The organism is Sphingopyxis sp. 10G20-10 (assembly GCF_057365075.1).
Genome location: NZ_CP195117.1, coordinates 506861 through 564531, shown reverse-complemented (window position 1 = coordinate 564531; position 57671 = coordinate 506861). Strand labels below are relative to the sequence as shown.

The window sequence follows — 57671 nt, the reverse complement described above, 5'->3', positions numbered from 1 at the left end:
CATCATAAAAATCCGCATCGCTGATCCCCGTCCATTCGCGCAGTCTGGCCCCGCTGGCGTCATCCCACGGCACCCCCGACTCCTGCACCCGCGTCCCCGGCGCTTGCCCGATAATCAGGATGCGCGCCCCCGCCCCCGCCTGCACAATCGGGCGCGGCGGGCAGGGCAGATGCGCGGCGCAGACAGTGCAGGCGCGGATACGCACCAGCAATTCGGGCAGAGTCTCGGTCGCCATGCTGGACAGTCTTACCCGCGCGCCCTATCAATACAACATCCCCGGGGAGCCGCTTGGCTGAGAGGTGGGTTTCGCACCCTACGACCCGTTGAACCTGACCCCGTTAACACGGGCGGAGGGAGGGAGCGGCACCAGAACCCCGCCCCCGCTTTTCCGCCGATGGAGAGCGTAATCATGGCCGATATAGACAGCCACATCGAAGCCGCCACACCCCCCAAGGGCACTATCGGCGTCACCACCGGCCCGATCCGTGGCAGCCGCAAGATCCACGTCGCCGCCCAGACCGGCAGCGGCATCCGCGTCGCGATGCGCGAGATCAGCCTCGACCCGCACTGTGACGAAGCTCCCGTCCGCGTCTATGACACCAGCGGCCCCTATACCGACGCCGACGCCACCATCGACATCAACGCCGGCCTTCCCGAACTGCGCGCCAGCTGGATCCGCGACCGCGGCGACGTGACCGAAGTCATCCAGCGCGAAGTGCGGCCCGAGGATAACGGCCAGCTTGGCCCCGACCGCAGCGGAGGCGTCGCCCCCTTCCCCAACGTCCGCCGCCAGGTGCTGCGCGCCAAACCCGGCCATAACGTCAGCCAGATGTATTACGCCCGCAAAGGCATCATCACCCCCGAAATGGAATATGTCGCCGAGCGCGAGAATCTGGGCCGCGCCCGCAAGGCCGAGTATAAACGCGACGGCGAAAGCTTTGGCGCGTCGATCCCCGACTATGTCACCCCCGAATTCGTCCGCGACGAAGTGGCAAGAGGCCGCGCCATCATCCCCAACAACATCAACCACCCCGAATCCGAACCGATGGCCATCGGCCGCAACTTCCTCGTCAAGATCAACGCCAATATCGGCAACAGCGCGGTGGCGTCCGACGTCGCGGCCGAAGTCGACAAGATGGTGTGGTCGATCCGCTGGGGCGCCGACACGGTCATGGACCTGTCGACCGGCCGCAACATCCACGATACGCGCGAATGGATCATCCGCAACAGCCCCGTCCCCATCGGCACCGTCCCCATCTATCAGGCGCTGGAAAAGGTCGGCGGCGTCGCCGAAGACCTGACGTGGGAAATTTTCGCCGACACGCTGATCGAACAGGCCGAACAGGGCGTCGACTATTTCACCATCCACGCCGGCGTCCGCCTGCCCTATGTCCCCCTCGCCGCCAAGCGCATGACCGGCATCGTGTCGCGCGGCGGCAGCATCATGGCGAAATGGTGCCTCGCGCATCACAAGGAGAGCTTCCTCTACGAACGCTTCGACGAGATTACCGAGATTATGAAGGCCTATGACGTCGCCTACAGCCTTGGCGACGGCCTGCGCCCCGGCAGCATTTACGACGCCAATGACGAGGCGCAATTTGCCGAGCTCTACACGCTGGGCGAACTCACCAAGCGCGCCTGGGCACAGGATGTGCAGGTGATGATCGAAGGGCCGGGCCATGTCCCGATGCACAAGATCAAGGAGAATATGGAAAAGCAGCTCGAAGCCTGCGGCGAAGCGCCCTTCTATACCCTCGGCCCCCTCACCACCGACATCGCGCCCGGTTATGACCATATCACCAGCGGCATCGGCGCGGCGCAGATCGGCTGGTACGGCACCGCGATGCTTTGCTATGTCACGCCCAAGGAGCATCTGGGCCTCCCCGACCGCGACGATGTCAAAGTCGGCGTCGTCACCTACAAACTCGCCGCCCACGCCGCCGACCTCGCCAAGGGCCACCCCGCCGCCCAAGTCCGCGACGACGCGCTATCGAAAGCGCGCTTCGAATTCCGCTGGCGCGACCAGTTCAACCTGAGCCTAGACCCCGACACGGCGGAGCAGTACCACGACCAGACCTTGCCTGCGGAAGGCGCCAAAACCGCCCATTTCTGCAGCATGTGCGGCCCCAAATTCTGCTCGATGAAGATTTCACAAGAGGTCCGTGAGTTCGCCGCGAACAACCCCAACAGCGACCTGATGTTCGCCCCCAAAAGCGTCGAAGAAGCCGAACAAGGGATGCAGGAAATGAGCGAGCTGTTCAAAGAAAAGGGCAGCGAGCTGTATATGGGCGCGGGTGATCGGGAGCATGATTGACTAACAGCTTAAGCCCGTGATATGAGAACATAATGAGAACTAATATGCTTGAAGTCTTTGAACTCGCCCTTCGCAATTTGCATGCGACGGGCAAGAAAAAATTTGGCGGCGAATGGTTTGTAAGACTTGCTAAGCGTAGGGAAAAATTCAAACAGGCTTATGCTTCATTGGACGAACCCGACCGCGATCCAATTGACTACTCGTCGCTAAGCGCACGGACGGCCTATGTCTTTGCTTATGCACCAACGCGAGCCGAGTATACTCGGCAGTTTCTGATGCGGCATCGAGAAGCGTTGGGTAAAACGCTTTTCGGAAAGGGGGTTATTAACGTCGCAAGCTTTGGTGGCGGTCCGGCAAGCGAACTTGTTGGCCTCATTAGGTATCTTGAGGATGCAGCTTCTGGGGAAGCTGTGAACACAATTCGCTATGTGGTATATGATAAGGATGGCGATTGGGAGAACGTAGCAGACGATGTAATCGCATCGCTTGGTACTGACATTGATGTAGAGGTGGAATATCAAAGCGTCGATGCTGCCAATCAGCGAAAGATGGAGAAAATTGACCTCTCAGAAGCTGATCTCGTTATTTTTAGTTACATCATGTCGGAACTAGCAAAATTAGAGAAAAGAGAAAAAATATCGGAAAATTTTCGTACCATACTTACCAGCTTGAAACTGGGGTCAAAGATTCTGTTTATTGACAATCTACATCCAATTTTCATCCAATATTTTCAATCCTGTAAGCTTGTGAAAGGGTTGATGCAAAAATCTGACGATGGAAATCCCATCGATTTTGAGTTGCTGGATTTGGTAGGCACATTTGGCGTTTTGGAAAAAGCGCTTGATTGGCGGCCGAGGACTGAGCTTCGCGCAGTTTCGAAATTGATCATTCGGACATCAACATGAGAGATTTGTTTACTCTTGATCGTCAATTTGAACCAATTCCCATACAGGATGGAGACGTATCAATCCTGCATGAAATCGAGATGCCGGTTGATTATCCAGTTATGCTCAGGAAGCTGATGGATCAAACAATCTGGCGCCAAGAGGCGGTAAGAGTTTATGGAAAAGAGCATCAGCAACCCAGACTTGTGGCACTGTACGGCGATCCGGGTATGCGGTATGATTATTCTGGAATCAGTCTTCATCCCTTGCCTTGGACCGACCTGCTCCGCGAAGTGAAACGGCGTATTGAAGATTGCACGGAATCCACCTTTAATGCAGTCTTTCTCAATCTTTATCGCGACCATAACGACAGTATGGGTTTCCACAGCGATGATGAAAAAGAGCTGGGACGTGAACCCACAATTGCGTCACTTACTTTCGGTGCAACCAGAATTTTTCGTATGAAACATAAATTCAAAAAGGAAATCCCTGTTAAAAAAATTCCACTGACCTCGGGGTCAGTGCTTTTGATGAAGGGGAAAACTCAGCATTTCTGGAAGCACGGAATTAACAAGCAGACTGAACCATGCGGGCCTCGGGTAAATCTAACATTCCGGACTATATTCAGTTCTGATTGCGGTGTCAGGTGAACACTAAAGCTTCAATTCCAATTCCGGCAAAATTCCGGGGACACTAGAAAATTCCGGAAAATTCCGGAAAATTCCGGGGACACTAGAAAATTCCGGGGACACTATACTAATTCCGCCCCACCAACTTCCGCACCATCGCCCGCACTTCCGCAGGCGTATCGCCGCTGACCACCTCGGCATAGCCGATGCCTGCGCGGCGTAGCGCTTCGCGTTTCACCGCGTCGCGCGCGGCGGTGTTTTTGCTTTTGTGATGCCCCTTGCCCTGCATTTCGACCGCGTGCAGCGGGCGGCAGTCGGCGTCGACGATCAGCAAATCGACCCGCTTTGAATTGACCGCAAAAAAGGCCGCCTCGTCGGGGCTCGCCAAAATCTCGCCCAGCGACACCTGCCCCATGGCGCGCCAGCCGGGGCTTTCCTCGGCCAGCGCCTTGTCGAGCACCGTCAGCAAGCGCCGCTCGCCCGCGTTGAGCAGCGGGCGCGCGGTGAATTTCGCCTCCATCACCACGCGCAACTGCTCGGCGGCGGTGACGACCGGATCATAGGGTTTTACTGCGGACGAATCGGGCGCAAACTTGGCGTTTCCGCGCTGCCACCGGCCCCGCCCTTTGCGCGCCAGCCAACGCTGCCGCCGATCGGCCCGATTCCAGCTTTCGCCGATGCGCTCGGCCCCCACCCCGATCGCCGCCCCCGCCGCCAGCACAAGGGCCAGCAGCAACGGTTTGTCGAACAGGGCCAAAATCTCGACGGGCATGGGCGATAGGATAAACCGGCAATGGTTACCATTACCTATGCCCCCCAAAAAAACCCCTGTCCTACATTGTTCCGCTGTGCTCCATACTAATCCATGAGCAAGCACAAACCCATCCGCATCACCAAAAAGCGCCTCAAGCTGCCCGACAACACGCGCACGCTTGGTTCGGTGCCCCGTTTCATCCCCGCCTCCCCGCGCGAACGCACCGACGGCTGGACGCCCGACAAACAGGTCGCCTTTATCGAGGCGCTGGCCGAATGTGCCTGTGTGACAGAGGCGTGTGAGCGCGTCGGCCAGTCGCCCTCGACCGCCTATCGCCTCCGCCGCCGCGTCGATGCCTACAGCTTTCGTGCCGCGTGGGAGGCGGCGCTCGATTACGGGGTGCGCCGCCTGTCCGACGCCGCCTTTTCGCGCGCGCTGAACGGTGTCACCCGCCCGGTCTTTTTTCAGGGCGAACAAGTGGGCGAGCGGCGATATTATGACGAGCGGTTGACGATGTTCCTGCTACGCTATCGCGACCCCGACACCTATGGCAAATGGCGCGACCGCCGCGAACCGCGCCGCCGCCCCGATGCCAATGCCTTCGCCCTCGACCGCTGGATGAACCATGTCGCCGAGGATGCGTGGGACCGCGATACGGGCGCGATCATCGACCGCGAGGTCGAACCCGACCCGACCGAGTGGCTGACCGATGAAGAGGCGGCGTTGGCCGAAGAGGTCGCCAACCGGCCCAAACGCCCGACCGCAGAGGAGACCGACGCCTATATCCTTGCCGGCATCTCGGTCATCCAGCGACAGAAATCGCAGGGCGTCGACGTAACCAAGCTCAAGGACGGGGAATTTAGGCGGCAGGTCGATGATGAGCTGGCGCGCATCGAAGCCGGCGGAGACCCCTTCACCCCGCCCCACCCCGACGCCGAGTCGCTGGACGAGGACGAGGACGCGGACGAGAACGAGGTGTGGGACGAGGACTCAGCGGACGCAGAAGAGGGCAACAGAGGGGGTGCCTAGTGTGACCTTTGTGACCTTTCGCCGGATTTGGCCGGGCGGCGCGCAGGTCATTTAGGCTCTCCGCCTCAGCGTTCGTCCTTGTAGAACGGGCGGTCGCCCGCGATGGTCACGCGCTCCATCCGGCGTATGGCGGGGAAATAATCGGACGCGGCATAATGCTGTCCGGCGCGATTGTCCCAAAAGGCGATCGAGCCCGCGCGCCAGCGGAACCGGCACTGGCGTTCGGGTAGCGCGGCTTGGGCATAAAGGTGCGACAACAGCGCGGCGCTTTCCTTGTCGGACAAGCCCTCGATATGGCTGGTGAAGGCGGTGTTGACGTACAGCGCCTGCTCGCCGGTTTCGGGGTGGGTGCGCACAACGGGATGGACCTGCGGCGGATATTTTTCGTGCAGCTCCTCGACGCTCTTGCCCAGCCTTTTGGCAAAGACGCGGGCAATGTCATGCACGGCGGTCATCGTGCGCAGCATGTCCTGCATCGCGGGCGACAGGGCACGAAACGCCGCCGCCATGTCGGCGAACAAAGTGTCGCCACCCGTGTCGGGCACCTCCAGCGCGCGCAGGATCGACCCCAGCGACGGTTCGGCGCGCCAGGTGACGTCCGAATGCCAGAAATTCTCCTGTCCCCGCGAATCGGGGCCGTGGGCGATGTGCAAAACCTCTGGATTCTCCTGATCCTTTGGTGTCGCGGGGTGAATCTCCAACGTGCCAAAGCGCCGCGCAAAGGCGATATGCTGCGCCGGGGTGATCGGCTGATCGCGGAAAAAGATGACCTTATGCGCCAACAGGGCGGCGCGCACTTCGGTGATCACGGCCTCATCCTGTTCCACGGACAGGTCGATGCCCGAAATCTCGGCACCGATGGTGGGGGTCATGGGTGTGACCGTAAGACGCGTGAAGGCGCGCTGCGATGCAGGATGGTTCATGGTCAGCCTCTCTTTCCCTCAGTTTCTGAGGGTGATTGGAGGCCTCGGGCCACGAAGAGTCAAGGTCGGGTTGCCTGTATCCGGCTTCTTCACAAGCTAATGGGGCCGCCGCCCCAGCCGCGCGACGACGGTGACGAAAAAGGCGGTGGACCAGCCGAGCAGGATTACGCCATTGACCCCCTCGATCGCCGCAACCAGCCGCATGGAGGGGTGAATACCCTCATCGTCAAAGCCGATGGTGGCATAGGTGATGGTCGAAAAATAGACGCTGGTCGACAGGTCCGAAAGCGCGCCCATCGCCCAGTAAAGCAGGGCATAGCTCCAGATCTCGATCCCGTGGATGACGAACAGCCCCAGCACCAGCGACAGGGTAAAACCCATCGCGCGGAGCGACGCGGGGTGGGTGCCGGCGATGGCTTCCTCGCGCGCCTCGATCTGCAAGATCCGGCCCAGCGTGAACAGGCCCGCCCCGTGCATCAACACGGTCAGTCCGACCATCAGGGTCGCGATCAGCAATTCATACATCATGGCAAACAGCATTGCCCAGCACGGCGCGCGGTGCAAGCGGCCAGCGGACCCTTTTCATCCGTCGCCATTCATGCAACGCTTTGCCATCCGTCACGAAAGGCCCGACCATGAAGATTGCGATCCGGCCGCGCGGCTGCCAGAGGATTCGGCCATGCCGCTCCCCAGCTTTCTGATCATCGACGATTTTCTGGCCGATCCCGATGCGGCACGGCGCAGCGCGCTGGCGCTCACCTATGACCCCGCGACCAAGCGCGGCAATTATCCGGGGCTGCTGTCAGATCGTCCGTTGACCATCACCGGTCTCGACGACAGCGTGGCGCGGATTATCGGCACGCGGGTTCAGCCTGCCACCGGAACCTCGCACCAGCATTGCCGCCTGACGCTCAAGGGTGATCGCGGGCGGTCGGGGGTGCATGTCGATCCATGCTTTTATTCGGGCATCCTCTATCTCAGCCTGCCCGGCGACGCGCGCGGCGGCACCGATTTCTTTCGCCACCGCCGCACCGGACTCGACCGCGTCGTGACGCGCCCCGACGCGCTGACAGCAGCGGGCTATGCCGATCCCAACCGACTGATCGAAGATGTGGTGAACCGCGACACGGTGCTGCCGTCCAAGTGGGAAAAGGCCTTCACCGCGCCGATGCGCTATAACCGGCTGATCCTGTTTTCGCCGTGGATGTTTCACAATTCGGGCGCGGGGTTCGGCGACCGGCCCGAAAATGGCCGCCTCGTCCACCTGATGTTTTTCGCGGCGGGTTAGGTGCGGGAAAGGCGCACCAATGCGGCGTCTAACGCTTGCAGGAAGTTCGACCGGTCGGATTTGCTGAACGGCGGCGGCCCGCCAATCTGATCGCCGCCTGCGCGCAGATCGGCCATGATCGCGCGCGTGGCGATGGCGGGGCCGATCGACGCCATGGTGAACGGCTTGCCGGTCGGGGCGAGCACCGTCGCGCCCGCTTTCAGCGCGCGGTCGGCGAGCAAGATGTCGGCGGTGATGACGATGCTGCGCGCGGTTGCCCGTTCGGCGATCCAGTCGTCGGCGGCGTCAAAGCCATCGGACACCACGACCCGTTCGACCAGCGGGTGGTCGGGAATACGCATCCGGCTGTTGCTGACGATTTTGACCGCGACCTCGTGCCGCCACGCGACACGATAGACTTCGTCCTTCACAGGACAGGCGTCGGCATCAACGAGAAGGAAGGGCGGCGATGTCATGCGAACGGCGTTACGGCGTTATTTCTTCATATTGTCCAGCCCGGTTACAACCCCGGTTTTGGTCGACGGGTTGCTGGCGTTGGTCGGCTTGGGTTTTTCTGCCTTGGGTTTGCGCACTTCGCGGTTCGATTTCTTTTGCCCTTTGGCCATAATCATAATCCTTTGCGCCACGCGGGCCGATGCCCACGTCGCCATCATAGGCGTCTCATACCCCGCCGTCCGATTTATCTGGAATCAATCGGGCAGCCGCCAATCGATGGTGCCGCGTCCATGTTCGGCCAGAAACGCGTTTGTCTGGCTAAACGGTCGCGACCCCAGAAAGCCGCGATGCGCCGACAGCGGCGATGGATGCGGCGCGCGAAGGACAAGATGCGGTCCGCCCTTGTCGATGCTGGCGACCCCCGCGGCCTTTTTCTGCGCATGACTGCCCCACAACAGGAACACTGTAGGGGCGGAACTAGCATCGACCGCGGCGATGACGGCATCGGTAAACCGCTCCCAACCCCGCCCCTGATGCGAAGCAGCCTCGCCCGCTTCCACCGTCAGCACCGTGTTGAGCAGCAAGACGCCTTGCCTCGCCCACGTCATCAAATGGCCGTGGCGCGCGGGCACGATGCCCAAATCGCTATGCAGCTCCTTATAGACATTCCTGAGACTCGGCGGCACGGGGACATCGGGCTGGACCGAAAAGCACAGGCCATGTGCTTGTCCGGGACCGTGATAAGGGTCCTGCCCCAAAATGACGACGCGAACATCCTGCGGCGGGGTGGCGTCAAGCGCGGCGAACCAATCACCGGGTCGCGGATAAATAGTCTTTCCGGCCACGCGCTGATCGTGCAGAAATTGTTTGAGGGCGGGCATATAGGGCTGGTCAAATTCGCCGCCGATGCGCGCCAACCAGTCGGGGTGAAGTTGAATGTTGGCCATGGCGCTTTCGACCAGAGCACCTTCGCCTTGTCCAGCACCTTGTCGCGGCAGGTCGAGACCGCTAGGCCAGCGTGGTTAGCTGTGGAGAATGGTGTGACGGCGGATCAGGCGCTTTTACAATTGGAACAAGTGGTGCGTGCGCGGTTGGCAGAGGCCGATCCGTCAGCCTCTTATGTCGCCAGCCTAGCGGCCAAAGGACGCGGCAAGATCGCGCAGAAGCTAGGCGAAGAAGCGGTCGAGACCGTCATCGCCGCGCTGACAGAGGATGACCAAGCGGTCGTCGAAGAAGCCGCGGATCTGATCTTTCACCTGACCGTGCTGCTGGCCGAGCGGGGGCTGGGCTGGGACGCCGTCGCCGCCGAGTTGGAATCGCGGCATGGCACATCGGGCCATGACGAAAAGGCCGCACGCCCAAAGAGTTAGGAAAAGCCATGCCCATCGATGCCACCCTGCCCTATGACGACACGAACATCTTTGCGCGGATTTTGCGCGGCGAGTTGCCGTGCAACACAGCCTATGAAGATGATCATGCGTTCGCCTTTCATGACATTGCGCCGCAAGCCCCGCTGCATATATTGGTGATCCCCAAGGGGGCCTATGTCAGCTGGGACGATTTTTCAGCACGCGCCAGCGACACCGAAATCGTCGGCTTTATTCGCGCCGTCGGCACGGTAGCGCGCGCGCATGATCTGGTTGCGCCCGGATACCGGCTGCTGGCCAATGTTGGGAGCCATGGCGGACAAGAGGTCGCACATTTGCATGTCCATCTGTTTGGCGGGCAACCGTTGGGGCCGATGCTGGCGCGTTGATCGGGGCCGTCAAATGGGCTGCCTAATTCTCCCTGTTTATCCTTTCCAGCCCTAGACTCGTGACCCTGTTTCCAGCAGGATAGCGAAAGGGCGTAGCGGGGAGATTATATGCAGACCAAGTGGCGACCGATCGGCAAGGCGCTAGCGCGCAAGGCACGGATCGCGCTGTTGGTCCCGCTAGCGCTGGCCGTGGCCGCTGCCGGCGGAGATACGGTGCCGCAAGTCACCCTCGCCACACCGGGCAGCACAGGGACGGGCGACGGCACGATCAGTCGTTTCACCCTGCGCTTTTCCGAAGATATGGTGCCACTCGGCGATCCGCGCGCCCGCGCGCCGGCAACACAAGATTGCAAAATCGCCAGCGATGGGCGATGGGTCGACACGCGCACCTGGGTTTTGGAGTTTGCCAAAAGCCTACCCGGCGGCCTGCGCTGTCATGTTGATCTGGTCGAGGGGCTGACCACAGCACGCGGTGTTGCGGTCAGCGGCACATCGCGCTTTGCCATCGACACAGGCGGACCATCGGCGCGCGCGGTGCTGGCCGGAGGCACCTATGACGGCATCGAAGAAGACCAAATCTTTCTGGTCGCCACCAATGTCGCCGCCGATCACGCCTCGGTCGGGCGCTTTGGCTATTGCGCGGTCAATGGCATTGGCGAGAAAATTCCGCTCGACGTCCTAAAGCCCGAGACGGCAACGACCATTCTCACCGGTCTTGGCAAGAATGATTGGCGCCTACGAAGCTTTTATGAGGATGCCGGATTGCCACGAAGCCTTCCCGCTACAGGCGCCGAACGCGATGCAGCGCTCGCGCGGATCGTGCCGGTCAAATGTCGCCGCCCGCTGCCCCCCGGCCGCGAGATGGCGCTGGTCTGGGATGGGCGCATTGCCCAGGCCGGAGCGCCTGACCATGTGGCTGGCCGCGATCAGCGCTTCGATTATGAGGTACGTGAGGCCTTTACCGTCAAGATGCGCTGTCGTCGCGTCAATCCGCAGGCGGGCTGCAATCCAATTGAGAATGTCACACTCAGCTTTACCGCGCCCGTCGCCCGCGCGACGGCGCTGGCGGCGACGTTGAGCCTATCCGACGGCTCGCGACGCACCGCTGCATCGGATGATAATGATGCCTTTTTGTCCCAGATAAAGTTTAAGGGACCGCTGCCCGAAAATGTCGATGCCACGCTGACGCTGCCCGCCGATGTCACCGATCAAAGCGAACGCCGGTTGCAGAATGTCGCCAATTACCCGCTGCAATTCCACATCGACCACGCCCCGCCGCTGGTCAAGTTTGCCGCCAGCTTTGGCATTTTGGAAGCAAAAGAGGGCGGCGTGCTGCCCGTCACAGTGCGCGCCGTCGAACCGGCGCTGGCGCAAAGCCACCTCAAACTGCCCGCAACCGCGCTGAAAGTTGCCGATGACGACGCCCTGATCGCGCGCTGGCTGCGCCGTGTCGATGAAGCGGATAACAGCGATTATCGTCAGGAAAAAGACAAGAGCGGCAAGAAAGTGTCGGTTAATTATACCGGCACCACATCGGTGTTTACCGATGCGCCCGAGGGCGGGGCACGCAAAGACATGGCTTTTGCTCTGCCGGGTAAGGGCAAGGCGTTCGAGGTTGTCGGCATTCCGTTAAAGGAAAACGGCTTTCACGTCGTCGAAGTCGCCAGCCCCGAACTCGGAGCAGCGCTGCTTGGTCGCAAAGCGACGCGCTATGTTGCGACGACAGCGCTGGTCACCAACATGGCGGTGCATTTCAAATGGGGCCGCGAAAACTCGCTCGCCTGGGTAACTTCGCTCGATAGCGGGCAACCCGTCGCGGGCGCCGACATTCGCATTTCGGACAGTTGCACCGGTCGGTTGCTGGCGCGCGGGACCGCAGACAAGGCGGGACGGCTAGCCTTTCCACACGGCCTGCCCGAACCCGAGACCTATTCCTATTGCAAGGATGACGCCGATCCGGCCGACAGCGAAAATCATGCGCTGATGGTGACCGCGCGGTCGGGCGGTGATTTCAGTTTCACGCTGACCGACTGGGGTCAAGGAATCCGTCCCTATGATTTCGACCTGCCCTATGGCTGGTCCGAGCGCGGCGACATTTTGCACACGGTTTTTGATCGCGCGTTGGTGAAGGCGGGCGAGACCGTCCATATGAAACACATCCTGCGGCACCCCGTCGGCACCGGATTTGCCGCCGCCGCATCAATGGCGGGCAAGTTGCGGCTGGTCCATCGTGGGTCCGACACAGAGTTCGATCTGCCCTTTGCCATTGATGCGGGCGGCAGCGGCGAAACGACATGGGATGTGCCCAAAAACGCCCCGATGGGCGATTATGATCTGGTTTTTGTCACCAAGGACAAAATGGGCGAGGCAAAGACGATCTGGAGCGACCAGTCGGTCCGCGTCGACGAATATCGCTTGCCCACAATGAAGGCGACGGTGACTGGTCCCAAGACATCGCCGGTGCGTCCCGCAACCGTACCGCTGTCGCTGTTCGTCGGATATTTGTCAGGTGGCCCCGCCGCCAATTTACCGGTCGAGCTGCGCACCAGTTTCTATGCCAGTTGGTCGCCGCCCGAAAATTATCGCGATTGGGATTTTGACGGTCAGCCGGTCAAGGAAGGCACCGTCCAGTTGGATGACAGCGGCGAAGAACCCGATACCGACCTGCCGCTGGCCCGCGCCGTGCCGCTGACGCTCGACGCCAATGGATCAGCCAATACCAGCGTGACGGTCGACGAACCCATCACCCGACCAATCACTATGGCGGTCGAAATGGATTATCAGGACGCCAATGGCGAAACGCTCACCAGCAGCAGCCGCATCCCGCTCTTCCCTTCTGCTGTGCGGTTGGGCCTCAAGACCGATGGCTGGTTGATGCGCGACAATGATTTGCGACTGAAATTTATCGCGCTCGATCTCGACGGCAACCCGATCGCCGGACAGTCGGTGTCAGTCGCGCTCTATAATCGCGAGATCATCACCGCACGGCGGCGGCTGATTGGCGGCTTTTATGCCTATGACAACCAGATGCGGACGACGCGGCTGGCGACGGCGTGCAGCACCCGGACCGACCGTCAGGGCCGCGCCAGTTGCGCGATGGCGCCCGGCGTTTCAGGCGAAATCACTGTAGTTGCGACAACGCGCGATGCCGATGGTCATGAATCGCGCGCGGTACGGTCTGTCTGGCTTGCCGGTGAAGACGAATGGTGGTTCGGCGGCGATAATGGCGACCGGATGGATGTGCTCGCCGAAAAGCCCAGCTATGCGGCGGGCGACACCGCCAAATTCCAGGTCCGGATGCCGTTCCGCGAAGCAACCGCACTGGTCACGGTCGAGCGCGAAGGCGTATTGTCGAGCTTTGTCACGCACCTAAAGGGCACCGACCCGGTAGTGAAGGTCAAACTGCCCGCCAGCTATGCCCCCGATGTCTATGTGTCGGTGATGGTGGTGCGCGGGCGCGCGACCGGACAGGAAAGCTGGTTCCGTAAGTTAAAACGCGCCGTTGGTTTTACCGTCGCACCAAGCGAAGGCGCACCGCCCACCGCGCTCGTCGACCTGTCCAAACCCGCCTATCGCATGGGCGTCGCCAAGGTCAAAGTCGGCTGGGAAGGCCATGAACTGGGGGTCAAGGTCAAGGCTGACAAAGAAACTTATGCCGTGCGTGAAACCGCCAAGGTCGATATTGCGGTGACAACGCCCGATGGCAAAGTCCCCGCCAGCGCCGACGTCGCCTTTGCTGCGGTCGATGAGGGGCTGTTGCTACTCGCGCCCAATGACAGCTGGAAATTGCTCGACGCGATGATGGGGGATCGCACCCTCGACGTGCTGACCTCGACCGCACAGATGCAGGTGGTCGGCAAACGCCATTATGGCCGCAAAGCGGTCGCCCCCGGTGGCGGCGGTAGCGACGGCGGCGATCTGTCGGGTCTGACCCGCGAGAATTTCCAGCCGGTGCTGTTGTGGAAAGGCCGCGTCCCGCTCGATGCCAAGGGCCATGCGAGTGTTGATGTTCCGCTCTCCGACAATTTATCGGGCTTCCGCCTCGTCGCCATTGCCAGCGCCGGGTCGCAATATTTCGGCACCGGGTCGACGAGCGTGCGCACCGTGCAGGATCTGTCCATCTATGCCAGCCTGCCCGAACTGGTGCGGACCGGCGACCAATATGACGCGCGCTTTACACTGCGCAACAGTACCGACAAGGCGATGACCGTCACAGCGACACCAACACTGTCGCCATCGGTTGCCAAGGGTCCGCCACTAACCATCACCATACCGGCAGGCGGCGCATTGCCGATCAGCTGGTCGATGACCACGCCCGCCAAAGACGGACCGCTCGAATGGACCATTGCAGCAGTGTCAAAGGACGGAAAACAGAGCGACACACTCGCGTTCAAACAGGAGGTCGTCCTTGCAGTGCCGGTGGAAAGCTGGGCCGCCAGCCTGATCCGGGTCGGCAGCGACACCAACCTGCCGATTGCGGCGCCCGCAGGAGCCTTGCCCGGCGGCTATGTCGATGTGGCGCTGGCCGGAACCCTCGCGCCGCCACTCGCCGGGGTGCGCGATTATATGGCGATTTACCCCTATAATTGCTTTGAGCAGTCGCTGTCGCGTGCTGCCGTGCTCAGCGATGTCGGGCGCTGGCAAGCGCTGGCGGGAGCTATCCCGACCTATTTGGATGACGACGGCCTGCTGCGCTATTGGCCCGATAGTCGGCTCAGCGGTTCGCCGGAACTGACCGCCTATGTGTTGGCGATGACGGCAGCCAATGGCTTTGCCATCCCCGATGCGCCCAAGCAAAAGATGATCGCGGCCTTGCAAGCGGTGGTCGACGGACGGCTGGGCCGCCAAAGCCATGGCCCCTATGATTTGCGGCTGGTGCGCATTGCCGCGCTGGCAGCGCTGGCGCGCAACAATGGTGCCAGCCCGGCGCTGGTCGCCTCGGTCGCCATTAACCCGGCCGATATGCCGACAGGAACGCTGGCCGACTGGCTGATCACTCTCGACAAAGTTCCGGGCGTCAAAAATGCCGCCTCAATGCGAAAGACAGCAGAAGCCGAATTGCGCAAGAGGCTGGTCTATGAAGGCACGAGACTCGACCTGGTCGACGATGCCAAGGCCCCGTGGTGGATGATGGTCAGCGGTGATGAAATGGCGATCAAGGTGCTCGATGCGGTGCTGGGCCGTTCGGGTTGGGACGAAGATGCCGGCCGACTGATGGTCGGGGTCGCCCAACGTCAGAAACGTGGCCATTGGGACACCACGCCCGCCAACGCGTGGGGCGCGGTGGTCGTGCGGCGCTTTGCCGAGCTTTACCCCGCCAGCGCCATCACAGGCACGACGCGGATTAGTCTTGCCAACGCCAGCGCGGCGCAAAGCTGGCCGCTGGGCAAAGCGGTCAAGCCGCTGCGCGTCCCGCTGACCGACGGGCCGATGGCGCTGCGACACAGCGGCGGCGGTTCGCCTTGGGCAACGGTGAGCGTCAAGGCGGCGGTCCCTCTGACCGAGCCACTGAACGCCGGGTATAAAATCAAGCGGACGGTGACCATCATCAAGGCCGCCGACAAGAGCCAGCTAACGCGCGGTGATGTCATCAAGGTACGGATCGAAGTGACCGCCAGTGCGGGGCGCACTTGGGTGGTGATCGACGATCCGGTCGCGCCGGGGGCAACGATCGTCGGCAATCTGGGTGGCCAATCGCAAATGCTGGCCGATGCCGCACAGGGCGAAGGCGCGCAGCCCAGCTATATCGAACGCGGCCGCGACAGCTGGCGCGGCTTTTTCGCATGGATGCCGGCGGGCACTCATACGGTCGAATATGTCGTGCGGCTCAACGGGTCAGGGCGCTTCACTTTACCACAAACCCGCGTTGAAGCGATGTATTCACCCTCCATCAGGGGGCAATGGCCGAACGGGACCATGACCGTCGCCAGTGTAGGAAAGTGAGTCTAGAGCGACCGCCGCTCCAACGGCATCGCTGGACCGGCTGGCTGGGCTGGATCGCGCTAACCGCGCTGGTCCTGACCACCGCCGCGCATCTGGTCACGCGCCCGCCCGACCTGCCCGCCTTTGCTACCGTTCGTGCCGACTGGCAGCCAAGCGAGGCGTGGCTTTACGACCGCAATGGCCAGTTGATCGACAGCGAGCGGGTCAATTTCGAGCAGCGGCGGCTCGACTGGGTGGCACTGAAAGACATTAGTCCGGCATTACGCAATACGGTGGTCCGCGCGGAGGATCGGCGATTCTGGAGCCATGGTGGGGTCGATTGGCTGGCGATTGCCAGTGCGGTGCGTGCGCGTTGGAGCGGTGGTCCGTCGCGTGGCGCATCGACACTCGCGATGCAGCTTGCCGCCTTTCTGGCCCCCGAACTGGCCCAGCCGGGACAGCGCAACTGGTTCAAAAAACTACGCCAGATGCGTGCCGGACAAGAGCTGGCCGCGCACTGGACCCGCGTGCAAATGCTGGAAGCCTATTTCAACCTAGTTCCCTTGCGCGGCGAAGCGCAGGGCATAGGCGCGGGCGCGCGCACCCTGTTCGGCAAAGCTCCCGCGCAGATGAACCACACCGACGCCGTTCTGTTCGCCGCCTTGCTGCCGAACCCCTCCGCCAGACCTGATATATTGGGTCAGCGCGCCTGCCGCCTTGCCCATGCCAAAGATTGCAGCGCCATCATGGCCGCCGCCGCGACGCTGACATCGGGGGAACAGAGCGCACGCTATGATCCGGGCCTCGCGCCGCATCTCGCGGTGCGCCTGCTCGATAAGCCGGGCAAGAAAGTCATTTCGACCCTCGACCGCAGGGCGCAAGAGATCGCGATTCAGGCGATGCGCCGCCAGTTGAGCGGGTTGGGGGCCGGACGGGTGCGCGATGGTGCGGTGGTTGTGCTCGACAATGCGACCGGCGATGTGCTCGCCTATGTCGGCGGGGTCGGGCTCAAATCCACCGCCGCCGCCGTCGATGGGGCCAATGCACCGCGTCAGGCCGGGTCGACTCTAAAGCCACAACTCTATGCACAAGTCATCGAGCGCGGCTGGCTGACCGCCGCGTCGATTCTCGACGACAGTCCTGTGCAACTCGACACTGCATCGGGGCTCTATGTTCCCAAAAATTACGACCGCAGCTTTCGCGGACCTGTGACGGTGCGACGCGCGCTGGCAAGCTCGCTCAACGTTCCCGCGGTGCGCACGCTAGTGATCGACGGGGTTCAGGATTTTCGCGACCGGTTGTGGGCGCTCGGCTATCACAGCTTGGTAGAGGATGGCGACTATTATGGTTTCAGCCTCGCGCTGGGGTCTGCCGAAGTATCGCTAGTCGAACAGGCGAATGGGTTTCGCACCCTTGCCAATCAGGGGCGTTGGTCACTGGTACGCTTTGTCCGCGACGACCTACCGGGCAAAACCAAGCAAGTCGTAAGCCCCGCCGCCGCCTTCATCGTCGGCGACATCTTGTCCGACGCGACCGCCCGCGCTGATGCCTTTGGTGCCGACAGCGCATTGCGCCTGCCTTTTTGGGCTGCGGCCAAGACCGGGACGTCCAAAGCGATGCGCGACAATTGGTGCGTCGGCTGGTCCGACCGCTACACCGTCGCGGTGTGGGTGGGGAATCTAGAGGGCGATTCGATGCGCGCTGTATCGGGGACGTCGGGCGCAGCGCCGGTGTGGCGCGATGTGATGCTGGCACTTCACGCCAATCGCCCAGGGAAACCGCCCAAAATGCCCGCCGGTGTCGAGACGCGGCAGGTCCGTCTGCCCGGCACCCGCGAGCCGCCGCGCCGCGAATATTTTGTCGTAGGCACTGGCCAGAACGAAATGGCCGCCGCTCCCGCCGTTGCCCGACGCCCGCGCATCACCAGCCCGGTTAGCGGCAGCGTCTATGCGCTAGACCCCGACATTCCGATCGACCGCCAACGGCTATCGGTTTCGGTCAGCGGCGCGGTGACCGGATACCGGCTGATCCTCGATAAGAAGCCCGCAGGCGATGCCGATGCAGGGCTGGAAATATTACCGCGCCCCGGGGTCCATCGATTGACACTCGTCGATCCCGGTGGCCGGATCATCGACCATGTCCGCTTTACCGTGCGCTAGACCGACGATTCGGCAACGAAATTTAGTTGCGCTGTCGCGCAGAGTGACTAGGTTGCCCCCATAAAAGAGCGGCGAGGGTCCATCGCCGATCAAGGGGAAAGACAAAGATGATATTTGGTCGCGTTAAATCGCTCGACGCCATTTTGGCCACTGCCGAAAAGAAATCGCTCACTCGATCGCTTGGTCCTATCCAACTTACGCTTTTGGGCGTGGGGGCGGTTATTGGTACCGGCATTTTCGTGCTCACCTCTGAAGCGGCACAAAAAGCCGGACCGGGGATGATGTGGAGCTTTGTTATCGCAGGCCTAGTCTGCGCGGTCGCGGCGCTCTGCTATTCCGAACTTGCCTCGATGGTGCCGGTTTCGGGCAGCGCCTATACCTATACATACGCCGTCATGGGCGAATTGCTCGCCTGGATGGTCGGCTGGGCGCTCATTCTTGAATATGCGGTGGCGGCCAGCGCGGTGTCGGTCGGCTGGTCCGGTTATTTCGTCGGCTTGCTAAAAACTGCTGGGGTCGATTTACCCCTTGCTCTAACCGTTGGAACCTATGCGCCCGGTGGTCTGATCAACCTGCCTGCCCTTGTTATTGCGCTTTTGGTCACCGGATTGCTGATGATCGGAACCACCGAATCAGCGCGCGTCAATGCGGTGCTAGTGGCGATCAAGGTTACCGCCCTCACCGTCTTCATATTCCTGACACTACCGTTGATAAAGGGTCAGAATTTCGAACCCTTCATGCCCAATGGCTGGTTCGGCAAGGGTGAAGCCACAGGGCTTGGCGCGGTCGGAGCTGCTGCCTCCATTTTCTTTGCCTATGTCGGGTTTGACGCGGTCTCGACTGCGGCCGAGGAAACCAAGAATCCGCAACGCAACGTCCCCATCGGACTGATCGGATCGCTGGCCATTTGTACGGTCTTCTATTTACTTGTCGCGGCTGGTGCGATTGGCACTGTCGGGGCGCAGCCGATTGTTGGCTCCGCTGGTCAGGTGCTCCAACCGGGTACCACTGGCTTTGCCGCACAGTGCCAAACGCTATTTGCTGCGGGCAAAGAACCACTGGTGTGTTCCAAGGAAGCACTGGCCTTTGTCCTGCGTCAGATCAATTATCCCGTGTTCGGCAATCTGATTGGTCTGGCTGCCTTTTTGGCTTTGCCTTCGGTCATCCTGATCATGTTGTTCGGCCAAACCCGCATCTTCTTTGTGATGGCGCGTGATGGCCTGTTGCCGCAAAAGCTGTCGACCATTCACCCGCGCTGGAAAACTCCGCATATCGTGACAATGATTACGGGCGTGGTCGTTGCCTTCTTCGCTGCCTTCCTGCCCGTCGGAAAGCTCGCCGACATCTCCAACTCGGGGACGCTGTTCGCCTTCTTCATGGTGGCGGTTGCGGTACTGGTGCTGCGCCGGACACAGCCCGATCGCAAACGCCCGTTCCGGACACCCCTTGTCTGGATCGTGGCGCCGCTAACGATTTTGGGAACGGTGGGGCTGTTCTTTAACCTGCCGCTGGAATCGCAGCTGGTGTTGCCGATATGGGGCGGAATCGGTCTGGTCGTCTATTTCCTTTATGGCTATCGCAAGAGCCATGTCGGGCAAGGCATCATAGAGGTGCATGAAGAAGACCCCGATGCACCGCCACAGCCGGTGCCTCCGATGCCGGACATTCACTAAGGTCTAAAAGAAAAGGGGAGCGCGCAATGCTCCCCTTTTTCTTGCCAATCAGAGCGGGCTTTTGGGAGCCGTGCCGGGGCGGGTGAACAACCGACCGCTTTCGGCCCATATCACGAGCAATAAGCCTGAAATGGCACACGCCAGAAAAGCATAGGCCAGCGGCAAGGATGTCCCATCATATTGCTGTCCAATCAGCGCGCCGATGACCGCGCCGAGCAATGTTCGTGCAAAGCTTTGATAGGAAGAAGCGACCCCGGCCATATGTCCGAAATCTTCCATCGCAATAGACCCGAAATTGCTGCCGATAAACCCAATCAGGCCGACGTTGACCATCATCAACGCCGTGAACATAATAAGCGTTTCGACGCCGCTGAACGCCGCTGCGATCTGCGCGACTGATGTAGCGATAAACGCAAAAACCGCCGTTTGTGACACACGCCGCGCACCAAAACGCTCGACGATACGTGCGTTCGAGAAATTGGCGACGGCGATGCCAACGGCAACGCAGGCAAAAACAAAAGGAAACTCGGCGCGGGCGCCAAAGACCTCGGCAATAATCTGTTCGCTGCTGTTGAGATAGCCATAGAGCGCGCCCTGCATCATCGCCGCCGACAGCATATAGCCTGCCGCGCGGCGGTGGCGGGTGACGACCGACCAGCCGTTGACGATGGTACGAAAATCAAGCGGACGTATGTCGGCGGAGTTGAGCGTTTCGGGCAAACGACGCAGCCACAACAGCATCACCATGCTCATCACTGCCAGCACGATGAAGATCGCACGCCAGCCCGCAACCGCCGACACGCCAGCCCCCATGGTTGGCGCGATGATCGGGACGATCATAAAGACCAGAAAGATGAGCGACATACGCTTGGCCATAGCGTCGCCGACAAACAGGTCACGGATCACCGCAACCACCACGACACCAAGCGCGGCACTGACCAAGCCGTGGACAAAGCGCAGGGCAATCAGGATCGGAAAGCTGTTCGCAAGGCCGCATCCTAAAGCCAGCACAGCATAAGCGAAAAGCGCCGGAACCAACACACCTTTGCGCCCGAACCGGTCAGAAAGCGGGCCATAAAAAAGTGAGCCAACGCCAAGCCCCGCCAGATAGGCCGAAATGATATATTGTCGGTCATTCGCGACCAGCACATTCAACCCATCTGCCATCGCCGGGAGGGCAGGAAGCATCGCATCGATGGCGAGGGCGTTGAGCGCCATCAACATGGCCATCATGATCACCATCTCACGCTCGCCGGGCAAACGGGTGCCGGCGGGAGGCGTCGCTTTTGTCGAGATCGGGTCATTGTGCATTGCAGCAGGGCTATGCCGAAAGCGACAGGCTTTGAACAGCCTCTATTGGCGCAAGATTATGGTTCAGCAGGCCAAAGGACGCCCGCAAAAAGGCCACCACTGCACAGCGGTGCAGCGACGGCCCTTAATATTCTGTGTTGGTGATTAGCCCTGACGCGTGCCGGACATGGCCATTGCGCCAAAAGGTCCGGCATTGATCGTGCCGGTCAACGTGTCGCCGTCGATGGTCGCTTCGCAATCGAGCTTCATCGGCATCGGGACTTTCATATTCATCACCCAGGTCAGTTTGTTGCCATCAACCTTGCCATCTTCGACATCAAGGGCACCCATTGCGCCGCTGTTCGAGCCGGTGAAGCTGCTGCCATCGCTGTTTACGGTGAACACCGATTTCTGGTCACCCATCGGCGACTTGGTGATGCAATCATAGCTGCCATCAACTTGGGACATAGATATTCTCCTTAGGGTTATTTCGTTTCGGAATCTTTTGCGGCAGAGACTGTTTCAACGGTCAGGCCCAACCCGTCAAGCTGTGGCTTGACCACCGAAGCATCGCCAACCACGACATAGACCAGGTCATCCACGCTGAATGACTTGCGTGCCGCAGCGTCAATTTCGGGTGCCGTCATGGATTCATAGGTTGCTGCCAATTTTTCATAATAATCATCGGGGCGATCAAATTTGACGATCGACCGCAATCCGCGGAGCACATCGCCCGATGTTTCAAATTGGCCGGGCAGTTCGCGAACATTGCCGTTGACGGTCCGCTGCAGCTCTTCGGCAGTGACCCCCTTATCTCCCAAATAGGCGGTAAGTTCATTCCGCAACTCTTTAATCGAATCGCCGGTCCGGTCGGCCTGAACCGGCGCGGAGATTGTCATTGCCAACCGGTCCGTGTCGGCAGAAATTCCGCTCCGCACGCCATAGGACCAACCCTTGGTCTCACGCAGGTTCGTGTTGATGCGCGACAGGAAGCTGCCCCCGAAAACCTCATTGGCGGCGCGCAACACTTCCAGCGAGTCCGTGCCTTTGGCATCCAAAACCTTGCCCGCCAAAATCACCGATTGCGGGGACTTTGGCCGGTCGACAAGGATTATACGCGGCTGAGGCTTGGGTATCGCAACATCGAAATCCTTGACCGGTTTCGGTGTCGCTGGCGCTTTCCATGCACCCAGATTGGCGTTGAGCAATTTGGTCACTTCGGCCAGCGTCGTATCGCCGACGACAAAGATGCGGGCATTGTCGGGACGGATCCACTGCTGATGGAAAGCCGTGAGCTGATCGCGCGTCGCGGCGGCAACCGCATCGGCACTGCCCAGACCCGACGGCGGGATGCCATAGGGATGACCCGGTCCATAAAGGATCGGCATCAGGGTGCGCGAGGCGATGGCGTTGGGGCTGTTCAATTCCGATTTGATGCGGTTGAGCTGCTGCACCCGCACCCGTTCCAGCTCTTTGCTGTCAAAGGCCGGGTTCTCGATATAATCGGCAAGCAGGCCCAGCGACGCACTGAGGTTAGGTTTCAGCGCGAACAGGCTGAACACCGTATCGTCATCGCTTGCCGACCCGTCAATTTGTGCCCCCAGCCGTTCCTTCGCCTCGGCAAAGGCGATCGAATCGAGGTGGGTGGTGCCTTCGTCCATCAGGTTGAGCATCAGCGACTGGGTGCCGAGCGCATCATGCGGATCGGCGGCATAGCCAGCATCGAAACTAACCGCGACATTGACAGTCGGCGCCGTCGCCCGCCGCGCGAATACAACCTCGATGCCATTTTTGAGCTTCGCGCGCTCGATGGTCGGAAAGTCGAGAGATTTCAGCGCCGCGACATCGGGCATGTGCGACCGGTCGGGCGCATAGCTGGCCGAACCGAGCGCCGGGCCAACATCGCCCAGATCGGGATTCCAATAGTGATCAGGCGAAACCGCCGAATTTGCCTTGTCCCCGATCACCGCCCCGCCGCGATTCTCACCACCCTCGGTCCGTTCGCCGGGGGAATAGGTCAGCGAAAAGGCGGGGCGCGACAGCCATTTGTCGACCACAGCCTTGACCTGATCGGGGGTAGCGTCCGCCATGCGCTTCAACTCGACTTTGTAATAACCCGGGTCGTTTGAATAGAGCGCACCTTCGGCCAGTGCGACGGCCTTGCCGCCGAAGCCGCCCACCGATTCGAGTCCGGCAATGGAACCGCCCAAATAGCTGGCCGCCGCGCGCTGCAACTCATCGGCCGTCGGGCCGCTCGCCAGATAGGCCGCAATTTCTTCGTCTAGCCGCTTGCCCACCACTTCGGGATCGACGCCCGGCTTAACATCCGCCTGTACGAGCAGAATTCCGGCATCCTCAAAACTTTGGGCAAAAGCTGCGACGCTGACCGCAACCGGGTCTTTGCGCACCAGCGCATTGTCGAGCCGCGAACTCGACAGGCCGCCCAATACGCTCATCCCCATTTGCAGCGGCACCGAATCGGGATCGTTCAGACCGGGAATCGCCCACATGCGATAGATGCGCGTGGTCGGAATCAGGTCATGCACTTCCTTGGCAAAGGGGGCGGGCAAGGTCGGCACCGACGCAGTGACCGGCTGAACCGCCGGGCCGCGCGGGATGTCGCCGAACCAATTGCCGACCTTGGCCTTTGCGGTGGCAAGATCAATGTCGCCAGCGAGCACCAGCACCGCATTGTTCGGGCCATAATTATCCGTGAACCATTTTTTGACGTCGTCGAGGCTCGCCGTATTGAGGTCCCCCATCGAACCGATGGTGCTGTGGTGATAGGGATGGCCGCTCGGGAACAGATTTTCGAAAATCTCGTACCGCAGCAAGCCATAGGGGCGATTGTCGCCTTGACGCTTTTCATTCTGGACAACACCGCGCTGGTTATCGAGCTTCTCCTGCGTCATCGCGCCAAGCAAATGGCCCATGCGATCGCTTTCCAGAAACAGTGCCCGGTCGAGCGCGCCGGTCGGCACGGTTTCGAAATAATTGGTGCGATCGACGCTGGTCGTGCCGTTAAAATCGGTTGCCCCAACCTCTTGCAACGGTTTGAAAAAATCGTCGGGGGCGTTTTCCGACCCGTTGAACATCAAATGCTCGAACAAATGGGCAAAGCCGGTTTTGCCAGCCGGTTCATATTTGGAACCAATGCGATACCATACCGACACCGCGACGACGGGCGCCTTATGATCTTCATGGACAATGACCCGCAGGCCATTGTCGAGGGTGAAGCTTTGATAGGGAATGTCGACCGCCTTGATGAGGTCAGCGATGGGCGCGGGCTCGCTGCCCTTGGCTTTGGCGAGCGCAGGACCGGCGGCAACGAGCGCGGTCGATGCGGCAAGGGCGAGGACCATGTGATGAAAACGGGTCATGAGCATCCTTCTGATGGCAAGGAGGGGAGAAATATATCGGCCTGGGGCGACCGATAGCCGGGAACGGCGCTGTATCAGCAGCTTAGGACAGTCTGACGCCGCTTTCAAGGACGGTAAGTCCGCGGCTTGGTCGCCCAAAGCGCGGCGGGATCGAACAGCACAGGTTTGAGCTGATGGCGCACGAACAGCGGAGCCTGATCATTATAATGCGGGCTGGCGGGCCGCGTCGTTGCGGCACCGAAAGGCTGGATCGATTCCGAATGCACCTTCCCCGCCTTGTCCCACGTCACAAACATGATGAAGCTGTCGCCGTGGCGCACCTTCAAACGCCCGTCGGGTTCTGCATCCCATAAGGTCGATGCACGGATCGTATCGTTGCCGCCATCAAGCGGCAGGTCGATCCGATATTTCCCCTCGCCATGACGCAACCGCAGCACGCTACCCAATTTGGGGTCCAGATTACCGAAATATTTCTGCAGATGGTCGGCGGCCGCTTTGAGGACCGCACGCGGGTCTGGCTCGGGCGTGGTGCGTTGATAATGGACCTTGTTCGCCGGACGCAGCACCATCAGCGCCAGCGCGTCGCCCTGCCCTTTGCCGTCGAGGTTCCAGTCCCATGCCTTGAGCAGGCTTTGCGCCTTGGACAGCTCGGCATCATCGTGAAGGTCGAGCGCCATTATGCGATCCATCCATGCCTTCGAATATCCAGCATGGGCATAGGCGGTGTCATATTTAATCGCCTTGAGCCGCGCCTCGTCAATCTGGCCCGACGCTTCGAACAGATCGATCAAACGCCGCGCGCGGTTGGTCATGTCATCCTCTATCCCCAGCAAGGGCGAAAAGGCCGCCGGGTCGAGTTCGTCGCCCGGCCCCGCCGCGACATAGGGCGTGTTGTTGGCATTGATGACATAACCCGATGCCGGATTAACCAGTGCCGGATCACGGTCGAACGGCAGCGTCTTGGTCCACAAATCGGCCGATGTGTCGCCGGGCAGGATGCCGCGCCAGTTGAACCCCGGCTGGCGATCGGGGAACATCGCATTATAGAACATCCCGATATTGCCCTTGGCATCGGCATAGATGAAATTGGTCGCGGGCACGCCTTGCCCCGCCATCGCAGCCTTCCACTCGGCAAAATTGCGCGCCTTGTTCAGCCGGTAATATTGGGTGACCATCTTGGCCTGATCGATTCCCGCATAGCGGATCGCAAACGCCCCCTTGGCATTTTTGATCACCGGCCCCTGAATCGAACGATAAATAGTGCGCGGCACCGGCACGACAAAGGGGCCGAATTTGACCTTGAGCCAGATGCGTTTCTTTTCCAGCGGACGCCATGCGCCATCAAAGCGGTAATTGTCGCCGCTTTCGTCGAGGGTCAGCTTGTAGATATCGATAAGGTCGGGACGGTTCACCGTGTTGGTCCACCCCAGATATTTGTTATGGCCAAGCAAGGGGTATGGCGACCCCGGGAAATTGGCACCGGCAAAATCCCATCCTTGCTCGGAATGGACGACCAGTTCGTACCAGGCGACACCGCCGGTCCAGGGCTGGTGCGAATTGGACACCAACCGCGTCGCGCCATCGGTTGACCGCGACGGCGCAACCGCCATGCCGTTGGAGCCATTGGATTCGGGGTCGCTGCCCACAGGCGTATCATTGGCTGGAATGATCTTGCCGGTCGCATCGAGCGCCGGACCGCCTTCGCGGCCCATCGGCTTATCATCGATCAATGCGCCGAGCGTGGAATCGAGGCCAAAGAAAAAGGGTGAGCGCAGGACAAAGCCAGCAACCACATCTTCGCCGGTGACCGGGAATAATTTGCTAAGCCGCACCTCGTCAGGATGCTTCTCGGCATAATGATTGAGCCCCGCCGCATAAGCCGTGAATAACAGTCGCACGTCATCGGGCAGCTGCGGCCAGTCGCGCGCCGTCGTCTTGCGGACGTCGAGCAACGCCTCGGCAAAGTCGATCTTTGCGCCATCCGCCCCCAGCATCGCACCGGCGCGCCCGCGCGTCATCGCCAGCACTTCCTGCAGCGTCGAAAAATCATCCTCGGCATGGGCAAAGGCGACGCCATAGGCGACATCGGCGTCGGTTTTACCAAAGATATGCGGCACGCCATAGCTATCGCGGGCGATCTTGACGTCGCTCGGGGTGAAGGCTGGCGTCGCGGGCGGGGTCGCGGCAAGCGGCTCCCATACCGCCAGCCCCAGCGCGCATACGCCAATCAGGACAAGGAACCCCATCAGAAACTTGCGCATAATCTTGTGTCCCATCCCGAATTTTGTTGCTTGCGTCATGTCATGGCGCAAATATCGGACAGGGAAAAGGCCTCCCCTTGTGTTGCACAATTGCAACACTATCTTTCCCCTACGTCCATAGGGAATCATCAATGAACCTCGAAAAATTTACCGACCGCGCCAAAGGCTTTTTGCAAGCCGCGCAGACGATTGCGATCCGCATGAACCATCAGCGAATCGGCCCCGAACATGTCGCCAAGGCCTTGCTGGAGGATAGCGATGGCATGGCGGCCGGATTAATCCGCAAGAGCGGCGGCGACCCCAAACGCGCCGTAGAAGGCATCGACACGCTGTTGGCGAAGGTTCCCGCCGTATCGGGGTCAGGCGCGCAAGCGACACCCGGACTCGACAATGACGCAGTTCGCTTGCTCGATCAGGCAGAACAGGTCGCGACCAAGGCAGGCGACGGCTATGTAACCGTCGAGCGCCTACTCCTCGCCATGACCTTGGCGAGCAGCACGGCCGTCGGCAAAGCCTTTGCCGACTCGGGGCTAAAAGCCGAGGCGCTCAACAGCGCCATCAATGATTTGCGCGGCGGGCGTAGCGCCGACACCGCGAGCGCAGAAGACCGTTATGAAGCGCTCAAGAAATTCACCCGCGACCTCACCGAAGTCGCCCGCGACGGCAAGCTCGACCCCGTGATCGGCCGCGATGAGGAAATCCGCCGCACGGTCCAGATCCTCGCGCGGCGGACCAAGAATAATCCGGTGCTGATCGGCGAACCCGGCGTCGGCAAGACGGCCATTGCCGAGGGGCTGGCGTTGCGGATTGCCAATGGCGATGTTCCCGACAGCTTGAAGGACCGCCGTCTGCTTTCGCTCGATATGGGGTCGCTGATCGCGGGTGCCAAATATCGCGGCGAGTTTGAGGAGCGGTTGAAGGGCGTCCTCGACGATGTCAAAGCCGCCGATGGCGAGATCATCCTGTTCATCGACGAGATGCATACGCTGGTCGGTGCGGGCAAAGGCGAGGGCGCGATGGACGCGTCGAACCTGCTCAAACCAGCACTGGCACGCGGCGAATTGCATTGCATCGGAGCAACCACGCTCGATGAATATCGCAAATATGTCGAGAAAGACCCTGCGTTGCAGCGGCGGTTTCAGCCCGTTGTGGTTGGCGAGCCGACGGTCGAGGATTCGATCTCGATCCTGCGCGGACTGAAGGAAAAATATGAACTGCACCACGGGGTGCGGATCACCGACGCAGCGATTGTCGCTGCCGCAACGATGTCGAACCGCTATATCAGCGACCGCTTCCTGCCCGATAAGGCGATCGACCTGATGGATGAGGCCGCGAGCCGCATCCGGATGGAGGTTGAATCCAAACCCGACGAGATTGAATCGCTCGACCGGCGGATCATCCAGATGAAAATCGAGGAATCGGCGCTGAGCAAGGAAAGCGATGCCGCTTCGGTCGACCGGCTGGAAACCCTGCGCGGCGAGCTGGCCAATGCCGAGCAACAATCGTCCGAAATCACCCAGCGCTGGCAGGCCGAAAAAGAAAAAATCCACGCCGAGGCCAAGATCAAGGAAGCGCTCGACGCAGCGCGCAGCGCGCTGGAGCAGGCACAGCGCGCGGGCGACCTCGCCAAGGCGGGAGAGCTGAGTTACGGGACCATCCCTGATCTGGAGAAGAAGCTGGAGGAGGCCGAGACCGCCGCCGGCAACGCCATGCTGCGCGAGGAAGTGACCGCCGACGATATCGCGTCCGTGGTCAGCCGCTGGACCGGGATTCCGGTCGACCGGATGCTGGAGGGCGAGCGCGAAAAGCTGCTCGCGATGGAAGATCATCTGACCAAGCGTGTCATCGGCCAGGACGAAGCCGTGCGCGCCGTATCGACCGCCGTGCGCCGGTCACGCGCTGGCTTGCAAGACCCCGACCGCCCGCTCGGCAGCTTCCTCTTCCTCGGTCCCACGGGTGTCGGCAAGACCGAACTCACCAAAGCACTCGCTCGCTTCCTGTTCGACGATGACGGCGCGATGGTGCGCATCGACATGTCCGAATTTATGGAAAAGCACAGCGTCGCGCGGCTGGTCGGCGCACCTCCGGGCTATGTTGGCTATGAAGAAGGCGGCGTGCTCACCGAAGCGGTCCGCCGCCGCCCCTATCAGGTCGTGTTATTCGACGAGGTCGAAAAGGCGCATGGCGATGTGTTCAACATCTTGCTTCAGGTGCTCGATGATGGGCGGCTGACCGATGGCCAAGGCCGCACGGTCGATTTCACCAATACGCTGATCATCCTCACATCAAATCTCGGCAGTCAGGCGATTGCCGCGCTGCCCGACGACGCGCCGGTCGAAGACGCCGAACCTGCGGTGATGGAAGTCGTGCGCGCGCATTTCAGGCCCGAGTTTCTGAACCGCCTCGACGAGATTGTCCTGTTCCATCGGCTGGCGCTCCAGCACATGGCCGGCATCGTCGATATTCAGGTCGCGCGGGTGCAAAAGCTGCTCAATGACCGGAAAATCACGCTCGACCTGACCGACGCCGCACGCACCTGGCTTGGCCGTGTCGGCTATGACCCCGTCTATGGCGCACGCCCGCTGAAGCGCGCGGTGCAGAAATATCTGCAAGACCCGCTGGCTGACTTGATCCTGAAAGGCGAGCTGATGGACGGTGCGACGGTCAAGGTCGACGAAGGCGACGGAGCGTTGACGCTTTCGGTCGCTCTAGAGGCCAAGAGCTGACTGGGTCAAATCGCACCTGTAACCGGTCACGCTATTTTCCGCTGGTAGCACCCTGATTGGCAGCATCAACCATGTCACGCGCCTCACGGTTGCCTGACCTCGATGATTCGCGCCATTCGGCAATGGTCTTACAGACCTTCCTCCGTGTGATCAGTGACCCCGTAACCGCAATTTTCCGGCATTTCACAACGTCGTCGTCGGACTTGCTCTTGGTGTCAGCCGCGGCTGTCTTACCAGCGGCAGGTTGCGTCGTAGCGTCGCTAGCCGGATCGTCCTTTGCCGCAGCGGGCAGCGAAACACACAAACTTGCGAGTGCGATGGGAAGCAAGATTTTCATAGCTACTCCTTATCTTGGCCGTTCAAATACCGTCTCGATAGATGTTCTGCAATCAATAAACGTGGTTTGTAGTTGAACCACCCGGCCCGAGCAGGCAAAAAACAGTATGACCGATTTTGACCAATATTTGCGCCAGCTGGTGACCGACCCAAACTGGTTGCTGCATCGATATGACGAAACAAATGATCATTTTCAATTTTTGACAGTGCCGCGTTCGCTGCATCGCGAATGCACGTTTCTTACGGCGGAACATTTGCCCGAAGATGCGCCGGCCGTCACGCTGCGCCGAAGCGACACGCAACGGGTCGTCGCGCAGCCCGCTCCTGTGCATTTCATTTTTCATTCGGCCTATTGCTGTTCGACAATGTTAGCGCGGGCACTCGACATTGAAGGCCATTCGATGGGGCTCAAGGAACCCGTAATCCTGAATGATTTGGTCGGATGGAAGCGACGCGGCGGTGATGGGCGCCAGATCGCTCAGGTTCTCGATCAATCGATGAATTGGCTCGCCAAACCGTTTGAACGCGGAGAGTCGATAGTTGTCAAACCGTCAAATATTGTAAATGCGCTCGCCGATGCGATGTTGGCGATGCGGCCAAACGCCCGCGCGCTCCTTCTCTATGCGCCGCTCGAAACGTTCGTTCGGTCGATTGCAAAGAAAAATCTTTGGGGCCGGTTATGGGTGCGGACCTTGTTGATTGGGCAGATCAAGGACCAGATGATCGCCCCTTTCGGAATGACAAGCGACGACATATTGCAGCTGTCTGACTTGCAGGTTGCCGCGATTGGTTGGTTGGCCCAGCAGGCGCTATTTGGTGCCTTGATAGACAAATATGGACCTGCGCGCGTGCGATCGCTTAACAGTGAAAACCTGCTGGCGAACCAGCCCGCGTCGATGAAGGCGCTGTGTGAATTGTTCGCACTCAACTTGAGTCCCGCTGAGTTAGACATGGCGCTCGCCGGTCCGGCCTTCAAGCGCCATTCCAAACTCGACATGGAATTTGATGCGAGCGCCCGCGAATCCGAGCATGCCAACGCCGCTGAGCTCCATGCCGACGAGATTGCGAAAGTCTGTGAATGGGCGCGCGTCACGGCGAAGCGGATGAATATCCCGTTGGATTTGCCAGCACCGCTTACTTGATTCGCCATCTCTGTGCGTGGGTCTGGTCAGGGTCGTCGCGTAGGCACAAAAAAAAGGCGGGCCAAACGCGGCCCGCCTTTCCTTTTATGTGCTTCGTCTTCGCTTAGAAGGTGACCTTTGCGGCCACTGCATAGCGGCGACCAAGGGCGTCATAGGTCGACGAATAGGTGTTGCCGTTGTTGAAGGTGGTCGAACCAACGTCGGCACCAACGATCGGCGGCTTTTTGTCGAACAGGTTCTGCACCAGGAAGGTCAGTTGCAGATTGTCCATGACCTGCCAGCGTGCGCTCAGGTCGAAGTAATGCGCAGCCTTGATCCGGCGGAATTCCGGCTGAACGATGCAACCACCCGGATCGGCACCCAGATAGTCCGGGCAACCCTGCTGGGCAACCGGGAGCAAGACGCCGGCGGCATCCACGTTCGATGCCAGTGCGGCGGCTTCATCGGCCTGCTGCTGCAGAGGTTCATACTGCACACCATCAATGTAGCGCCACAACAGCGACACATCGACCGTGTCAAAGGCGAGCGTGGTGCGCTGCGCGAATGACCATTCCGGCTGAATTGCACCACTGAAGGCACTGCAGTTAACACTGTAGAAGCCAACGCATTCGCGATTCACCGAACCCGGTGCTGCCTGGAACTTCGTCGAGTTGGTCCAGTTTCCGCTCAGGTTCCAACGCAACATAGCGAAGCCAAGGTCATGCTTGTAGTTGACCGAGAAGTCGACGCCGTCGGTCGCCAAGGTGCCCAAGTTGGACAAGGCACCGAACAATCCCGGCGTAACTGACGGATCGCCGCTCAGGCCACCATCAGACGGGTTACGTCCGAAGGAAGTACAAGCCGGATCAGAAGCCGACGCCGCGGTGATGTTGCCAAAGCAAGCGTTGATAACGTCGCCCGGGGTGGGCAGCGTGATCGCGTCGGTGATCTTGATATTATAATAATCGACCGACAGTGCCAGGTTGGGAACGAAGGTCGGCTGGAACGTAAATCCGACAGTGTAGGTGTCAGCCGTTTCAGGCAGCAGGTTGATATTGCCACCCGTGGTGATGTTGGCTTGACCCGAAACCGGCGGCGGAATGGAGCCGATCTGGAATGCCTGTGCACCCTGTGCCAGACATACCGCCCGCAGATTGGCATCGGAAACCGGTGCCGCACCCGAGCATGGGTCATTCGAAAGGTTGGTCAACAAGGTGCTGACCGGGGTGAACAATTCCGAAATGTTAGGCGCACGAACCGCACGGTTGAAACCGCCACGAATCTTGAGCCCTGCGCCTGGCTTCCAGCTACCAGCAACCTTCCACGTCGTTGTATTGTAGGACGGGCTGCCCGGTGCTTCGAGGCTATAGCTCGAATAACGGATACCGCCTTCCAACGTCAGATCTTCAAAGAAGGGCTTGTCCTGGATCAGCGGAACAATGAGTTCGCCGAACGCTTCATACACATCATAGGCCCCGCGGATGGGAACCGCTGCACCGCCGGCACCGCCAAGTTCACCCGGCAGTTCAGCCAAGGCGTCAGCCTGTTGGTATCCTGTGTTGTTGCGATATTCACCGCCAACGGCGAAGCCGATCGGATCCGACGCACCAAGCGGCGAAACCAGACCAAAGTCACCATTCAAGGTGCCGCGAACCTGCGCCAGCGAGGCGCGACGTTCGGTCGTGCTGCGACCGCGAATAAATGAGGCTGCGGCAGGCGAAATATCGCCGGCAGCACCAAAGATATTTGCGGGGACGCAACCGGCAACAGTCGAATTAAGACAGGTCACACCATCGGTCGTGAGCAGCGTTGGACCAAAGCGCGAGTTCAACACATAGTTGTCCTGCGTCAGAATACGGCTGCTTTGGCCGTAGGATCCGAACAGGTCCCAATCGATCGTATCAGTCACCGCTCCGCGGAAACCGATCTTATAGTCGAAGAGGTTGGTCTGGTAATCGCCCAGACGCGGACCGACTTCAACCGTACGACGACGAACGTTGGTCGTGAAGGTCTGATAATCAGGATTCGGATTACCATTGGCCAACGTCGGACCGGAAGTTGTTGCCCGACCGGCATCGCACTGCGCCTGCGTCAGAGTTTGAATGCCTGGTGTGTTGGGGTCAAAGTCATTGTTGTCACAAAATGATTGCGCCAAGGACGCCGGCAAAAACGGGTTGTTAAGGTTGATCGTCTGATTGGCACCAAAGGAGCCCGACGGAGCAATGATCGTTTTCACTGTGTTCTTCGAATACAGCGCCCGCGTGTAAACCTCTACAGCATCCGAGATTTCATACCGACCCGCACCATAGATATTAAAACGCTGGAACGGCGTCTGAAAGAGGTTGAAGGGATTGAAATTGAAAAGACCGATCGACGGATTCAAGCCACCAGTTGTCGGATTGACCTGCTTATTGCCCGAGAAGTTGGTTGCGTTTTGTGGGCATGGGTTCAGCCCCGCACAGGCAAAAGAAAATGCCGAAGGAACGGTCGTTGTCGAACCGCCAGGCGCACCGTCGAACGAACCAACGTTAAACAGGGAGAAGTCGCGGTCGCCCTGGAATACCGGGTCGCGTTCCTGATAGCCCATGCTGAGGACGACGTTACCGCGACCGTCGTCGAAGTTGGCGCCAAGGGTGACATCGACGCGGAAAATGTTGCCATCACCCTGTTCGGTGAGCGATTCCGAAGCTTCTGCTTCAAAGCCGGCAAAATCCTTCTTGGTAATGAAGTTCACAACACCGGCAATCGCGTCGGCGCCATATGTGGTCGATGCACCACCGGTCAGAACGTCAACGCGTTCGATCAGCGCCAGCGGGACGTTGTTAAGGTCGAACTGGCCCGAAAGGTCATTCGGGACGATGCGGGTGCCGTCGAGCAGAACCAAGTTACGGTTCGAGCCGAGGGCGCGCAAATCGACGGTCGCGGTGCCGTTGTTGCCGTTGTTGGCGTTAGAACCGATACCCGAAACCAGGCCCGGAACGTCACGAAGCAGCTCTTCTGCGTTGGTCGAAACCTTCAGCTGGATTTCTTCTGCCGAGGTCACATTGACCGGAGAAGATCGTTCGAGGTTCGGATTGCTAATCAATGAACCGGTGACAACGATGGTGTCGTCGGCGAAGCCGCCTGCGGCATCTGCTGACGTATCCTGCGCATAGGCAGGAGCCGAGATTAGCGCGACGCCCAATACGATGGGGGCAGCGCTTAATTTCAGCTTGGTGAATTGGTTTTTCTTCACAGTGCAGTCCCTTGCTCTGGTGGTTAAATTACCTGGATGATCTACCCGCAGACCCGAAAGCCCGTGCGTATAGCCACCCCGATAGCATGCGGGATGACCTCACATTCATCCTGAGTAAAGGGAATTTGACCGTCTTTTGGCCGTTTCGTCCGCCACAGTGACGTTTTTGCAACAGCTGGCGCGGCCAACGACATACAATGCTCAAGGCCCGTCAAGTCACGACATATTGTTTCGTCGAAAATCAATTCAGACTTTGTGCATTTTCTCTCAATCGCGCATCGGCCCGGCCAATTTGGCCGGATCTATGCGGGCGTCGCGCCATTTCATGCCCCAATGAAGGTGCGGCCCGGTCGCGCGACCGGTCTGCCCCACTGCGCCGAGAACCTGCCCCTGCACGACGCGGTCGCCCAGCTTCACATCGAGCCGCGAGCAATGCAGAAACACGCTGTTCAGCCCCATACCATGGTCGATCATCAATAAATTCCCCTCGAGCGTGAAGGGCGTGGTGGCAGCGAGAACGACAACTCCATCAGCGGGTGCCACAAAAGGCGTCCCTGTCGGCACCGCTATGTCGGCACCGCTATGATAGCTCGCCGGTGTGCCGCGATAGATTCGCTGTGATCCGAAAAAGCCCGACCGCCGCCCCGTGACCGGCCAGATAAAATGCTGACGCCAGCCGTCCGAATCGGCATTGGCGTGGCGTCCGGCGTTGATCTGTTTCAGCTCACCCGGACGGCGACGGGCAAATTCGGCGCTGGTGGCGGCCCCGCCCCGCAACGGCGCGTCGATATTCTCGATCCGCCATTTGCCGGGTGCGACCGCCAGATAGCGTTCGACATGCCGCCCATTGGTCAGCGTTGCGACAAGATGCGCGCCGGTATCGGCATCGCGATCAAAGGCGATCAGGAATGTCCCGTCATCCGCGACCGGAATCAGCTTACCATCAAGCGTCAGCGTTTCAGTATCGGTGGGCGCGCGGCCAAGAAGCGCCAGTCCCTGTTCGGGTTCGCCTTGCAGGACGAAATCCGCGCGCACCGAAGCAGGCGGAGCAGACGCGGAGGCTGCCGGAGCCGCTGATGCCGCTGACGGAGACGTTACGACCGGCGCTGGAACCGGAGGTCGGGGTGCCACTGCTGCGGATTCCATGGCGGGAATACAACTGCCAGGTACGATCATCAGTCCTAATATGCCAACCAGCTTTGGCCAACCTGCCGCCAAGCTCATGCGGCGTCGCCCATCCCGTCAATCGCCGCCTGCACCGAAATGGCGGCGCTGGCATAAGGTTCTTGCCGCTCGACCGACCAATAGCGCAGCTCGTCTAGCCCAATCGGCACTCCGGTAACCGCGCACAGCACATGGTCACCCGGCGACAGCAGGCGGAATCCATTGGCCTGATATTGCAGGCGGGCGAGGCGGTTGCGGCTGGCGATCAACATAGGTCGGCTTTCAGATTGGAGCGATATTTGCGCGGGGGTTATAACAGCATCGTCCGTTTCGGACACCCCCCGACACACCGCACGCATCGTCAGAACAGCTCGCCCTGCCCCTTTGGCTTGGGTGCCGCCTTGCGTGTGGCGCGCGGCTCAACGGGCGCGGGCGTGTGTGCGGCGGACGGTGTATCGCCCGTTTGCACCGGAACCGCGCCGTCGGCGAATTGCAGCTGCAGCCGCTGGGCTTGCCGCGCCTTGTCCGCCGTCATGACAAGCGCACCGCCCGCATCGCGCACCATGGCATAGCCACGCGACAACAGCGCGCGCGGGTCGAGCGAGACGAGCAAGCGCCCAAGCCCTTCAAGCTGAGCCCGGTCACGATCCCACCGCTGGATGAGCAGCGTCGGGCGCAGAGCGGCAGCGCGGGTCGCAAGCCGTTCGCGTGTCACTGCCAACCGCTGCGTCTGGCTGCGGTCGAGGCGGTCGCTCGCATCGTCGAGCCGCTGACGCTGCGGCGCATAGAGCGTAGCGCGGCGCGGCAGCAGACGGGTCAGCGCCGTCACCCGCTCATTCGCAAGCGCCTGCCCGCGATTCGCCGCTCCGATCATCCGGCTGCCCCAAGTCGCGAGCTGCGCCTGAAGTTCGACGCGCACCGGCACCGCGATTTCGGCGGCTGCGGTCGGCGTCGGGGCACGGCGGTCGGCGGCATGGTCGGCCAGCGTCACATCGGTTTCATGGCCCACCGCGCTGATCGTCGGAATCCGGCAGCCGGCAATGGCGCGCACCACCACCTCTTCATTGAACGCCCACAGATCCTCGATCGACCCACCACCGCGCGCGACGATCAGCAAGTCGGGACGTGGCACTATACTGTGCACTATACTGTCGTGCGTCAGCGCATCAAAGCCGCGCACCGCCGCCGCAACCTGTGCCGCTGCGCCTTCGCCCTGCACCAGTACCGGCCACACGATCACATGCGTCGGGCAGCGGTCGGCAAGGCGATGGAGAATGTCACGGATCACAGCGCCGGTTGGCGATGTCACGACACCGATGACCTTGGGCAGCATCGGCAGTTCTTGTTTGCGCTCGCCCGCGAACAAACCCTCTTCGGCGAGCCGCGCTTTCAGCTTTTCGAACAAAAGCATCAGCGCGCCTTCACCCGCGACTTCCAGCGATTCGACGACGATCTGATATTTGGAGCGGCCGGGATAGGTGGTGAGCTTGCCCGTCGCGATCACTTCGATGCCATCTTCGGGCCGGAACGCCAATCGCGCCGCTTGCCCTTTCCACATGACAATATCGATCAAAGCATTGTCATCTTTCAGGCTCGCATAAAAATGGCCCGACGCCGCGCGCTTGGCGCCCGATAACTCTCCGCGCACGCGCACGCGCGCGAAGCCATCCTCTACCGCACGCTTTACCGCCGCCGATAATTGGCTGACAGACAGGGCCGGTGCATTGTCCCCCGGCGTCGCCTCGGCTAACAGCCGCCGGGCGCCTTCATCCATATCATCGGCGCGGTCGGAAAAAGGGGCAGACATGCAAATCCTGTTGGTTGGTTCGGGAGGCCGTGAACATGCGCTGGCTTGGCGGCTGGCGCAATCACCCAGTTGCGACAAGCTGTTCGCCGCGCCGGGAAATCCGGGCATAGCCGAGGTCGCCGACTGTGTCGCCATCGGCGTCGATGATCTCGATAGCCTGACCCAATTCTGCAGCGAGAAGAAGATAGATTTCGTTGTCGTCGGCCCCGAAGGCCCGCTGGTCGCGGGGCTCGCCGATCGGTTGCGCACGATGAACATCCCGACCTTTGGCCCAAGTGCCGCCGCCGCGCAGCTCGAAGGGTCAAAGGGCTTTACCAAGGATTTGTGCGCGCGCGCCAATATTCCGACCGCCGACTATATCCGCTGCACCAGCGCCGCAGAGGCGCATGACGCACTCACCCGTTTTGCCGTGCCGGTGGTGATCAAGGCCGATGGGCTGGCCGCGGGCAAAGGTGTCATCATCGCCGAAAGCCGCGAAGAGGCTGCCGCCGCCATCGACGATATGTTCGGCGGCGCCTTTGGCGGCGCGGGCGCCGAAGTGGTGATCGAAGAATTTATGACCGGCGAGGAAGCGAGCTTCTTCGCTTTGTCGGACGGCCAAGCGATCACCGCCTTTGGCAGCGCGCAGGATCATAAGCGCGTCGGCGACGGTGACATCGGCCCCAACACCGGCGGCATGGGGGCTTATAGCCCCGCGCCGGTGTTAACCCCGGAGCTCGAAGTCGAGGTTATGGAGCGGATCATCGGCCCGACCGTCACTACGCTGGCCATAGAGGCTATGCCTTATGTCGGCGTGCTATTCGCCGGATTGATGCTGACCGAGACCGGCCCGCGCCTCATCGAATATAATTGCCGCTTTGGCGACCCCGAATGTCAGGTGTTGATGATGCGTTTTTCCGGCGATCTGGCCGCCCTGCTCCACGCCGCCGCCACGGCGTCGCTAGCCGATGCGATGCCTCCCGCCTTCACCGATGATTATGCGCTGACCGTGGTGATGGCCGCGAACGGCTATCCCGCCAGCCCCGAAAAGGGCGGCGCGATTTCTGGCCTAGGCAAAGCCGAGGCCTGTGGCGCGCGCGTCTTTCACGCCGGCACGTCCAATAGGGACGGCATGCTTGTGGCTGCGGGCGGACGGGTGCTGAACGTCACCGCAACCGGCCCCACCGTCACCGCCGCACAGACCAAGGCCTATGATGCCGTCGATAGAATCGATTTCGCTACTGGATTTTGCCGCCGCGATATCGGCTGGCGCGAAGTGGCCCGCGAGCGGGGTTGAGCCGGACTGGACGCGCCGGTTCGCGCTGGCTAATCTGAGCCGATAAGCGCGCTGGTCGCGTGATTTTCAAATAAGGAACGGGAAAATATCATGATGAGCTGGGTGCAGGAAAATTGGATCATCTGTCTGGTCGTGGTGTTGATTTTGATCGCGCTGGTCTGGTGGCTGCGCTCGGGTAAAAAGCCTGTTGGTCCCGGCGAGGCGGTGATGACGCCCGAGGCAGCGCCAAAAAAACCGCTGGAGGCCACGAAGCCCGACATTGTCGTCGCCGAGCCCGCCCGCTTCAAGACCGCCGAGCCGGTGACGACACCCCCGCCACCGACTGCCGCACCGCAAACCGCCCCTGCACCGACGACTCCTGCCGCTGGCGGGTCGGACAATCTGCAACTGCTGAAAGGTGTCGGCCCGAAATTGGCAAAATTGCTGACCGAATTGGGCGTTACCAGTTTTGCCCAGATTGCGGCGTGGAGCGAGGCCGACATTGCCGACATTGATTCGCGCCTCGGGACGTTTCAGGGCCGCGTCACGCGCGACAATTGGGTCGATCAGGCCGGCTATCTGGCGCGCGGCGACAAGGCGGGTTTTGAAGCCAAATATGGCGTTTTAGGCGGCGAGCTTTAATCCTCGGCGGGCTGGCTGAGTTCGCTCACCAGCAATTTGTCGATCTTGCGCCCGTCCATATCGACAATTTCGAATCGCCAGCCGCGATCCTCGAACAGCTCGCCCTCGGTCGGCAAATGTTTGAGCACCGCCAACGCGTGTCCCGCCGCCGTTGCGTAATCGCGGTCGTCATCGAGGTCGATTCCCAGACGCTCGGCCATCGCATCGGCGGGCATCGATCCGGCGATGAGCAGGCTGCCATCTTCGCGCTCGACCACGAACGGCTCGCTGCCGATATCCTGATCCGAGGCGAATTCGCCCGCAATGGCCGACAAAAGATCGGCGGGGGTCACCAATCCTTCGAAATGACCATATTCGTCATGAACGAGCAGCATCGGCACATCGGCGGCGCGAAGCGATTCGAGCGCGTCCATCGCGTCAATCTGGTCATGAATAACACTGGCCCGGCGGGTGAGCCTTTCGAGGTCGAGCGCCTCACCGCGAAACAGCGCCGCCGCGATGTCGCGTGCCTGCACGACCCCGACAATATCATCGACCGATCCGCGCGCCACGGGAAGCCGTGTGTGCGGCGTTTCCAGCAATTTCGCGCGCACCGCATCGGCGTCGGCACCAATATCCAGCCAGTCGACCACGGTGCGCGGCGTCATCACTTCGCGCACCGGTCGATCAGCAAGCCGCACCACGCCTGAAATAATCGCGCGTTCATTCTCTTCGATGACGCCCGATTTCGATGCTTCGGCAACAATCAGATGCAGTTCTTCGGCGGTCACCCGGTCTTCGGATTCGCGGTTAAGGCCAAGCAGGTGAAACACCAGCGCCGAACTGCGGTCAAGGACCCACACCACCGGCGCCGTGATGCGCGATAGCCACAGCATCGGGCGCGCCATGACAATGGCGATCGGTTCGGGTGCGCGCAGGGCAAATTGCTTGGGGACCAATTCGCCAATAATCAGCGAGAAATAGGTGGTGACGGCGATCACCAACGCAAAACCGCTGCTGAGTGCGGTGGCATCATCAAGGTCCAGCCAGGCTTGAAGCCTTTGGCCGACCGGTTCGCCCAGACTCGAGCCCGAATAGGCACCCGCCAAAATTCCGATAAGCGTAATGCCGACCTGCACGGTCGAAAGGAAACGGCCGGGGTTGGCTGCCAATTGGCGCGCGATGGCGGCGCCGCGGCGCCCGCGACGCTCGGCCGCCAGCAAGCGCGGGCCGCGCGCCGAAACGATCGCAAGCTCCGACAGAGCAAAAATGCCGTTGAGAACAATAAGCAGGGCAATGATCGCCACATCCGACCAGGGAAAGGGTGTCATGCTGTCATTGTCCGGCCCGGCGGCGGCTGGCCCGTATCCATCTGGTCATCCTTCCCCTATAAACGAAGGCGGGGTCGCTGCACAATGGCATCTGCCTTTCACCTTGCTCATCGACAGTTCAGGGTGAAAAGTGGAACCACAGGGTAAGCCATTGGTTATTGGCGCAGAGAGTGAAAGGCCGGTACATGTCTTCCGGCAACAAAAGGGAGCAAAATATGAAAAGTCAGATGATCCGCCTAGCCGCCGTCGTCAGCGTCGGTGCCATGACATTGACCGGCTGCGTCACAGACCCCGAGACCGGCAACCGCCGGATTTCCAAGGCCGCTATTGGCGGCGTCGGCGGCGCACTCGGCGGCTATTTGCTCGGCGACCTGATCGGCGGCAAGAACAGCCGCACCGAAGAGATTGTCGGCGCGGGCATCGGCGCGGTCGCGGGTGCAGGCGCTGGTTATTATATGGACCAGCAGGAAAAGAAACTGCGCGAACGCACCGCCGGAACCGGCATTGATGTCGAACGCCAAGGCGACCAGCTGGTGCTCAACATGCCCGGTGACGTGACCTTTGATTATAACAGCGCGATGGTGAAGTCGCAGTTCCGCAGCGCGCTCGACAGCGTCGCCTCGACGCTCGCCGAATATCCCAGCACCTATATCGACGTCTATGGCCACACCGATTCGACGGGCAGCGACAGCTATAATCAAGGCCTGTCCGAGCGCCGCGCCAGCTCGGTCGCCGATTATCTGGCGGGTCGCGGTATCCAGCGCCAGCGTATGGCAACGCGCGGCTTTGGCGAAACCCAGCTCAAATGCTCGCCCGAAACGTCCGAAGCCGATTTTCAATGCAACCGCCGCGTCGAAATTCGTATCGCTCCGGTCACTCAGGATGACGTGAACGCCGCCCGTTAAGTTCGATCCTCGCCCTCCCCGCTTGCGGTGGAGGGCGTTGATTGCAGTCATCTGAAAGCGGAAGCCTAGCTCAGACCAAAGCTTCCACGCAGGCCATCGATTACGAACTGCGCCGCCAGTGCTGCCAACAAGACACCGAGTAGCCGGGTCAGAACCGCCTCGGCATTCTGGCCCATAAGCCGCATGAGCGGTCCGGCGGCGAGCAGCGCCACCAGCGTCAGCAGCAACACCGCAACCATCGCGCCGAGGATCACCAACGCCCGCTCGATACCGTCATTTTGCGAAACCAGCAGCATGATCGAGGCGATCGACCCCGGTCCGGCAATCATCGGCATCGCCATCGGAAAGATCGACACATCCTCTACTTCGGGGGCTTCGATAATCTTTTGCGCGCGATCTTCGCGACGCTGGGTGCGTTTTTCAAACACCATATCAATCGCGATCATGAACAGCATCAGACCACCCGCGATTCGGAAACTATCGAGTTCGATATGCAGGGCGCTCAGCAATTGTTCGCCGAACAGCGCAAAGCCAAACAGAATCAAGCCCGACACAATTATCGCACGGACCGCCATCGCGCGACGCTGTGCCGGACTGGCGCCTTCGGTCAGGCTGGCATAAATCGGCCCGCATCCGGGCGGATCGATAACCACAAATAAAATGGTGAAGGTCGAAAGGAAAAGTTCGAGCATCAGCGTTCCGCCGCCACTTGGTCGTCAATGACCGGCTGCATCGCCTTACCATCCCACAATCGCACGGTGATCCGCCGTGATCCGTCGGGGCGGACAATCGAGGTCCAACTCATCGTCTGGTCGTGCGACAAGCCGACCGCCATATCTTCACCCTCACCAGCGACAGTGATACCAACCGCAGGGCGAACGCCGCATTTGGCCTTTTTGGAGGCGATAAATTCGGGTGCGACGCGCGGGGTCGCCAGCGTGTCGCCATGGTCGAGCACCCATTGAAGTTTGCCCTTGGGATCGCGCAGCCAGACCGTTGTATAATATCCGACGCTACCATCAGGGCGCTGCGTTCCGCCGGTGGTTGCACCGGCGGTTCCGTCGCAGCTCGAATAGACGGCAGAGGGCTGCCATTTAACCGCCGCCGCCGGGTTGGCACGGCCACTCAACCAATCGCGCGCCTTCACCCGTTGCGGCACGAACATGACCGCATCCTTATGTGCGGTTTCGCGAAAGGCGGTCCATTGCCCCTTGTCCTGAGCGAGTCGCGCAAAACCAAGCTCTGCGGCAACAATCGCGCTGGGGTTGGCCGCGAGCGGACGCTTACGGGGATCGGGACCATTCGCACAGGCCGACAGCAGGGTGAGCATGGCGAGCGCGGCAAGAATCGAACGCATCAAAAACCCTCCGGATCGGTCAGGCCCGCGCGGCGGTGCGCGGCAACCAGCGTGTTACGCAGCAAACAGGCTATGGTCATCGGCCCGACCCCGCCGGGGACCGGCGTGATGGCGCGGGCGACGGTCTGAACCGACCCGAAATCAACATCGCCGACTAGCCGTCCTTTTGTTGCACCGGGTTCGGGCGACAAGCGGTTGATGCCGACGTCGATGACGACCGCACCGGGCTTGATCCAGTCGCCCTTGACCATTTCCGCGCGGCCGACCGCTGCCACGACAATGTCGGCACGGCGCACGGCATCGGCCAGATCGCGGGTGCGGCTGTGCGCCATGGTCACGGTGCAATTGGCACCGAGCAACAGTTGCGCCATCGGCTTGCCCACCAAGATCGAGCGGCCAACAACTATCGCATCCTTGCCCGACAGATCGCCAAGTTGGTCCTGAAGCAGCATCAGACAGCCGAGCGGCGTGCACGGCACCATACCGGCAATGCCGAGCGCCAGACGACCGGCGCTGACCGGAGTCAGGCCATCGACATCCTTGTCGGGATGGATCGTCGCTACCGCAGCTTGCTCGTCGAGATGAGACGGCAAAGGCAGCTGCAACAATATGCCATCGACCGCCGCATCAGCATTGAGCGATGCAAGCAACGCCTCTACCTCGGCCTGTGTCGCGGCGGCAGGCAGGCGATGCTCAAAGCTCAACATGCCAGCGCCGACCGTCGCCTTACCCTTTGAGCCGACATAGACCGCACTCGCCGGATCGTCACCGACCAGCACCACGGCCAGTCCGGGCGCACGGCCCGTCGCGGCGGCAAAGGCCGGAACCGCAGCGCCGACTCTGGCGCGCAGGTCCGCCGCGAAAGCTTTTCCGTCAATGACGCGCGCGCGCTGATCGACGTCCATATTTACAGTCCGCTGTTAATGGCCAATGTGGCGACATAGTTGAGCACAGGACCATCGATGATGATGATCAGAATCAGCACGATCATCGGGGTCAGGTCGATGCCGCCGAAATCGGGCATGATGCGCCGAAAGGGCCGGTACAGCGGCTCGGTGATCCGGTCGAGCACCAGCCACAGCTGGCCGACAAACTGGTTGTGGGTGTTGATGACGTTAAAGGCGATCAGCCACGACATCACCGCCTGCACGATGATAAACCACCACAGGACCGTCAGCAGGATATGGACGATCTGGATGAGCATGATAAGCAAAGTGAATCTCCGAAAAAGCAGACATTGACCGCCTCTTTAGCGGTGAATGAGCGTGCCCGCACCCCTTGCGGTGAAAATTTCGAGCAGCATCGCATGTGGCACCCGCCCGTCGAGAATGACAGCGGCGTCAACCCCGGCTTCGACGGCGGTTACGCAGGTCTCGATCTTGGGAATCATTCCGCCACTGATCGTGCCGTCACCTTGCAATTCTGCAATGCGTGGGGGGGCTAGGTCGGTGAGTAGCGCGCCGCTCTTGTCGAGCACCCCCGCCACATCGGTGAGCAGGAACAGCCGCGCCGCACCCAGCGCCGCCGCCACTGCGCCCGCCATGGTATCGGCGTTGATATTATAGGTGTGGCCATCGTCACCGATACCGATCGGCGCAATCACCGGTATGATACCCGCCTCTGACAAGGTATCGAGCACGCGCCGGTCAACATGCGCCGGCTCGCCAACAAAGCCCAGATCGACCGCCTGCTCAATCAGGCTGTCGGGGTCCTTGGTTGTCCGCGCCACTTTGGTCGCGCGAACCAGCCCGCTGTCCTTGCCCGAAAGCCCGACCGCGCGGCCGCCCGCCTGCCCGATCCACGCGACGATTTCCTTGTTGATCGCGCCCGACAAGACCATTTCGGCGACCTTGGCGGTTTCGGCATCGGTGACACGCAGTCCGTCAACAAAGCGGCTTTCGACGTTAAGCCTGTTCAGCATCGCGCCAATCTGTGGTCCGCCACCATGCACAACCACCGGATTGATGCCGACCGCTTTCAACAGCACGACATCCTCGGCAAAGTCGCGCGCCGCCTCTGGGTCGCCCATCGCATGGCCGCCATATTTGACCACAAAAGTCTGTCCGGCATAGCGCTGCAAATAAGGCAGCGCCTCGACCAGCGTTTCAGCCTTGGTCAACAGATCGGGCATATGGGCATGAATAGGGGCGTCGGTCATGCGGGCGCCTCTCCGTTCGTGCCATCCATACGGCGGCCAATGGCGACAACCGCCATCACGATCAGCGGCACCATCACCGCCGACAGCGCGATCTTGGCAATCATCTGGCCCATCATCAGGTCGAATATCGGGCGCACGCCATAAAAACTGATGGTGATGAAAATCAGCGTGTCGACAATCTGGCTGAGCGCCGCAGCAACGAAACCGCGCACGGCCATCAACCGTCCTGTCCCACCCGCCATGCGCGCGAACAGCCAGACATTGAGCGTGACCGATACGCCATAAGCAATGATTCCCGCCGCCATCATCCGCCAGCTTTGACCGACGATGATCGGAAAGGCCTCTTTCGCCGGTTCATACATGCCGGGGTCCGTGGGAAGCGACAGAACCAGCAAAGCAAGCAGGATAGCCAGCACCAATGGGATAAACCCCAGCCGCACCAAACGGTCGGCAACCGGCTTGCCATGCAATTCGGCAATACCGCTCGAAATCGCGATCAATGTCAGAAAAGGAAAAATCCCGGCTTCGACCGCCAAGGGGCCGAGCGCAATTTGCTTGGCGCCCAAAAAGCCGCCGAGCGGTACCATCCCCCCGTATAAAATAGCGAAAAGCAACAGCGAAGGCGCAATCGCGCGCGAAGGGGCGGGTTGGGTCATCGCCGCCGCTTAATCGGTTTTTGTCAAAGGGGGAAGAGTGTGCGCGCAGGCTTGCTCCAGCGACAAAGCCCGCTAGAGAGGCGAAACATTAGCGGGGGACGCATTTACCATGGAACGCTTTACCGGCTTACTCGGCATCGTCGCATTGCTGACAATAGCTGTGCTCTTTTCTTCGAATCGCCGCTGGATTCGCCTGCGCGTCGTGATCCCCGCCTTTCTGCTGCAGGCCGGATTCGCGCTGTTGGTGCTCGCGACACCGTGGGGCCGCGCGATCATTCAGACGATGTCGACCGGAGTGTCAAACCTCCTCGGTTATGCCAAGGCCGGTACAGATTTCATCTTTGGCCCGCTCGCGTCCCCCGAAATCGGGGCCAATAGTTTTGCCATTGCGGCCTTGCCCGTCATCATCTTTTTCGCCTCGCTGATTTCGATCCTCTATTATCTGGGCATCATGCAGCTTGTGATCAAATGGGTCGGCGGCGCGATCCAGAAAGTGACCGGGATCAGCAAGGTCGAAAGCCTGGGCGCAGCGGCGAATATCTTTGTCGGGCAAAGCGAAAGCCCGCTGGTCATCCGGCCCTATCTCGCCGGGCTGACGCCATCTCAACTGTTCACCGTGATGACCGTCGGCATGGCCGGCGTCGCCGGAACCATCCTTGGCGCCTATGCCAGTATGATCGGCGAACAATTGCTGCCCTACCTGCTCGCCGCGAGTTTCATGTCGGCGCCGGGCGGTATTTTGATGGCCAAGATCATCATGCCGGACAATCCTGCGGATCTGGGCATCGAACCGATCGAGATAGCAGCGGCCAGCCATGACGAGGAAAAGCCCGCCAATGTCATCATGGCGGCGGCGCAGGGCGCGCAAACCGGCGTCAAGCTGGCGGTCGCGGTCGGCGCAATGGTACTCGCTTTCGTCGCGCTGGTCGCACTTGCCAACGGGCTGCTCGGCGGCATCGGCAACTGGTTCGGCTATCCCGATCTGTCGTTTCAGGCCGTTATCGGTACGATCTTTCGCCCCGTCATGTGGCTGATGGGTGTGCCTTGGCACGAAAGCGGTGCGGTCGGCGGACTGTTCGGTACCAAGGTCGTTCTCAACGAATTTGTCGCCTTCATCGATCTTGGGAAAATTCAGGGCGACCTGTCGGCCACGTCAGTCGCCATCGGCACCTTTGCGCTATGCGGATTTGCCAATTTTTCCAGCATCGCAATCCAGATGGCGGTCACCGGCGGGCTTGCCCCCAACCAGCGCCCGATGATCGCCAAGCTGGGGCTGAAAGCGCTCCTTGCCGGCAGCCTGTCGAACCTGATGTCGGCGGCGCTGGCTGGATTGATGCTGAGTCTGCTTTAGATATCCATTGTCGCAAAGGCGGCGCGTACTTCGCTGACAAACAAATCCGGCTGTTCCCACGCCGCGAAATGGCCGCCTTTGTCGAGCTCGTTCCAATAGACGATATTCTTGTACCGCGCCGCCGCCCAGCGCCGCGATAGCCGCATGATTTCCTGCGGGAACAGGCTGCATCCGGTTGGGACAGAGATCTCGCCCGCCGCAAAGTTGCGGAAGCTGTGCCAATAAAGCCGCGCCGACGAGGCGGCGCTGTTGGTCAGCCAATACAGGCTGACGGTATCGAGCATCGTCTTGCGCGACAGCGCCTTTTCTGGGTGGCCGCCGACCGACTGCCCACCGGGTTCATGCCCGCAATCGGTCCAGCCCTGACATTTCTCGACGATCCAGCACATTTGCCCGACCGGCGAATCGGCAAGGCCATAGCCAATTGTCTGCGGGCGCGTCGCATGGTGCGTGGAATATCCGCTATCCTTGGCCTGATACCATTGAAAGCGCGCCAGATAGGCCTTCTCGGCATCGGTCAGGTCGCCCATCGTCGCGGGATCGGGGGTGCCGACGATCATATTGACGTGGATGCCCGCGCAATGATCTGCATGGTTGGCGCCGATCGCGCAGGTCACGGCGCTGCCCCAGTCACCGCCTTGTGCAAAATATCGGTCATAGCCCAAACTGACCATCAGCGCGTCCCACGCGGCGGCAATATGCTCGACGCTCCATTTCGCGACGATCGGCTTGCCCGAAAAACCATAGCCGGGAAGCGACGGGATCACGAGATGGTAATCGGTCGACAAAGGCGTGATGACATCCAGAAATTCAAGCACCGACCCCGGCCAGCCGTGCGTCAACACCAGCGGACGCGCATCGGGATTGGTCGAGCGAATATGCAGAAAGTGAATGTCGAGACCGTCAACTTCGGCGAGGAAATTGGGATGGCTGTTCAGCTCTGCCTCGACATCGCGCCAATCATAATCGTCGCGCCAACTCGCCGCCAGTTCCTGCGCATAGGCCAACGGTACGCCTTGATCCCAGTCGTCGACCGTTTCCTTTTCGGGCCAGCGTGTCTGGCCCAGCCGCCGCTTCAGATCGTCGAGCGCCGCCTGCGACACGTCGATGGTAAAGGGACGCGGCGGGGCAACTTGCATATCTCTCTCCGGTTGGGGGCGGTCAGGGTCGTGCGGGTGCTTTGCATCCGCGCTGCAACCCGACGCCTTTCAAAAAGCCGCGCCGTACCGTTCCGGCATAAACCGCCATAGCATAGCGCCGCCGCTCGGCATTGGCGCCGGTAATCTCCCCGATCAGTCCCTTGAAGGGGATGAACGAACCGGCGACCGATCCGGCGACGCGGCCCGCCGTTTCTTCGCGCTTTTTCGCGCGGCTTTTGTCGGCCTGTTCGTTAACATCGGGGCCGAGCACATCGTTGAGTTCGCGTATCTCTTGCTGGATCGCAGCGCACTTCCGCATCCCGCTCAGCGAATAGGCATTGTCCTGAATCGCCAATAATTTGGCCGGAACTTCCTTGCCGTCAAAAGGCTCTGTGACGGTATCGCCAACATCCTTGGCCGTGTTGTCCTCTTCCGGCGATCCCTTTTGCGCATAGGCGGCGGGCACCGACAACAAGCAGGCGGCGGACAGGGTGAACAGGATTTTGCCGGACTTCATAGCGCCATTTATCGCACCAAAAGGCAGCCAGCGCAATCAGCCGTCCATTGCGCTCAGCGCGTCGGAACCGGCTCCGGTCCGGTCCAGTCATAAAAGCCGCGTCCGGCCTTTTTGCCGACCCACCCCGCCTCGACATATTGGACGAGCAAGGGGGCGGGGCGGAATTTGGGGTCGCCTGTTCCAGCCTGAAGCACGCGGATGATTTCAAGGCAGGTGTCGAGCCCGATAAAGTCGGCCAGCGTGATCGGTCCCATCGGATGATTGAGTCCGAGGCGGCACCCTGCATCAATGTCCTGCATCGTTGCGACGCCTTCGCCCAGCGCAAAAACCGCTTCGTTGATCATCGGCATCAGCACGCGGTTGACTATGAAGCCCGGCGCGTCATTGGCATGGACTATTTCTTTGCCCAGCCCGCGTCCGAAGGCTTCGACGGCCTTCAATGTTGCATCGCTGGTCGCAAGCCCGCGAATCAGCTCGATCAGCCCCATCACCGGAACCGGGTTAAAGAAATGCACCCCGATAAAGCGCGCCGGGTCGGGCGCGGCCTGCGCCAGCCGCGTGATAGGGATCGAACTGGTGTTGCTGGCGAGAATGGCGGTGTCCGACAGATGCCGGCCGACGCTGGCAAAGATGCTGCGCTTGATTTCTTCGCGCTCGGTTGCAGCCTCGATGACAATTTCGCAGGGCGCAAATTCGCTATGGTCGGCAACTGGCGTAATGCGGGCCAGCAAAGCGTCGGCGTCGGCCTGCGTCATCTTTTCCTTGGTGACGAGGCGCGTCAAGGCTTTGGCGATGCCCGCCTTGCCCGCTTCGGCACGCGCCAGATCGATATCGGACAGCCGAACATCATGGCCTGCGCCCGCCGAAACCTGTGCAATGCCTGCACCCATCTGGCCCGCGCCAATTACGCCTAAAATCATCATCTGTCCTTTTCTTGCGGTGCGGCACAGGCCCACGCCTCCATAGGGTGGAAGCGGGCGAGTGCCTTCGCGGCGTCAGTCGGAAAAAGCCGCCGCCGCGTCAAGGGGCAGAGCGGAACGCCGTGGCATCAGCCAGCACCAGCGCAAAGGCGGGATCAACATCATCCCAGTTCGCCACCGGCGTCCAACCGCCCGCGCGCAGCAACAGGCTGGCTCCGCGCACGTCATATTTATGGCTATTCTCGCTATGGATCGATTCACCTGCCGCCATCATATAGTCGCAGCCATCAACGGTGAAACGCATCGCGCGATTGGCGACGAGATGCATTTCAATCCGCGCATGGACATCATCCCACACCGCGTGATGGGAAAAATCGGCGACCGGAATATCCCCGCTGAGTTCGGCATTGATCCGGTCGAGCAGGTTGAGGTTGAACGCGGCGGTCACTCCGGCGGGATCGTCATAAGCTTGCTCGAGCGTTTCGACATCCTTGATACGGTCGATGCCGATCAGTAATTGCGACCCCGCACCCAGCGCCTCCCGCCAGTTGCGCAACAGATCGACCGCCGTGCGCGCGACCATATTGCCGATGGTGCTGCCGGGAAAGAAACCCAGCTTGGGCATGTCGGTAATTTCCTTGGGCATTTCCACCCGCCCGGTGAAATCGGCCTCGACCGGATAGATAGGCAGGCCGTGAAATTCATCGGCGAGCGCCGCCGCGCTCTCGCGCAAAAATTCCCCCGAAATATCGACCGGCACATAGGCGGCGGGCGCGATGGCGTGCAGTAACAGCGGCGTCTTGGCCGAACTGCCAGAGCCAAGCTCGACCACGGCACGACCTGACCCTATGGCGGCAGCCAGATCAGCGCTATGGCGCGTCAACAGGTCGGTTTCGCTGCGCGTCGGATAATATTCGGGCAGCGTCGTAATATCCTCAAACAAGGCCGATCCGGTCGTATCATAAAACCAGCGCGCCGGAATCGCCTTGGGCGTCTGGCTAAGCCCCGCATGGACATCAGCGCGAAAGGCAATGTCGACGCCATTGGAATCGGCATCGACCTGCCGCAGAGTGCGGATCACCGCCATATCAAATGTCTTTCGCTAAACGCACGCCAGTGAACTGCCAGCGCTGGTGGGGGTAAAAGAAATTGCGATAGCTGGGCCGCACATGGCCGCGCGGGGTCGCACAGCTGCCGCCACGCAGGACCGACTGACCACTCATGAATTTGCCATTATATTCGCCGACCGCACCGGCGGCAGCGCGAAAACCGGGGTATGGGCGATAGGCGCTGCCGGTCCATTCCCACACGCCGCCGAACAGGTGGTGGAGGCCGGGGTCTGAGGCTGCGACAGGTTCGGGCTGCACCGGCCCCGCCACATCAAGCTGTTGCCCCGCGTGCGCGTCAAAGGCCGACGCCGCGACCTCCCACTCGGCTTCGGTCGGCAGTCGCGCGCCGGCCCAGCTGGCAAAAGCGTCCGCCTCGAAAAAGTTGATGTGGGTGACGGGGGCGACGGGGTCGATATCCCGCCAGCCGGCCAGCGTAAAATATTGCCCGTCGCGCCAATAATCGGGTGCCGCGATGCCCTCTGCCTGTACCCAGGCCCAGCCATCGCTGAGCCACAGCGCGGGAGTGCGATAGCCGCCGTCGGCGATAAACTGCTGCCACTCGCCATTGGTGACGGTGCGGCTGGCAAGCACATGTGGGCTGAGTATTGCGGGATGGCGCGGCCCTTCGCAATCAAAGGCAAAGCCCGCGCCGTCATGGCCGATGTCGGCAACACCTGAACGACCCTCCATCCATTCCAGCTCGCTTGCCACCGCGGAGGGCGCGGCAGCAGACGGCCACGCTGCAGGGCCGAGCGGGTTTTGCGCGAACAAATGCTTCACATCGGTGAGCAGCAATTCCTGATGCTGTTGTTCATGGTGAATGCCAAGCTCGACCAAAGCCAGCGCAGCGGGTGACAGATCGTCCCAATGATCGGCCAACGCCGCATCAACATGCGCCCGCCATTCGCGCACTGCATCGAGCGATGGACGGGTCAGCAATCCACGCTGCGCCCGCGCATGGCGCGCGCCCTCGGCCTCATAATAGCTGTTGAACAAATAGGGGTAGCGATCATTGAACAGCGCATAATCCGGCACATGATCGCGCAGGACAAAAGTCTCAAAAAACCAGCATGTATGCGCCAGATGCCATTTGGCGGGTGAGGCGTCGGGCATGGATTGCGCGCTAGCATCCGCATCGGACAGCGGTGCCGCCAAATCGAGCGTCAATTGCCGCGTCTTGGCAAGGCGCGCGGCCAATCCCATGCCGGCGGTTGGCAGTTCGGGCGCAACTATGGGTTGGGTCAGACTCGCCATGCTATGGATAATCCCCCGTCATCATACTGGTTCCGCACTGCCAACCAAGTCTAGAACATAGGAAGAACGAAGGCAAGCGATGGCCGGTCCGGTCAGCGCGTTGCCCCCGGTTGCCACAAAATGTCCCCGCCCGCTTGCAGGTTCAGATAGCGCGTCAGCACGAACAAATGGTCCGACAAACGATTGAGATAGGTCAGCGCGAGCGGGTTGAGCGATTGTTCGGAACCCGCCGCCACTGCCGCACGTTCGGCACGCCGCACAATCGCGCGGGCAAGGTGAAGCCGCGCCGCAACCTCTATGCCGCCTGGCAGAATGAAGCTGGTGAGCGGGGATAGCCCGTCGTTCATCGAATCGATTTCGCTCTCGAGCCTTGCGATCTGGCTCTGCACAATACGCAGCGCCATTTCGGCGGGGGCAAAACCAATGGCGGGATCGGCAGGAGTCGCAATGTCGGCGCCCAGATCGAACAGCTCATTTTGAATGCGTGACAGCATTGCCGCAGCCGGACTGTCTGACTCAAGCGCCGCCACAGCCACACCAATCGCCGAATTGGCTTCGTCGACGTCGCCAATCGCCGCCATCAACGGGGCCGATTTGGCAATGCGTGAACCATCGACCAGTCCGGTCGTGCCGGCATCGCCGGTGCGGGTGTAGATTTTGTTGAGCTTGACCATAGCCGGCTATGCGCAGCGCTGGTTAGCGCCCGCCAGCCAATACGCCGAGCAATACGAGCAGGATGATGGTGATCGCCTGCCATTTGATGCGCGCCATCATCATTTTATTCTGCATCAACTGATTTTCTTTCACCGTCCCGTTCATCGCGGCATTATGCCCTTGCGAGAAATGATACAGCCCGCGCCCAAGCGACACGAGAACGAGGACAGCGGCAACAACGACCGCCAAAAGAAGCAAAATCTGCATAACCGCAACTTAGGGCATTTTGAGCGAATATCCAGAGGGAAGCCGCGCAACCCGCAAATTTTCGGCGAGCGTGGGGCCATCAACGCCTGTTGCGCGCATCGCCGCAAGCGACGTCGCCGCATCGCGCTTGGCCAGCCTTTGCCCGCTGGCATCGCAGACCAGCGCATGATGCTCATAGGTTGGTGTCGGCAGTCCCAACAACGCCTGCAACAAGCGGTGGACGTCGGTCGAGGCGATCAGATCGGCACCGCGCACAACATGCGTCACCTGCATCGCCGCATCGTCGAGCGTGCTGGCGAGATGATAGCTGGCGGGAGCATCCTTGCGCGCCAGCACGACATCGCCATGCGCGCGCGGATCGGCAAGGCGTCGCCCCTGCCCCGCCTCTTCCCAATATAAATCCCCGCCAAGCGCCGCCGCGCGTTCCATATCGATCCGCCAGCAATGCGGTTCATCGGCAAGACGGCGGTCGCGAATATCGGCGCCCATGCCGCGACATGTGCCCGGATAATGCACACCCGTCGGGCCATGCGGCGCGGCCAGGCTGGCGGCAATATCGGCGCGTGTGCAAAAGCAGGGATAGACAAGGCCGCGGTCGCGCAGCCGGTCCAGCGCGGCGGAATAATCACCCAGCCGCTCCGTTTGGCGAACCGCAGGGCGATGCCAGTCGAGCCCCAGCCAGTCGAGGTCCGCAAAGGCCGCGCTTTCATATTCGACCCGCGACCGGCTGCCGTCGATATCGTCGATGCGGAGAAGAAACTGACCGCCCGCATCGCGCGCTGCGACATGCGCCAGCACAGCGCTATAGGCGTGGCCAAGATGCAACAACCCCGTCGGACTGGGGGCGAAACGCGTCAGAATAAGGCCCATATTAACCCCTTTCCAAGCCATATTCAGTGGTTATGTGCATCAGAATCCACCATATATTGAAATAGTAATCGGAAAAGTCTTGACGTCAGATTCTGAGCGCGCAAATACTATAGCCGTCAACACAGCACCCTGTGGAGTGGCGATCCCGGGGCGCACCAAAGACAGTTAGGGGCAGCGCCAGACTTTTATGTTTCATCCCGATCTTGCCCGGCATCCCGACTCCTGCCCAGCGTTGGTGCTCAATGCCGACTATACGCCGCTCAGCTATTATCCGTTGAGTTTGTGGCCATGGCAAACAGCGGTCAAGGCGGTATTCCTCGATCGTGTGACCATCATCGAAAATTATGCGCGCGAGATTCATTCGCCGACGCGCACCATGCCGATCCCCAGCGTCATCGCGCTGCGCCAATATGTCAAACCGTCACAACACCCCGCCTTCACGCGGTTCAACCTGTTTTTGCGTGATAAATTCGTCTGCCAATATTGCGGGTCGGGCAAGGATCTGACCTTTGACCATGTCGTACCACGGCGACTGGGCGGGCGGACAAGCTGGGAAAATGTTTCCACAGCCTGCGCGCCCTGCAATCTCAAAAAGGGGGGCCGGACGCCCAAACAGGCGCATATGCCGCTTTATCGCCAGCCGTGGCGCCCAACGACATGGCAGCTGCAGGATCATGGCCGCGCCTTTCCGCCCGGACATTTACACGACAGCTGGATCGACTGGCTGTACTGGGATGTCGAACTGGAGGCCTAATGCCACCTAGACATTAGGTGCGTTGCGGATGGCCACCGGCGCGTTGCGGCAACAGCGCGATCAAAGCGATAATCACCACACCCAGCACCAGCGTCGCGACCGGACGGCTGAGGTCGAGGCCGCCGCTGGCGAGAGGCTTGTCGAGGAAGTCGCCCACCGTCGCGCCCAACGGTCGGGTGAGGATGAAGGCGGCCCAGAACAACACAACATGGCTGGTGCTGGTCCAGCGATACAGCGCCCATGTCACCGTCAGAGCGCCCGCGAAAATCCCCGCCGCGGCCAGATAGCCCATGCCGGGCAGATCGGCCGTCCAGTCCCCCAGCGCGGTACCGAGCGTTTGTGAAAAGGTGATCGTCGCCCAGTAAAAAATCTCTGCCTTGGGCGTGGAGACACTATCGACCGACACCGTGCCCAGCACCGATTTCCACAGCGCCAGACTGGTCATCACCATCGCGAACAAAAGCAAGGAACCGCCCGGATAGCCGATCCCGATCGATCGCGTGGCAAAATCGGCCATCGTTGTTCCCGCCGTCGTCGAGGCGATGATCGTTGCCCAATAGAGCCATGGGTTGAATCGCTGCGCCGTAATCTGCCACGCCACCAAGACGACAAGCGCGGCCAGGAAAATGGCGGTGCCGACCAGATAGCCCAGATTCATCGTCATGCTGACGCTATCGCCGCCGGTTTCACCCAGCGTCGTCGCCAATATTTTGATGATCCAGAAACCAAGGGTGACAGCGGGGACTTTGCTGACGGTGGCCGATAGAGTCTGATTCAAAATTTTGTCTCCGAAGAAAGTGATAGCCAGCAAGGCTGGCTCCGTCTTCCTATGACGATACCACATGGCCCAATCCGCATAGCTATGCGCCAAACCGCTGCTTGACCACGCTTCTGTTGCGGTGCAGCATGCTTCGCATGGGCCCACCGATTCAAATCTCGCAAAATCCCGACATCCGCTATCTGGGGCGCATCCTTGGCGATGTCATCCGCGCCTATGGCGGCGAGAAATTATTTCGTCAGACCGAGTATATCCGCTCGGCCAGCGTCGACCGCCATCGCGGTGTGGTCGGGGCCGGCGCAATCGACCCCGGTCTCGACGCGCTCAGCCTCGACGACACCATCGCCTTTGTCCGCGGCTTCATGCTGTTTTCGATGCTCGCCAATCTGGCCGAAGATCGACAAGGCGTCGCGGCAGAACCGGAAGCAACCATCGCCGCCGCCATAGCCAAGCTGAAATCCGATGGCATCGATGCCGACGCGGTGGCGCAATTGCTCGATGCCGCGCTGATCGCCCCCGTTCTCACCGCCCACCCAACCGAGGTGCGGCGCAAGTCGATGCTCGATCATAAGGCGCGCATTGCCGAACTGATGGAACTGCGCGACGGCGGCAGCGATGAAACCCCCGAAGGCGACATCATCGAAGACGCCATCCGGCGGCAGATCGTGCTGTTGTGGCAGACGCGGCCCCTGCGCACCGAAAAGCTGTTTGTCGCCGACGAGATCGATAATGCGCTGACCTATTTGCGCGACATATTCCTGCCCGTCCTGCCCAAGCTGTTCGCGCGTTGGGAAGCCGAGCTGGGGCAGCGCCCCGCGTCCTTCCTGCGGATCGGTAGCTGGATCGGCGGCGATCGCGACGGCAACCCCTTTGTCACCGCCGACACGATGACCTTTGCCACCGGTCGCAATGCCGCTGCGGTGCTCGAACATTATTGCGGCGCCGTCCACAAACTGGGCGCGGAACTGTCGGTTTCCTCTGACCTTGCGCCAGTGACCGACGCGGTTCAGGCGCTCGCCGATGCCAGCGGCGACGATGCGCCGAGCCGCAGCGACGAACCCTATCGTCGCGCCTTGTCAGGCCTCTATGCCCGGCTCGCCGCCACCTATGCGCGGATTACAGGCCACGCCCCGCCGCGCGCGTCCAAGCTGCCCGGCACCGCCTATCAAACCCCCGGCGAGTTTCGCCGCGATTTGGTGACATTGGCGAGCGGCTTGTCGGCAAGCGGCGAAGGCCAGTTGGGTGGCATCGGCGCTCTCGGGCGTCTGATCCGCACGGTCGAGATATTCGGCTTTCATCTTGCGACCCTCGACATGCGGCAAAATAGCGCGGTGCACGAACGGGTGCTCGCCGAATTGCTCAAGGTTGCAGGCGTCTGCCCCGATTATCTCGCGCTCGACGAGGAGGCGCGCATTGCGCTGCTCACCGCCGAACTGGCCCATGACCGTCCGCTTGCGGCGGGCTGGCATGAATGGAGCGAAGAGACGGCGGGTGAGCTCGCCATCATCCATGCCGCGGCGGATATCCGCGCGCGACTTGGCCCCAAGGCGATTTGCCAATGGATCATCAGCATGGCGCAAAGCGTGTCCGACTTGCTGGAGGTGCATGTGCTGGCACGCGAAGGCGGGCTGTGGCGCAGCGATGAAACCGGCGAAGCGACAAATTTGATGGTGGTGCCATTGTTTGAAACCATCGCCGATCTGGACAAGGCCCCCGCCATCATGGCGCGCTATTTCGCCATGCCCGAAATCGCCCCGCAGATTGCGGCGCGCGGACATCAGGAAGTGATGATCGGCTATTCGGATTCGAACAAGGATGGCGGCTATCTGACCTCGACCTGGGGATTGCATCAAAGCTCGGCGGCGCTGACTCCTGTCTTTGAGACGGCAGATTGCGCCATGCAGTTGTTCCACGGACGCGGCGGCGCGGTCGGGCGCGGCGGCGGCAGCGCCTTTGACGCGATCCGCGCACAACCTGCCGGAACCGTGCAGGGGCGCATCCGCATCACCGAACAGGGCGAAGTCATCGCCGCCAAATATGGGACGCAGGCCAGCGCCGCGACCAATTTGGAAGCGATGGTATCGGCCAGCCTGCTCGCGAGTCTAGAACCAGAAACATTGGGCGACAAAGACGCCGCGCGATTCACGGCGGCGATGGATCAAGTGTCTGACAGCGCCTTCGCCGCCTATCGCGGGCTGGTGTATGACACACCGGGGTTCAAGGATTTCTTTCGCGCGATGACCCCCATCGCGGAGATTGCGACGTTGAAAATCGGGTCGCGCCCGTCGAGCCGGACCAAAAGCGGCGCAATAGAGGATTTGCGCGCCATCCCCTGGGTGTTCAGCTGGTCACAGGCACGGGTCATGTTGCCCGGTTGGTATGGCACCGGCGAGGGATTTTCCGCCTTCAAGGACCAGGCGATGCTGCGCGATATGGCGCAAAGCTGGCCCTTTTTCCACGCTTTGCTGGGCAATATGGAAATGGTTCTGGCAAAATCGGACATGGGAATCGCGGCGCGTTATGCTGCGTTGGCCAAGGGTGTCGACGGTCATGCCGCAATCTTTGATCGCATCACCGACGGCTGGAAACGCGCCCATGACGGCTTGTTGGAAATTACCGGACAGAGCCGGTTGTTGGACAAGAATCCCGCGCTCGAAGCGTCGATCCGCTTGCGGCTGCCCTATGTCGA

49 protein-coding genes and 1 riboswitch (2 of these 50 running past the window's edge) are annotated in these 57671 nt (G+C 60.8%); of the genes, 18 read left to right on the top strand and 31 right to left on the bottom strand.

Going from position 1 to position 57671, the window contains the following annotated elements; translation table 11 throughout:
* On the bottom strand, positions 1 to 235 hold the beginning of the coding sequence (locus ACR3XE_RS02720) for a uracil-DNA glycosylase family protein (protein WP_473699118.1). Its footprint begins 353 nt before the window's first position; 235 of the gene's 588 nt are visible here — the first part of the coding sequence; its start codon is at positions 233 to 235; the stop codon falls past the left edge of the window.
* Positions 236 to 267: 32 nt separating this feature from the next.
* Positions 268 to 373: riboswitch (TPP riboswitch) on the top strand.
* Positions 374 to 409: 36 nt separating this feature from the next.
* On the opposite strand from ACR3XE_RS02720, the gene thiC reads away from it, so the two are divergent.
* The 3 genes from thiC to ACR3XE_RS02705 are packed head-to-tail and all read left to right on the top strand — an operon-like array spanning position 410 to position 3848.
* A complete protein-coding gene (gene thiC, locus ACR3XE_RS02715) occupies positions 410 to 2314 on the top strand; it encodes a phosphomethylpyrimidine synthase ThiC (protein WP_473699119.1) in 1905 nt (634 codons plus the stop codon).
* Between the two features lie 44 nt (positions 2315 to 2358).
* Positions 2359 to 3219, top strand: a complete 861-nt coding sequence (locus ACR3XE_RS02710; RefSeq protein WP_473699120.1) for a class I SAM-dependent methyltransferase — start codon at positions 2359 to 2361, stop codon at positions 3217 to 3219.
* Complete coding sequence (locus ACR3XE_RS02705; RefSeq protein ID WP_473699121.1) at positions 3216 to 3848, top strand: alpha-ketoglutarate-dependent dioxygenase AlkB family protein; 633 nt, start codon at positions 3216 to 3218, stop codon at positions 3846 to 3848. Before ACR3XE_RS02710 ends, ACR3XE_RS02705 begins: the two co-directional genes overlap by 4 nt.
* A 106-nt stretch (positions 3849 to 3954) precedes the next feature.
* On the opposite strand, the gene ACR3XE_RS02700 is transcribed toward ACR3XE_RS02705, so the two are convergent.
* Complete coding sequence (locus ACR3XE_RS02700; RefSeq protein WP_473699122.1) at positions 3955 to 4599, bottom strand: DUF2726 domain-containing protein; 645 nt, start codon at positions 4597 to 4599, stop codon at positions 3955 to 3957.
* Positions 4600 to 4692: 93 nt separating this feature from the next.
* Here ACR3XE_RS02700 and ACR3XE_RS02695 point away from each other — a divergent pair, with 93 nt between their 5' ends.
* On the top strand, positions 4693 to 5610 hold the full coding sequence (locus ACR3XE_RS02695) for a hypothetical protein (RefSeq protein WP_473699123.1): 918 nt from the start codon (positions 4693 to 4695) through the stop codon (positions 5608 to 5610).
* 65 nt (positions 5611 to 5675) lie between these two features.
* Here the strand turns inward: ACR3XE_RS02695 and ACR3XE_RS02690 are convergent, their stop codons facing one another.
* Together ACR3XE_RS02690 and ACR3XE_RS02685 are read right to left on the bottom strand one after the other, a co-directional pair.
* Positions 5676 to 6533 carry a TauD/TfdA dioxygenase family protein gene (locus tag ACR3XE_RS02690; RefSeq protein WP_473699124.1) on the bottom strand — a complete coding sequence of 286 codons (858 nt, stop codon included), beginning with the start codon at positions 6531 to 6533 and terminating at the stop codon, positions 5676 to 5678.
* 96 nt (positions 6534 to 6629) lie between these two features.
* A complete protein-coding gene (locus ACR3XE_RS02685; RefSeq protein ID WP_473699125.1) occupies positions 6630 to 7061 on the bottom strand; it encodes an ion channel in 432 nt (143 codons plus the stop codon).
* 70 nt (positions 7062 to 7131) lie between these two features.
* Between ACR3XE_RS02685 and ACR3XE_RS02680 the strand changes: the two genes are divergently transcribed.
* A complete protein-coding gene (locus ACR3XE_RS02680) occupies positions 7132 to 7821 on the top strand; it encodes a DUF6445 family protein (protein ID WP_473699126.1) in 690 nt (229 codons plus the stop codon).
* On the opposite strand, the gene ACR3XE_RS02675 is transcribed toward ACR3XE_RS02680, so the two are convergent.
* Genes ACR3XE_RS02675 through ung form a run of 3 tightly spaced genes read right to left on the bottom strand, consistent with a single transcriptional unit; the run spans position 7818 to position 9203 of the window.
* Complete coding sequence (locus ACR3XE_RS02675; RefSeq protein ID WP_473699127.1) at positions 7818 to 8276, bottom strand: YaiI/YqxD family protein; 459 nt, start codon at positions 8274 to 8276, stop codon at positions 7818 to 7820. The genes ACR3XE_RS02680 and ACR3XE_RS02675 overlap by 4 nt on opposite strands.
* Positions 8277 to 8294: 18 nt before the next feature.
* Positions 8295 to 8474, bottom strand: coding sequence for a hypothetical protein (locus tag ACR3XE_RS02670; RefSeq protein ID WP_473699128.1), 180 nt, complete (start codon positions 8472 to 8474; stop codon positions 8295 to 8297).
* A gap of 36 nt (positions 8475 to 8510) precedes the next feature.
* Entirely contained in the window at positions 8511 to 9203 is a 693-nt protein-coding gene (gene ung, locus ACR3XE_RS02665; protein WP_473699129.1) for a uracil-DNA glycosylase, read from the bottom strand.
* A gap of 93 nt (positions 9204 to 9296) precedes the next feature.
* Between ung and ACR3XE_RS02660 the strand changes: the two genes are divergently transcribed.
* The 5 genes from ACR3XE_RS02660 (at position 9297) to ACR3XE_RS02640 (ending at position 19766) form a co-directional block, all read left to right on the top strand.
* Positions 9297 to 9626 (top strand): phosphoribosyl-ATP diphosphatase, encoded by a 330-nt coding sequence (locus tag ACR3XE_RS02660; RefSeq protein WP_473699130.1) that lies wholly within the window; start codon positions 9297 to 9299, stop codon positions 9624 to 9626.
* Positions 9627 to 9634: 8 nt separating this feature from the next.
* Entirely contained in the window at positions 9635 to 10012 is a 378-nt protein-coding gene (locus tag ACR3XE_RS02655; protein ID WP_473699131.1) for an HIT domain-containing protein, read from the top strand.
* A 108-nt stretch (positions 10013 to 10120) separates the two neighbouring features.
* Entirely contained in the window at positions 10121 to 15955 is a 5835-nt protein-coding gene (locus tag ACR3XE_RS02650) for an alpha-2-macroglobulin family protein (RefSeq protein WP_473699132.1), read from the top strand.
* On the top strand, positions 15952 to 18093 hold the full coding sequence (gene pbpC, locus ACR3XE_RS02645; RefSeq protein ID WP_473699133.1) for a penicillin-binding protein 1C: 2142 nt from the start codon (positions 15952 to 15954) through the stop codon (positions 18091 to 18093). Before ACR3XE_RS02650 ends, pbpC begins: the two co-directional genes overlap by 4 nt.
* A 107-nt stretch (positions 18094 to 18200) precedes the next feature.
* Positions 18201 to 19766 (top strand): amino acid permease, encoded by a 1566-nt coding sequence (locus ACR3XE_RS02640; protein WP_473699134.1) that lies wholly within the window; start codon positions 18201 to 18203, stop codon positions 19764 to 19766.
* A 48-nt stretch (positions 19767 to 19814) separates the two neighbouring features.
* Here ACR3XE_RS02640 and ACR3XE_RS02635 read toward each other — a convergent pair whose 3' ends face one another.
* The 4 genes from ACR3XE_RS02635 to ACR3XE_RS02620 all read right to left on the bottom strand — a co-directional run bounded on the left by ACR3XE_RS02635 (position 19815) and on the right by ACR3XE_RS02620 (position 26697).
* Positions 19815 to 21077: a multidrug effflux MFS transporter gene (locus ACR3XE_RS02635; RefSeq protein ID WP_473699135.1), complete on the bottom strand. Its 1263-nt coding sequence runs from the start codon at positions 21075 to 21077 to the stop codon at positions 19815 to 19817.
* A 144-nt stretch (positions 21078 to 21221) separates the two neighbouring features.
* On the bottom strand, positions 21222 to 21524 hold the full coding sequence (locus ACR3XE_RS02630) for a hypothetical protein (protein ID WP_473699136.1): 303 nt from the start codon (positions 21522 to 21524) through the stop codon (positions 21222 to 21224).
* A 17-nt stretch (positions 21525 to 21541) separates the two neighbouring features.
* Entirely contained in the window at positions 21542 to 24436 is a 2895-nt protein-coding gene (locus ACR3XE_RS02625) for a M16 family metallopeptidase (RefSeq protein WP_473699137.1), read from the bottom strand.
* 104 nt (positions 24437 to 24540) lie between these two features.
* Entirely contained in the window at positions 24541 to 26697 is a 2157-nt protein-coding gene (locus tag ACR3XE_RS02620) for an acylase (protein ID WP_473699138.1), read from the bottom strand.
* Between the two features lie 131 nt (positions 26698 to 26828).
* Between ACR3XE_RS02620 and clpB the strand changes: the two genes are divergently transcribed.
* Both clpB and ACR3XE_RS02610 read left to right on the top strand, forming a co-directional pair.
* Complete coding sequence (gene clpB / locus ACR3XE_RS02615; RefSeq protein ID WP_486185891.1) at positions 26829 to 29423, top strand: ATP-dependent chaperone ClpB; 2595 nt, start codon at positions 26829 to 26831, stop codon at positions 29421 to 29423.
* 443 nt (positions 29424 to 29866) lie between these two features.
* The gene (locus ACR3XE_RS02610; RefSeq protein ID WP_473699139.1) at positions 29867 to 30901 is read left to right on the top strand and encodes a hypothetical protein; all 1035 of its coding nucleotides are present in this window, start codon (positions 29867 to 29869) and stop codon (positions 30899 to 30901) included.
* Between the two features lie 103 nt (positions 30902 to 31004).
* On the opposite strand, the gene ACR3XE_RS02605 is transcribed toward ACR3XE_RS02610, so the two are convergent.
* The 4 genes from ACR3XE_RS02605 to xseA all read right to left on the bottom strand — a co-directional run bounded on the left by ACR3XE_RS02605 (position 31005) and on the right by xseA (position 37086).
* Positions 31005 to 34115 carry a TonB-dependent receptor domain-containing protein gene (locus ACR3XE_RS02605; RefSeq protein ID WP_473699140.1) on the bottom strand — a complete coding sequence of 1037 codons (3111 nt, stop codon included), beginning with the start codon at positions 34113 to 34115 and terminating at the stop codon, positions 31005 to 31007.
* A gap of 267 nt (positions 34116 to 34382) precedes the next feature.
* On the bottom strand, positions 34383 to 35261 hold the full coding sequence (locus ACR3XE_RS02600; RefSeq protein WP_473700259.1) for a M23 family metallopeptidase: 879 nt from the start codon (positions 35259 to 35261) through the stop codon (positions 34383 to 34385).
* A gap of 74 nt (positions 35262 to 35335) precedes the next feature.
* The gene (locus ACR3XE_RS02595) at positions 35336 to 35551 is read right to left on the bottom strand and encodes a DUF2093 domain-containing protein (protein WP_473699141.1); all 216 of its coding nucleotides are present in this window, start codon (positions 35549 to 35551) and stop codon (positions 35336 to 35338) included.
* 89 nt (positions 35552 to 35640) lie between these two features.
* Entirely contained in the window at positions 35641 to 37086 is a 1446-nt protein-coding gene (xseA, locus tag ACR3XE_RS02590; protein WP_473699142.1) for an exodeoxyribonuclease VII large subunit, read from the bottom strand.
* Here xseA and purD point away from each other — a divergent pair.
* A complete protein-coding gene (purD, locus tag ACR3XE_RS02585; RefSeq protein ID WP_473699143.1) occupies positions 37085 to 38362 on the top strand; it encodes a phosphoribosylamine--glycine ligase in 1278 nt (425 codons plus the stop codon). The genes xseA and purD overlap by 2 nt on opposite strands.
* Before the next feature lie 90 nt (positions 38363 to 38452).
* On the top strand, positions 38453 to 38983 hold the full coding sequence (locus ACR3XE_RS02580) for a hypothetical protein (RefSeq protein ID WP_486185890.1): 531 nt from the start codon (positions 38453 to 38455) through the stop codon (positions 38981 to 38983).
* On the opposite strand, the gene ACR3XE_RS02575 is transcribed toward ACR3XE_RS02580, so the two are convergent.
* Positions 38980 to 40293 (bottom strand): hemolysin family protein, encoded by a 1314-nt coding sequence (locus ACR3XE_RS02575; RefSeq protein WP_473699145.1) that lies wholly within the window; start codon positions 40291 to 40293, stop codon positions 38980 to 38982. The two genes, ACR3XE_RS02580 and ACR3XE_RS02575, sit on opposite strands and share 4 nt — an antisense overlap.
* Positions 40294 to 40508: 215 nt before the next feature.
* Here ACR3XE_RS02575 and ACR3XE_RS02570 point away from each other — a divergent pair, with 215 nt between their 5' ends.
* The gene (locus tag ACR3XE_RS02570) at positions 40509 to 41198 is read left to right on the top strand and encodes a YiaD family glycine zipper/OmpA-like lipoprotein (RefSeq protein ID WP_473699146.1); all 690 of its coding nucleotides are present in this window, start codon (positions 40509 to 40511) and stop codon (positions 41196 to 41198) included.
* Positions 41199 to 41263: 65 nt separating this feature from the next.
* Here the strand turns inward: ACR3XE_RS02570 and ACR3XE_RS02565 are convergent, their stop codons facing one another.
* From ACR3XE_RS02565 to ACR3XE_RS02540, 6 genes are read right to left on the bottom strand one after another with little or no spacing between them, the layout of a single operon-like run.
* A complete protein-coding gene (locus tag ACR3XE_RS02565; RefSeq protein ID WP_473699147.1) occupies positions 41264 to 41890 on the bottom strand; it encodes a MarC family protein in 627 nt (208 codons plus the stop codon).
* The gene (locus ACR3XE_RS02560; protein ID WP_473699148.1) at positions 41890 to 42555 is read right to left on the bottom strand and encodes a hypothetical protein; all 666 of its coding nucleotides are present in this window, start codon (positions 42553 to 42555) and stop codon (positions 41890 to 41892) included. Before ACR3XE_RS02560 ends, ACR3XE_RS02565 begins: the two co-directional genes overlap by 1 nt.
* Complete coding sequence (folD, locus tag ACR3XE_RS02555) at positions 42555 to 43460, bottom strand: bifunctional methylenetetrahydrofolate dehydrogenase/methenyltetrahydrofolate cyclohydrolase FolD (RefSeq protein ID WP_473699149.1); 906 nt, start codon at positions 43458 to 43460, stop codon at positions 42555 to 42557. Before folD ends, ACR3XE_RS02560 begins: the two co-directional genes overlap by 1 nt.
* 2 nt (positions 43461 to 43462) lie before the next feature.
* Positions 43463 to 43759, bottom strand: a complete 297-nt coding sequence (locus tag ACR3XE_RS02550) for a YggT family protein (RefSeq protein ID WP_473700260.1) — start codon at positions 43757 to 43759, stop codon at positions 43463 to 43465.
* Between the two features lie 45 nt (positions 43760 to 43804).
* Complete coding sequence (gene argB, locus ACR3XE_RS02545; RefSeq protein ID WP_473699150.1) at positions 43805 to 44713, bottom strand: acetylglutamate kinase; 909 nt, start codon at positions 44711 to 44713, stop codon at positions 43805 to 43807.
* Complete coding sequence (locus ACR3XE_RS02540) at positions 44710 to 45369, bottom strand: queuosine precursor transporter (RefSeq protein ID WP_473699151.1); 660 nt, start codon at positions 45367 to 45369, stop codon at positions 44710 to 44712. Before ACR3XE_RS02540 ends, argB begins: the two co-directional genes overlap by 4 nt.
* Before the next feature lie 109 nt (positions 45370 to 45478).
* On the opposite strand from ACR3XE_RS02540, the gene ACR3XE_RS02535 reads away from it, so the two are divergent.
* Positions 45479 to 46720: a NupC/NupG family nucleoside CNT transporter gene (locus tag ACR3XE_RS02535; RefSeq protein WP_473699152.1), complete on the top strand. Its 1242-nt coding sequence runs from the start codon at positions 45479 to 45481 to the stop codon at positions 46718 to 46720.
* On the opposite strand, the gene ACR3XE_RS02530 is transcribed toward ACR3XE_RS02535, so the two are convergent.
* From ACR3XE_RS02530 to gluQRS, 8 genes are all read right to left on the bottom strand, one after another.
* On the bottom strand, positions 46717 to 47859 hold the full coding sequence (locus tag ACR3XE_RS02530; protein ID WP_473699153.1) for an epoxide hydrolase family protein: 1143 nt from the start codon (positions 47857 to 47859) through the stop codon (positions 46717 to 46719). The genes ACR3XE_RS02535 and ACR3XE_RS02530 overlap by 4 nt on opposite strands.
* Before the next feature lie 22 nt (positions 47860 to 47881).
* Positions 47882 to 48376, bottom strand: a complete 495-nt coding sequence (locus tag ACR3XE_RS02525; RefSeq protein ID WP_473699154.1) for a hypothetical protein — start codon at positions 48374 to 48376, stop codon at positions 47882 to 47884.
* 53 nt (positions 48377 to 48429) lie between these two features.
* The gene (locus ACR3XE_RS02520) at positions 48430 to 49299 is read right to left on the bottom strand and encodes a 3-hydroxyacyl-CoA dehydrogenase NAD-binding domain-containing protein (protein WP_473699155.1); all 870 of its coding nucleotides are present in this window, start codon (positions 49297 to 49299) and stop codon (positions 48430 to 48432) included.
* 97 nt (positions 49300 to 49396) lie between these two features.
* Positions 49397 to 50383, bottom strand: coding sequence for an L-histidine N(alpha)-methyltransferase (egtD, locus tag ACR3XE_RS02515; protein ID WP_473699156.1), 987 nt, complete (start codon positions 50381 to 50383; stop codon positions 49397 to 49399).
* Position 50384: 1 nt separating this feature from the next.
* Entirely contained in the window at positions 50385 to 51659 is a 1275-nt protein-coding gene (gene egtB / locus ACR3XE_RS02510; protein ID WP_473699157.1) for an ergothioneine biosynthesis protein EgtB, read from the bottom strand.
* Between the two features lie 92 nt (positions 51660 to 51751).
* Positions 51752 to 52333 (bottom strand): cob(I)yrinic acid a,c-diamide adenosyltransferase, encoded by a 582-nt coding sequence (locus ACR3XE_RS02505; RefSeq protein WP_486185889.1) that lies wholly within the window; start codon positions 52331 to 52333, stop codon positions 51752 to 51754.
* A 22-nt stretch (positions 52334 to 52355) separates the two neighbouring features.
* Positions 52356 to 52580, bottom strand: a complete 225-nt coding sequence (locus ACR3XE_RS02500) for an HIG1 domain-containing protein (RefSeq protein ID WP_473699158.1) — start codon at positions 52578 to 52580, stop codon at positions 52356 to 52358.
* 9 nt (positions 52581 to 52589) lie between these two features.
* Positions 52590 to 53450 carry a tRNA glutamyl-Q(34) synthetase GluQRS gene (gene gluQRS / locus ACR3XE_RS02495; RefSeq protein WP_473699159.1) on the bottom strand — a complete coding sequence of 287 codons (861 nt, stop codon included), beginning with the start codon at positions 53448 to 53450 and terminating at the stop codon, positions 52590 to 52592.
* A gap of 187 nt (positions 53451 to 53637) precedes the next feature.
* Here gluQRS and ACR3XE_RS02490 point away from each other — a divergent pair, with 187 nt between their 5' ends.
* Positions 53638 to 54204, top strand: a complete 567-nt coding sequence (locus tag ACR3XE_RS02490; RefSeq protein ID WP_486185888.1) for an HNH endonuclease — start codon at positions 53638 to 53640, stop codon at positions 54202 to 54204.
* Positions 54205 to 54217: 13 nt separating this feature from the next.
* Here the strand turns inward: ACR3XE_RS02490 and ACR3XE_RS02485 are convergent, their stop codons facing one another.
* Positions 54218 to 54982, bottom strand: coding sequence for a COG4705 family protein (locus tag ACR3XE_RS02485; RefSeq protein ID WP_473699160.1), 765 nt, complete (start codon positions 54980 to 54982; stop codon positions 54218 to 54220).
* A gap of 137 nt (positions 54983 to 55119) precedes the next feature.
* On the opposite strand from ACR3XE_RS02485, the gene ppc reads away from it, so the two are divergent.
* Positions 55120 to 57671, top strand: the 5' portion of a protein-coding gene (gene ppc, locus ACR3XE_RS02480; RefSeq protein WP_473699161.1) for a phosphoenolpyruvate carboxylase. It continues 127 nt past the right edge of the window; only the first 2552 of its 2679 coding nucleotides appear in the window; its start codon is at positions 55120 to 55122; the stop codon falls past the right edge of the window.

Bases quoted from the DNA above. Each gene is read 5' to 3' on its own strand.
- thiC (WP_473699119.1), top strand. From the start codon at position 410: ATGGCCGATATAGACAGCCACATCGAAGCCGCCACACCCCCCAAGGGC.
- ACR3XE_RS02710 (WP_473699120.1), top strand. From the start codon at position 2,359: ATGCTTGAAGTCTTTGAACTCGCCCTTCGCAATTTGCATGCGACGGGC.
- ACR3XE_RS02705 (WP_473699121.1), top strand. From the start codon at position 3,216: ATGAGAGATTTGTTTACTCTTGATCGTCAATTTGAACCAATTCCCATA.
- ACR3XE_RS02700 (WP_473699122.1), bottom strand. From the start codon at position 4,599: ATGCCCGTCGAGATTTTGGCCCTGTTCGACAAACCGTTGCTGCTGGCC.
- ACR3XE_RS02695 (WP_473699123.1), top strand. From the start codon at position 4,693: ATGAGCAAGCACAAACCCATCCGCATCACCAAAAAGCGCCTCAAGCTG.
- ACR3XE_RS02690 (WP_473699124.1), bottom strand. From the start codon at position 6,533: ATGAACCATCCTGCATCGCAGCGCGCCTTCACGCGTCTTACGGTCACA.
- ACR3XE_RS02685 (WP_473699125.1), bottom strand. From the start codon at position 7,061: ATGATGTATGAATTGCTGATCGCGACCCTGATGGTCGGACTGACCGTG.
- ACR3XE_RS02680 (WP_473699126.1), top strand. From the start codon at position 7,132: ATGCAACGCTTTGCCATCCGTCACGAAAGGCCCGACCATGAAGATTGC.
- ACR3XE_RS02675 (WP_473699127.1), bottom strand. From the start codon at position 8,276: ATGACATCGCCGCCCTTCCTTCTCGTTGATGCCGACGCCTGTCCTGTG.
- ACR3XE_RS02670 (WP_473699128.1), bottom strand. From the start codon at position 8,474: ATGATGGCGACGTGGGCATCGGCCCGCGTGGCGCAAAGGATTATGATT.
- ung (WP_473699129.1), bottom strand. From the start codon at position 9,203: ATGGCCAACATTCAACTTCACCCCGACTGGTTGGCGCGCATCGGCGGC.
- ACR3XE_RS02655 (WP_473699131.1), top strand. From the start codon at position 9,635: ATGCCCATCGATGCCACCCTGCCCTATGACGACACGAACATCTTTGCG.
- ACR3XE_RS02650 (WP_473699132.1), top strand. From the start codon at position 10,121: ATGCAGACCAAGTGGCGACCGATCGGCAAGGCGCTAGCGCGCAAGGCA.
- ACR3XE_RS02640 (WP_473699134.1), top strand. From the start codon at position 18,201: ATGATATTTGGTCGCGTTAAATCGCTCGACGCCATTTTGGCCACTGCC.
- ACR3XE_RS02635 (WP_473699135.1), bottom strand. From the start codon at position 21,077: ATGCACAATGACCCGATCTCGACAAAAGCGACGCCTCCCGCCGGCACC.
- ACR3XE_RS02630 (WP_473699136.1), bottom strand. From the start codon at position 21,524: ATGTCCCAAGTTGATGGCAGCTATGATTGCATCACCAAGTCGCCGATG.
- ACR3XE_RS02625 (WP_473699137.1), bottom strand. From the start codon at position 24,436: ATGACCCGTTTTCATCACATGGTCCTCGCCCTTGCCGCATCGACCGCG.
- ACR3XE_RS02620 (WP_473699138.1), bottom strand. From the start codon at position 26,697: ATGCGCAAGTTTCTGATGGGGTTCCTTGTCCTGATTGGCGTATGCGCG.
- clpB (WP_486185891.1), top strand. From the start codon at position 26,829: ATGAACCTCGAAAAATTTACCGACCGCGCCAAAGGCTTTTTGCAAGCC.
- ACR3XE_RS02610 (WP_473699139.1), top strand. From the start codon at position 29,867: ATGACCGATTTTGACCAATATTTGCGCCAGCTGGTGACCGACCCAAAC.
- ACR3XE_RS02600 (WP_473700259.1), bottom strand. From the start codon at position 35,261: ATGGAATCCGCAGCAGTGGCACCCCGACCTCCGGTTCCAGCGCCGGTC.
- ACR3XE_RS02595 (WP_473699141.1), bottom strand. From the start codon at position 35,551: ATGTTGATCGCCAGCCGCAACCGCCTCGCCCGCCTGCAATATCAGGCC.
- purD (WP_473699143.1), top strand. From the start codon at position 37,085: ATGCAAATCCTGTTGGTTGGTTCGGGAGGCCGTGAACATGCGCTGGCT.
- xseA (WP_473699142.1), bottom strand. From the start codon at position 37,086: ATGTCTGCCCCTTTTTCCGACCGCGCCGATGATATGGATGAAGGCGCC.
- ACR3XE_RS02580 (WP_486185890.1), top strand. From the start codon at position 38,453: ATGATGAGCTGGGTGCAGGAAAATTGGATCATCTGTCTGGTCGTGGTG.
- ACR3XE_RS02575 (WP_473699145.1), bottom strand. From the start codon at position 40,293: ATGACACCCTTTCCCTGGTCGGATGTGGCGATCATTGCCCTGCTTATT.
- ACR3XE_RS02570 (WP_473699146.1), top strand. From the start codon at position 40,509: ATGAAAAGTCAGATGATCCGCCTAGCCGCCGTCGTCAGCGTCGGTGCC.
- ACR3XE_RS02565 (WP_473699147.1), bottom strand. From the start codon at position 41,890: ATGCTCGAACTTTTCCTTTCGACCTTCACCATTTTATTTGTGGTTATC.
- ACR3XE_RS02560 (WP_473699148.1), bottom strand. From the start codon at position 42,555: ATGCGTTCGATTCTTGCCGCGCTCGCCATGCTCACCCTGCTGTCGGCC.
- folD (WP_473699149.1), bottom strand. From the start codon at position 43,460: ATGGACGTCGATCAGCGCGCGCGCGTCATTGACGGAAAAGCTTTCGCG.
- ACR3XE_RS02550 (WP_473700260.1), bottom strand. From the start codon at position 43,759: ATGCTCATCCAGATCGTCCATATCCTGCTGACGGTCCTGTGGTGGTTT.
- argB (WP_473699150.1), bottom strand. From the start codon at position 44,713: ATGACCGACGCCCCTATTCATGCCCATATGCCCGATCTGTTGACCAAG.
- ACR3XE_RS02540 (WP_473699151.1), bottom strand. From the start codon at position 45,369: ATGACCCAACCCGCCCCTTCGCGCGCGATTGCGCCTTCGCTGTTGCTT.
- ACR3XE_RS02535 (WP_473699152.1), top strand. From the start codon at position 45,479: ATGGAACGCTTTACCGGCTTACTCGGCATCGTCGCATTGCTGACAATA.
- ACR3XE_RS02530 (WP_473699153.1), bottom strand. From the start codon at position 47,859: ATGCAAGTTGCCCCGCCGCGTCCCTTTACCATCGACGTGTCGCAGGCG.
- ACR3XE_RS02525 (WP_473699154.1), bottom strand. From the start codon at position 48,376: ATGAAGTCCGGCAAAATCCTGTTCACCCTGTCCGCCGCCTGCTTGTTG.
- ACR3XE_RS02520 (WP_473699155.1), bottom strand. From the start codon at position 49,299: ATGATGATTTTAGGCGTAATTGGCGCGGGCCAGATGGGTGCAGGCATT.
- egtD (WP_473699156.1), bottom strand. From the start codon at position 50,383: ATGGCGGTGATCCGCACTCTGCGGCAGGTCGATGCCGATTCCAATGGC.
- egtB (WP_473699157.1), bottom strand. From the start codon at position 51,659: ATGGCGAGTCTGACCCAACCCATAGTTGCGCCCGAACTGCCAACCGCC.
- ACR3XE_RS02505 (WP_486185889.1), bottom strand. From the start codon at position 52,333: ATGGTCAAGCTCAACAAAATCTACACCCGCACCGGCGATGCCGGCACG.
- ACR3XE_RS02500 (WP_473699158.1), bottom strand. From the start codon at position 52,580: ATGCAGATTTTGCTTCTTTTGGCGGTCGTTGTTGCCGCTGTCCTCGTT.
- gluQRS (WP_473699159.1), bottom strand. From the start codon at position 53,450: ATGGGCCTTATTCTGACGCGTTTCGCCCCCAGTCCGACGGGGTTGTTG.
- ACR3XE_RS02490 (WP_486185888.1), top strand. From the start codon at position 53,638: ATGTTTCATCCCGATCTTGCCCGGCATCCCGACTCCTGCCCAGCGTTG.